This window comes from Streptomyces sp. NPDC003379 (genome assembly GCF_053589195.1).
The window spans coordinates 1-57,671 of sequence record NZ_JBSFRK010000049.1 but is presented as its reverse complement, the minus strand read 5'-3'; the positions used below and the strand labels follow the sequence as shown (position 1 = coordinate 57,671).

General features: G+C 70.3%; 33 protein-coding genes and 5 pseudogenes (1 of these 38 running past the window's edge). 23 read left to right on the top strand and 15 right to left on the bottom strand.

Annotation, left to right across the window (positions count from 1 at the left end; all coding sequences use genetic code 11):
• From ACWDVB_RS33565 to ACWDVB_RS33550, 4 genes and pseudogenes are all read left to right on the top strand, one after another.
• Positions 1 to 391, top strand: the 3' portion of a protein-coding gene (locus ACWDVB_RS33565; RefSeq protein ID WP_451517839.1) for a transposase. 77 nt of this gene lie to the left of the window's left edge; 391 of the gene's 468 nt are visible here — the last part of the coding sequence; the start codon falls outside the window, past its left edge; the stop codon is at positions 389 to 391.
• Between the two features lie 363 nt (positions 392 to 754).
• The gene (locus tag ACWDVB_RS33560; protein ID WP_451517838.1) at positions 755 to 2,581 is read left to right on the top strand and encodes a reverse transcriptase domain-containing protein; all 1,827 of its coding nucleotides are present in this window, start codon (positions 755 to 757) and stop codon (positions 2,579 to 2,581) included.
• 90 nt (positions 2,582 to 2,671) lie between these two features.
• Positions 2,672 to 4,096, top strand: a complete 1,425-nt coding sequence (locus ACWDVB_RS33555; protein WP_451517837.1) for a transposase — start codon at positions 2,672 to 2,674, stop codon at positions 4,094 to 4,096.
• A gap of 82 nt (positions 4,097 to 4,178) precedes the next feature.
• Positions 4,179 to 4,945 (top strand): annotated as a pseudogene (locus tag ACWDVB_RS33550) (transposase).
• Between the two features lie 74 nt (positions 4,946 to 5,019).
• Here ACWDVB_RS33550 and ACWDVB_RS33545 read toward each other — a convergent pair.
• Positions 5,020 to 5,535, bottom strand: coding sequence for a hypothetical protein (locus ACWDVB_RS33545; RefSeq protein ID WP_451517836.1), 516 nt, complete (start codon positions 5,533 to 5,535; stop codon positions 5,020 to 5,022).
• A 130-nt stretch (positions 5,536 to 5,665) separates the two neighbouring features.
• Positions 5,666 to 6,937, bottom strand: coding sequence for a TniQ family protein (locus tag ACWDVB_RS33540; protein ID WP_451517835.1), 1,272 nt, complete (start codon positions 6,935 to 6,937; stop codon positions 5,666 to 5,668).
• Positions 6,938 to 7,123: 186 nt separating this feature from the next.
• On the opposite strand from ACWDVB_RS33540, the gene ACWDVB_RS33535 reads away from it, so the two are divergent.
• Positions 7,124 to 7,765: a class I SAM-dependent methyltransferase gene (locus tag ACWDVB_RS33535; protein ID WP_451517834.1), complete on the top strand. Its 642-nt coding sequence runs from the start codon at positions 7,124 to 7,126 to the stop codon at positions 7,763 to 7,765.
• Between the two features lie 72 nt (positions 7,766 to 7,837).
• Complete coding sequence (locus ACWDVB_RS33530; RefSeq protein ID WP_451517833.1) at positions 7,838 to 8,503, top strand: class I SAM-dependent methyltransferase; 666 nt, start codon at positions 7,838 to 7,840, stop codon at positions 8,501 to 8,503.
• A 524-nt stretch (positions 8,504 to 9,027) separates the two neighbouring features.
• Here the strand turns inward: ACWDVB_RS33530 and ACWDVB_RS33525 are convergent.
• From ACWDVB_RS33525 to ACWDVB_RS33515, 3 genes are all read right to left on the bottom strand, one after another.
• Positions 9,028 to 9,959, bottom strand: a protein-coding gene (locus tag ACWDVB_RS33525) for an IS5 family transposase (RefSeq protein ID WP_451517832.1) whose coding sequence is annotated in 2 segments (ribosomal slippage) — positions 9,028 to 9,591 and positions 9,594 to 9,959 — 930 coding nt in all. Because the reading frame shifts where the segments join, the coding sequence is not laid out codon by codon here.
• Between the two features lie 198 nt (positions 9,960 to 10,157).
• Positions 10,158 to 12,467, bottom strand: a complete 2,310-nt coding sequence (locus ACWDVB_RS33520; protein ID WP_451517831.1) for a WD40 repeat domain-containing protein — start codon at positions 12,465 to 12,467, stop codon at positions 10,158 to 10,160.
• 119 nt (positions 12,468 to 12,586) lie between these two features.
• Positions 12,587 to 13,720: an nSTAND1 domain-containing NTPase gene (locus tag ACWDVB_RS33515; protein WP_451517830.1), complete on the bottom strand. Its 1,134-nt coding sequence runs from the start codon at positions 13,718 to 13,720 to the stop codon at positions 12,587 to 12,589.
• Positions 13,721 to 14,281: 561 nt separating this feature from the next.
• Here ACWDVB_RS33515 and ACWDVB_RS33510 point away from each other — a divergent pair.
• A complete protein-coding gene (locus ACWDVB_RS33510; protein WP_451517829.1) occupies positions 14,282 to 14,671 on the top strand; it encodes a hypothetical protein in 390 nt (129 codons plus the stop codon).
• 1,373 nt (positions 14,672 to 16,044) lie between these two features.
• On the opposite strand, the gene ACWDVB_RS33505 is transcribed toward ACWDVB_RS33510, so the two are convergent.
• From ACWDVB_RS33505 to ACWDVB_RS33490, 4 genes are all read right to left on the bottom strand, one after another.
• Positions 16,045 to 17,034 (bottom strand): NAD-dependent epimerase/dehydratase family protein, encoded by a 990-nt coding sequence (locus ACWDVB_RS33505; protein ID WP_451517852.1) that lies wholly within the window; start codon positions 17,032 to 17,034, stop codon positions 16,045 to 16,047.
• 309 nt (positions 17,035 to 17,343) lie between these two features.
• A protein-coding gene (locus tag ACWDVB_RS33500) for an IS5 family transposase (RefSeq protein ID WP_451517828.1) occupies positions 17,344 to 18,110 on the bottom strand; the annotation gives its coding sequence in 2 pieces (ribosomal slippage) (positions 17,344 to 17,813 and positions 17,813 to 18,110; 768 coding nt in all).
• An 88-nt stretch (positions 18,111 to 18,198) separates the two neighbouring features.
• Positions 18,199 to 20,127, bottom strand: coding sequence for a B12-binding domain-containing radical SAM protein (locus ACWDVB_RS33495; protein WP_451517827.1), 1,929 nt, complete (start codon positions 20,125 to 20,127; stop codon positions 18,199 to 18,201).
• A gap of 200 nt (positions 20,128 to 20,327) precedes the next feature.
• On the bottom strand, positions 20,328 to 21,527 hold the full coding sequence (locus tag ACWDVB_RS33490) for a MalY/PatB family protein (protein ID WP_451517826.1): 1,200 nt from the start codon (positions 21,525 to 21,527) through the stop codon (positions 20,328 to 20,330).
• 344 nt (positions 21,528 to 21,871) lie between these two features.
• Between ACWDVB_RS33490 and ACWDVB_RS33485 the strand changes: the two genes are divergently transcribed.
• Positions 21,872 to 24,250: a non-ribosomal peptide synthetase gene (locus ACWDVB_RS33485; protein WP_451517825.1), complete on the top strand. Its 2,379-nt coding sequence runs from the start codon at positions 21,872 to 21,874 to the stop codon at positions 24,248 to 24,250.
• Positions 24,251 to 24,300: 50 nt separating this feature from the next.
• Here ACWDVB_RS33485 and ACWDVB_RS33480 read toward each other — a convergent pair whose 3' ends face one another.
• Genes ACWDVB_RS33480 through ACWDVB_RS33465 form a run of 4 tightly spaced genes read right to left on the bottom strand, consistent with a single transcriptional unit; the run spans position 24,301 to position 36,027 of the window.
• Entirely contained in the window at positions 24,301 to 25,533 is a 1,233-nt protein-coding gene (locus ACWDVB_RS33480) for a cytochrome P450 (protein WP_451517824.1), read from the bottom strand.
• Positions 25,523 to 25,732: an MbtH family NRPS accessory protein gene (locus ACWDVB_RS33475; RefSeq protein ID WP_451517823.1), complete on the bottom strand. Its 210-nt coding sequence runs from the start codon at positions 25,730 to 25,732 to the stop codon at positions 25,523 to 25,525. Before ACWDVB_RS33475 ends, ACWDVB_RS33480 begins: the two co-directional genes overlap by 11 nt.
• 42 nt (positions 25,733 to 25,774) lie before the next feature.
• Positions 25,775 to 32,791 (bottom strand): amino acid adenylation domain-containing protein, encoded by a 7,017-nt coding sequence (locus ACWDVB_RS33470; RefSeq protein ID WP_451517822.1) that lies wholly within the window; start codon positions 32,789 to 32,791, stop codon positions 25,775 to 25,777.
• 20 nt (positions 32,792 to 32,811) lie between these two features.
• Entirely contained in the window at positions 32,812 to 36,027 is a 3,216-nt protein-coding gene (locus tag ACWDVB_RS33465) for a non-ribosomal peptide synthetase (RefSeq protein WP_451517821.1), read from the bottom strand.
• A 335-nt stretch (positions 36,028 to 36,362) separates the two neighbouring features.
• Here ACWDVB_RS33465 and ACWDVB_RS33460 point away from each other — a divergent pair, with 335 nt between their 5' ends.
• From ACWDVB_RS33460 to ACWDVB_RS33395, 14 genes and pseudogenes are all read left to right on the top strand, one after another.
• Entirely contained in the window at positions 36,363 to 36,626 is a 264-nt protein-coding gene (locus tag ACWDVB_RS33460) for a phosphopantetheine-binding protein (RefSeq protein ID WP_451517820.1), read from the top strand.
• Between the two features lie 3 nt (positions 36,627 to 36,629).
• Positions 36,630 to 39,707 (top strand): non-ribosomal peptide synthetase, encoded by a 3,078-nt coding sequence (locus ACWDVB_RS33455; protein ID WP_451517819.1) that lies wholly within the window; start codon positions 36,630 to 36,632, stop codon positions 39,705 to 39,707.
• An 88-nt stretch (positions 39,708 to 39,795) separates the two neighbouring features.
• Positions 39,796 to 42,795 (top strand): type I polyketide synthase, encoded by a 3,000-nt coding sequence (locus tag ACWDVB_RS33450; RefSeq protein ID WP_451517818.1) that lies wholly within the window; start codon positions 39,796 to 39,798, stop codon positions 42,793 to 42,795.
• Positions 42,792 to 43,913 carry a MupA/Atu3671 family FMN-dependent luciferase-like monooxygenase gene (locus ACWDVB_RS33445; RefSeq protein WP_451517817.1) on the top strand — a complete coding sequence of 374 codons (1,122 nt, stop codon included), beginning with the start codon at positions 42,792 to 42,794 and terminating at the stop codon, positions 43,911 to 43,913. The genes ACWDVB_RS33450 and ACWDVB_RS33445 overlap by 4 nt, the downstream gene beginning before the upstream one ends.
• Positions 43,910 to 45,718, top strand: coding sequence for a condensation domain-containing protein (locus ACWDVB_RS33440; protein WP_451517816.1), 1,809 nt, complete (start codon positions 43,910 to 43,912; stop codon positions 45,716 to 45,718). Before ACWDVB_RS33445 ends, ACWDVB_RS33440 begins: the two co-directional genes overlap by 4 nt.
• Entirely contained in the window at positions 45,715 to 47,010 is a 1,296-nt protein-coding gene (locus tag ACWDVB_RS33435; RefSeq protein WP_451517815.1) for an MFS transporter, read from the top strand. The genes ACWDVB_RS33440 and ACWDVB_RS33435 overlap by 4 nt, the downstream gene beginning before the upstream one ends.
• Entirely contained in the window at positions 47,003 to 48,301 is a 1,299-nt protein-coding gene (locus tag ACWDVB_RS33430; RefSeq protein WP_451517814.1) for a condensation domain-containing protein, read from the top strand. The genes ACWDVB_RS33435 and ACWDVB_RS33430 overlap by 8 nt, the downstream gene beginning before the upstream one ends.
• Positions 48,298 to 48,987, top strand: coding sequence for a thioesterase II family protein (locus ACWDVB_RS33425; RefSeq protein ID WP_451517813.1), 690 nt, complete (start codon positions 48,298 to 48,300; stop codon positions 48,985 to 48,987). Before ACWDVB_RS33430 ends, ACWDVB_RS33425 begins: the two co-directional genes overlap by 4 nt.
• Positions 48,988 to 49,156: 169 nt before the next feature.
• Positions 49,157 to 50,758 (top strand): amino acid adenylation domain-containing protein, encoded by a 1,602-nt coding sequence (locus ACWDVB_RS33420; protein ID WP_451517812.1) that lies wholly within the window; start codon positions 49,157 to 49,159, stop codon positions 50,756 to 50,758.
• Positions 50,759 to 50,783: 25 nt separating this feature from the next.
• Positions 50,784 to 52,616: a 2-isopropylmalate synthase gene (locus tag ACWDVB_RS33415; protein ID WP_451517811.1), complete on the top strand. Its 1,833-nt coding sequence runs from the start codon at positions 50,784 to 50,786 to the stop codon at positions 52,614 to 52,616.
• Positions 52,617 to 52,890: 274 nt separating this feature from the next.
• A pseudogene (locus tag ACWDVB_RS33410) lies at positions 52,891 to 53,351 on the top strand (ATP-binding cassette domain-containing protein); the annotation flags it as partial.
• 157 nt (positions 53,352 to 53,508) lie between these two features.
• Positions 53,509 to 53,748, top strand: a pseudogene (locus ACWDVB_RS33405) (ISKra4 family transposase); the annotation flags it as partial.
• Positions 53,732 to 54,079: a RidA family protein gene (locus ACWDVB_RS33400; RefSeq protein ID WP_451517810.1), complete on the top strand. Its 348-nt coding sequence runs from the start codon at positions 53,732 to 53,734 to the stop codon at positions 54,077 to 54,079. The pseudogene ACWDVB_RS33405 and the gene ACWDVB_RS33400, both read left to right, overlap by 17 nt.
• Positions 54,080 to 54,297: 218 nt before the next feature.
• Positions 54,298 to 54,659: pseudogene (locus ACWDVB_RS33395) on the top strand (transposase); the annotation flags it as partial.
• Here the strand turns inward: ACWDVB_RS33395 and ACWDVB_RS33390 are convergent.
• Positions 54,655 to 55,233: pseudogene (locus ACWDVB_RS33390) on the bottom strand (transposase); the annotation flags it as partial. The pseudogenes ACWDVB_RS33395 and ACWDVB_RS33390 overlap by 5 nt on opposite strands.
• Before the next feature lie 190 nt (positions 55,234 to 55,423).
• Positions 55,424 to 56,392 (bottom strand): NADP-dependent oxidoreductase, encoded by a 969-nt coding sequence (locus ACWDVB_RS33385; protein ID WP_451517809.1) that lies wholly within the window; start codon positions 56,390 to 56,392, stop codon positions 55,424 to 55,426.
• Between the two features lie 130 nt (positions 56,393 to 56,522).
• Here ACWDVB_RS33385 and ACWDVB_RS33380 point away from each other — a divergent pair, with 130 nt between their 5' ends.
• Positions 56,523 to 57,509 carry a GlxA family transcriptional regulator gene (locus ACWDVB_RS33380; RefSeq protein ID WP_451517808.1) on the top strand — a complete coding sequence of 329 codons (987 nt, stop codon included), beginning with the start codon at positions 56,523 to 56,525 and terminating at the stop codon, positions 57,507 to 57,509.
• Positions 57,510 to 57,671 lie beyond the last annotated feature (162 nt).

Sequence of the window (57,671 nt, the reverse complement as noted above, 5' to 3'; positions counted from 1 at the left end):
GCGGTCGAGCAACCCGGACGGCACGACGGCGATATGGGTACGTGACCGCCTCGATGGGCTGTGGTGCGACGAGGACTTCGCCGGCTGGTACCCGCGGGACGGGCGTCCGGGTCTCTCACCTGCTCAACTGGCCACCGTCTGTGTGCTGCAGTTCCTGCTTGGTTTGTCCGACCGGCAGGCCGCCGAGTCGGTCCGCTGCCGCATTGACTTCAAGTGTGCGCCGTTTCATTCGGCGCTGGATCGCTCCCGCAGGGAGCCGAGGCTCGGAAGGAGGTGGCCTCGGGGCCGCCCGCCTTACCCGGACGCGAAAGCGCGAGGGGACCACAGCATGGCGGGAAAGCACGGAAGGTCGCGAAGGCATCGAAGACCTTGCCGTGCAAGGCCCGCGTGATACGGCGAAGGCCATACTGCTTGAAGCCGAGTCTCCGGGGACGCAAGTCGTACGTCCTGCGACACGATGCCTGTAGTCGCAGCCACCGGTATCGGGCGGTCCTACTTGAACCGCCTCAACCCTTCCGGCCGGTGGACAGCGGGCAACGAGCCCGCCCAAGGGGACGGACAGGCCGCCTACGTCACGCTCGATACGTCCAGCGCAAGGGGAATACGGGATCGCCTACGGGGCGCGAGCCCTACGGCGACGGAGTGCCCGTAGTAGTCGTGGGAGTCACGCCCCACCGAGGAGGACGGGAAAGCCGTCCGCAGGGCCAAGGGGCACAGGTGTCAGCAGATCGACGGTGATGGTGAGGTATGCGTAATGCAGAGCGTCGAAGCCCTCCTTGAGATCATTCGTGAGCGCGGCGGGAAGAGGCTGCCGCTGGAACGCCTCTACCGGTGTCTGTTCAACCCGGAGTTGTACTTGGTCGCCTACGGGCGGATCTACCGCAACCACGGAGCGATGACACCGGGCAGTACGGCCGAGACCGTGGACGGCATGTGCCTGGCAAAGATCCAGGCGATCATCGACGCGCTCCGATCTGAGCGTTATCGCTGGTCCCCGGCACGCCGCGTCTACATCAAGAAGAAGGGAGCGACGAAGAGTCGGCGCGGTTTAGGTCTGCCGACCTGGTCGGACAAGCTGCTGCAAGAGGTAATGCGTCTGTTGCTTGAGGCGTATTACGAGCCGCAGTTCTCCGACCACTCGCATGGTTTCCGGCCCGGCCGGGGCTGCCACACCGCCCTGCAGGAGATCTATACCGGGTGGCGCGGCACCACATGGTTCGTCGAGGGAGACATCGCCCAGTGCTTCGACCGGCTCGACCACCAGGTCCTGCGGTCGATCCTGGCCGAGAAGATCCACGACAACCGCTTCCTGTGGTTGGTCGACGGACTGCTCCAGGCCGGATACTTGGAACAGTGGCGCTATCACGCGACGTTGAGCGGTTCACCGCAAGGCGGTGTGATCTCGCCGATTCTGTCCAATATCTACCTGGACCGGCTCGACAAGTACATCGAGGCAAAGCTGCTGCCCGCCTACAACCGGGGAGCCCGACGCGCCGAGAACCCGGCATACGCACGGATAGCGCACGCGATCGAGACAGCCCGGCGGAACCACCGCGTCGAGGAGGTACGGCAGCTGCGCAAGCAGATGCAGCACATGCCCTCCAAAGACGTGAATGACCCCGGCTTCCGGCGCCTGCGATATATCCGCTATGCCGACGACTGGGCGCTGGGCCTGACCGGCCCCAGGCAGGAAGCAGAACAGATCAAGGAGGAGGTCGGCCAGTTCCTGCGTGACGAGCTCAAGCTGGAACTGGCCGAGGCCAAGACCTTGATCACCCACGGGCGGACGCAGGCCGCCCGGTTCCTGGGCTACGAGATCGTGGTCCTGGACAACGACAGCAAGCACGACCGGCGCGGTCGCCGCAGCATCAACGGGCAGATCGGGCTGAAGGTGCCAGCTGACGTCGTCCACGCCAAGTGCAGGCCCTACCTCCACCACGGCCGACCGGCCAGGATCGCCGGACGCATGGTCGACAGCGACTTTTCGATCGTCGCCCAGTACCAGGCCGAGTTCCGTGGCATCACGGAGTACTACCAGCTGGCGTTCAACCGCCACCGCTTCCGACGACTGAAGTACGCCATGGAGATGTCGCTGACCAAGACGCTGGCGCAGAAACACCGCACCACCGTCCCCAAGGTCTACCGACGCTACCGCGCCGTACTCAAAATCGACCTCGGCCCCCGCAAGGGACTGCGGGTCAGCGTCGAACGCGGCGACGGACGCCCGCCGTTGGTAGCCGAGTGGGGTGGGATCTCGCTGAAGCGAAGGACCAAGGTCACCCGTCTCGACGACCAGCCCCGAAGGGTCTGGAACGGTGACCGGACGGAGCTGCTGCAACGGCTCCTCGCCGATGTCTGCGAACTCTGCGGTTCGCGGACGGATGTGAAAGTGCACCACATCCGGCACCTGAAGGACCTGACCGTCAAGGGGAGGCCCAAACGCTCGACATGGGCCAGGACGATGGCCGCGCGCCGTCGCAAGACCCTGGTCGTCTGCCGTCGCTGCCACGAGGACATCCACGCCGGACGTCCCACGGGCAACAGCTCACGAAGAACGGCACTGGAGAGCCGGGTGCGGTGACAAGCCGCACGCCCGGTTCGGGAAGGGGCCGTCGGAAAAGGACCCCAGCCAGGGGCACCTCGTCGGCGGCCTACTTCACACGCCTTGGCCATGGAGTTGGACGACCCCGGCTTCCATCACAGCGTGCTGGCCGACTTCCGAGACCGTCTCGCCGAAGACGACCGCGCCGACCGCCTTCTCGACCTCGCACTGGCCCGCCTCAAGGAAGCCGGCCTGGTGCGCGAGCGCACCACGCAGCGCACTGACTCCACCCATGTCCTGGCCGCGGTGCGCGACTTGACCCGCCTGGAGGTGGTCACCGAGGCGGTCCGCGCCGCACTCGAAGAAGTCGTCGGCACATCCCCGCACCTGCTGGACGAGCTCGTCGATGAGGACTGGGGGCTCCGCTACGGCTGGCCGGTCCGCCTGGGCAGGAACCCCACCAAGCCCAAAAGCAGGATTCTTGCCACCGGTAACGACGCCGTCCGGCTCCTGGAACACCTCTACCGGCACGGAGAAGACCGCACGTCCGGTGCTCGTGTCCAGGCCCTGCGCCAGATCATGGTGCAGAACTACCACTGTGACGCCGCAGGACATCTGCGCTGGCGCACCGCCGAGAAGGAAGGCGGGCCCGGACTGCCGCCCTCGTCCCGGGCGGTCGTTTCGCCCTACGACACCTCGGCCCGCTTCGCACGGCACGGACACATCATCAGCTGGAAGGGGTTCACCGCCCACCTGACCGAGACCTGCGCTCCCGACGGCCCCAACGTGATCACGGATGTGGCCACCACCGCGGCCACCACCCACGACAGCCAGGTCCTGCCTGGCATCCACACCCGCCTCTCCCGCCGCGGACTGCTGCCCGCCGAGCACCTGGTCGACGCCGGCTACACCTCCCTGCCCCACCTGGAACTGGCCACCCGCGAACACCAGGTCACCGTCTCCGGCCCGCTGAAGAGCAACCCCACCCGCCAACACCGCCGAAATGAGGGCTACGCCCGGGACGACTTCCGCATCGACTACGACCATCAGCAAGTCACATGCCCGAAAGGGCAGGTCAGCGCGGGCTGGCACGGCCCCTACCCGACCTCCTCGCCCACCGCGGCCCCGCTGATCGTGGCCAGGTTCACCAAGAGCCAGTGCCGCCCCTGCCCGGCCCGCGCCCAGTGCACCACCACCGCCGACAGCGCCCGCACCGTGGGATTTCCTCCACGAGAGCTCCGTGACCTGCAACTCCGTGTCCGCGCCGAGCAGCAGACGCCCGAGTGGAAGACGCGTTACGCGGTCCGCTCCGGAGTGGAGGGCACGGTCAACGAGTTCGCCCATGGCCACGGCATGCGGCGCAGCCGCTACCGAGGGCAGGAAAAGGCCCACATCCAGCACGTCCTGACGGCCATCGCCGTCAACATCGAGCGCCTCAGCGGACTGCCACCAACCGAAGAAGCCCCCGTACACCGCCGACCGACTGCCTTCCAGAACTACCTCGACCAGCGCGAGATACCTCGGCTGAAATCCTGGCGAACCCTGGGCAGTTGACCTCGCGAACCCCAAGATCACCGACAGAGTCAAGCTAAAGGTTGTCCCGTAACTGAAGTGGCTGGTGCGGCGTTGAGTGGGCATGGGTGGGGTGATGTCAGCGGATGATCCGAAGTGGATCGAGCCGTTCTCCGGGTTGAGTCAGTCGCAGTTCGAGCAGCTCGTCGTGCTGGTGCGCCGTCGTGGTGGCGATGTTCAGCGGGGCCGTCCGTGGCGGTTGCCACTGGCCGACCGAGTGTTGCTGGTGGCTACGTACTGGCGCACGAACCTCACGTTGCGGCAGGTGGCGCCGCTGTTCGGGATCTCGAAGTCGGCAGCCAACCGGATCCTTGATCACCTCGCACCCCTGCTGGCGATCTCACCGGCCCGCCGGCCGCGCAAGGACACTGTGTACATCGTGGACGGCACCTTGGTGCCCACGCGAGACCGCAGTATCTCTGCGTCGAGCAAGAACTATCGCTACTCGACCAACCTGCAGGTCGTGATCGATGCCAACAGCCCCTGGTAGTGGCGATCGGTGTCCCGCTGCCCGGCAGCCGCAACGACTGCCGGGCGTTCAGCGAGTCCGGAGTCGACCAAGCCTGCCGCGGTGCCCCTGTCATTGCCGACGGCGGATATCAGGGCACCGTCGCTCTCATCCCACACCGCAAACGACGAGACCAACAGCGTCTGAATGCGCAGCAGGAGGCCGAGAACAGAGTCCATCGCAGGGCCCGCGCCCGCGTCGAGCACGCTCTGTCCCGGCTCAAGAACTGGAAGATCCTGCGGGACTGCAGACTCAAGGGCAACGGCGTCCACCAGGCCATGCTCAGCATCGCCCGCCTTCACAACCTGGCCCTCACGGGATAACTCCAACCCCATACGGGACAACCTTTAGACGATCACTCAACCTTCGCTGTGAGGGGGACCGGCATCCGAATTGGTCACGGTGTGTGACTGATGGCGGCGACCACCTGCCTGGCAAGGTCTTCAAGGGCCCAGCAGAGGCCGGCGAAGGGGACGGGTTGTTCTTGCGATTCCCAACGCTGGAGTAGCGTCAAGTGCAGCATATCCATACTCAGAGTTCGATCGTGGGGCCGCATTGGTGGCTGGAAGACTGGTGCGAGGGCGAACTCGCTGCCGGTGATGCAACTCCAGACGAAGGCGGATGCGCACTCTTGGGTGCGTTCTGTCGGCTTGGGGCCTCTGCCTTGACGGTGATGTCGGACGAGTTCGTCCCATGTCCTGTCTTCGAGTGACCAGCGGGAGAATTGCATGCGGCGGGCCCGGTAATCGATGCTCTCCTGACTGATGACGTGCTCGGCCAGGCGTTTCAGCGTGGCCGGTAGGTCTCGGTCTTTGAGGTCTTGGTAGGGGTTCAGTGGTTTGACCCGCAGTCGGCCCCGGGTGGTCCAGGACGTGGGGATGCCGAGGAAGGCTGCCGCTTCCAGGAAGTTCATGTCGCTGATCGCTTGGACCAGGTGGACGGGGAGAATGCGCCGGAGTCGCCGGCGGCTGGAGAGGGCCTGCTCGGAGTTCTCCTGAGTGGCGGCAAGCAACCAGGAGCTGGGAAGGGACTATGGGATGTGCTCAGGAGCGACCCCGAAGTCCGTGAGGGTGTGGGTGGGGGGCAAAGAGTTTTTGGGTAGTGTTCGCCTTGGAGGCCCGCAGTGTCGGGGCTCCCTGCCGGATCCATTCGGCAGAGAGTCGGTGCCGGTAGATCTGATCGATCCGGCGCCGGAACGAGGGGGAAGCCTCGTGAGCGAGCATGGGCCAGGTCTTGCCCCAGCGGAGATCGTCGCGGGTGGGAAGATTCCGCAGCATCTGGGGCAGGGGGCTGCGCGGTCCGGATGAATCCTGAGCGAGCAGGTGGTAGGCCGCGAAGAGGAGACCGGTGGTCGCGATCGTGTCACCGGGGGGTGTACTCCAAACGGCCGCGGGTTGCGAGCCGGCGCTCTCGGCCGCTGGGCCGGGGCTGTGACCGTCCTGCTGCTGCGGTGCGAAATGTGCTTCCAGGATTTCCCGGGTTCCGGCGGGAGCGAGATCGGCCGCGACGGGCCAGCCCGCCTGGATCAGCGAGATGGCGATCTGGCGATCGGCGAACTGTTGGGAGGCGAGTTCTGCGGGCTCGTCACCGTCCAGGAGGTCCAGTAAGACGGTCTGCAGATCGGCGAGTTCTGGGGTGAGGGCCGCAGCGGCTGGTTCGGCGCCGTCGAGGCGGTGACCGCAGACTTCACGCTTGCCGGAACCGCCGGACCAATTGCGGCATTGCGAGGGGTGGAGCCTCGGCGCGTTGGCGGCGGGCAGCAAGGCCAGGGGGCTCCCGGATCTGCCGCTGAGCGCGGGCAGTCGGCAGCGCGGGCACTCGCTGCGAAGGAAGGTCCAGTGATCGAGGCAGGCGAAGACGACAGCCAGCCGCCACTGTCGTTTCCAGGGCCGGCCATGGCGGGTCTGGATCGGGGTTCCATCGCCTGCGAGACAAGCCGGGCAATAGCGTGAGTGACTCAACAGTAGCCAGGGCTGGGACAGTCTGCGGGGGCGAGGAATGCTTCCCGGGCGGACCAGCGCCCGTGCAAGGGCGGGGTAGCGGTCGGCGTAGGGCCTGAGCGTCAGCGCGTCGGCGTCCGCGGTGGTCATCCGGGTCGCTTCGGCGAAGGCGTGCAGGCGGTCTGACTGCATCATCAGCAAATGTGCCGCTGAGACCTTGGCATGGGGATCATCTGGAGGGATCAGCGTGACTCGCCGTGCCAACTGGTGGGGGGTCAGGTCCAGTCGGTGAGTCAGGCGGAGTAGGAAGCCGGGCAGGCTTTCGTCGGGCAGGGGGTCAAGGCTCCTGGGCAGCGGGATTTGGGCGGCAGGCATGGGTCAGCCCGTCATGTCTTCGGCGGTGCGTGGTCCGTGATCGTCGGCCGCTGATGCCTGCGGGTGCCCTCCCGGCTGCGACTGCTGCTGAAGCGATGACTCTGCCCAGCCTCGGTGGAGCCGTCGCCTCCACGCCCGCTGGGCGGCATGCTGACCCCACCAGCCCACGGCGAACAGGGGACGGCCATGGCACAGCACGAGACACAGGACACGTGGACCCGTGAAATCTGGGAACGCGACGCACCCCAATACGACGGCTGGATGCGCCACTACGACCGGCACGTGATCCGAGACGGCCGCAACTGGCTGTGCTCCCAGGCCCGGGGCCGGGTCCTGGAAGTCGCCGTCGGCACCGGCCTGAACCTTCCCGCCTACCCCAAGGGAACCGACCTGACCGGGGTGGATCTGTCCCCAGCCATGCTGGAACGCGCCCGACAGCGGGCCGACGACGCCGGCGTCGAGGCCACGCTCACCGAAGCATCCGCCACCGAACTGCCCTTCCGGGACGCCACCTTCGACACCGTCGTGTGCGTCCTGGCCCTGTGCTGCATCCCCGACGACGAGGCCGCGGTCGCCGAAATGCGCCGGGTCCTCAAGCCCGGCGGCACCCTGCTGATCCTCGACCACGTCATCAGCAGCAACATTGCCGTCCGGATGGGGCAGCGACTCCTCGACCCCCTGCTGGTCAAACGGTTCGGCGACCACCAGCTGCGACGCCCCCTGCACCGGGTGCGCCAGGCCGGATTCACCATCACCCGCCGCGACCGCTACAGCCTCGGCATGATCGAGCGCCTCGCCGCCGTCAAGAACACCGCGCCCGCCACCTGAGTGCGCCGCCACCCCGTGACAGGATCGGCAGCGCGCCGGACCTTGCACCGGCGACCATCCACGGGAGAGGCTATGCGGCACGAAGACGGCGACCTCGCCGAGGCGCAGCAGAAGCACTGGCAGCGCACGTACACCGCCCACCCGGGCATGTACGGCGAACAGCCCTCCGCCCCAGCCGCCTATGCCGCCGAAGCCTTTCGCACCGCCAAAGCGAAAGTCGTGCTGGAACTCGGCGCCGGCCACGGACGCGACGCCCTGTTCTTCGCCCGCGAAGGGTTCACCGTCCAGGCCACCGACTTCAGCCCTACCGGCCTGACCCAACTGCAGGACGCCGCCCGCACCCAGGGCGTCGACGGGCAGGTCACCACCGCAGTCCACGATGTCCGCGAACCGCTGCGGCTGCCCGACGCCTCGGTCGACGCCGTCTTCGCGCACATGCTGCTGTGCATGGCCCTGTCCACCAAGGAAATCCGAGCCCTGGTCGCCGAGGTACGCCGGGTCCTGCGGCCCGGCGGGACCTTCGTCTACACCGTCCGCCACACCGGTGATGCCCACTACAACACCGGCATCTCCCACGGCGACGACATCTTCGAACACGGCGGCTTCGCCGTGCACTTCTTTCCCCGTCACCTGGTCGACTCCCTCGCCGACGGATGGACGCTGGACGAAGTACACGCCTTCGAAGAAGGCGACCTGCCCCGCCGCCTGTGGCGCGTCACCCAGAGCCTCACCCGGTAGATGCCGTCGACCAGCAGGAGCTGGGCAGACCCGCTTCGGGAGTCCGAATCTGCCACGGACACCCCTCCTTTGAGTGCGCGAATCGTTCACCCAATGCACGAAGCTCCGCAAAGGGCCAGCTCACAGGCGCACCGGATAGAAGGGCGGACGTACCTCATCACTGCAGGTCCGCAGCTCGCGCCCAAGTAGTTCGTGCAGTAGGCGCAATTGCCCGGGGTTGCGCCTCTACCTCCCACCGCACGGGATGTGCAGGGTCAAAGCCGTAGCGGCGGGCGAAAGCCCACCACCGCGGGTCGCCCCGCTTTCCCTCGGTCGCGGGCAGCTTGTAGGCGCGCACCTGGTCATAGGTCAGCAGGACACGCTCAGTTCGGCTCCAGCAACCGGTGCGGGCCACCCAGTCCCGCTCGATGTCCTCGCCCGAGCAGTCGAAATCACCGATGCTGCTCCAGGGCACGGCGAGCGTGCGACTGGAATGTTGGCAGCTCAGGAGCTGTTGCAAGCACTATTAGGCGCTGTTTCTCGGATCATGTTCGGAGCCAGATGGTGAGGGCTGCGAGGGTGATGGTGCCGAGATAGATGTAGGCGCGTTTTTCATAACGGGTGGCCACTGCCCGGAAGCCCTTGAGCCGGTTGATGGCGCGTTCGACGGTGTTGCGTTTCTTGTAGCGCTCGCCGTCGAACCCGGTGGGCCTGCCGCCGCTGGATCCGCGGTTGTGTCGGTGCCGTTGCTGGTCGCGGCGTTCGGGGATGGTGTGGGTAATACCGCGTCGCCGCAGGTAGCGGCGATTCTTGCGGGACGTGTAGGCCTTGTCCGCCAGGACATGGTCGGGTCGGCTGCGTGGCCGTCCGACGCCGAGGCGGGGCACGGAGACCTGGCTGAGTACTCGCTCGAACTGGGGACTGTCGCCGTAGTGTCCCGGGGTCAGGACGACGGCGAGGGGCCTGCATCGTCCGTCGGCGGCAAGGTGGATTTTGGTCGTGAAGCCGCCGCGGGAACGTCCCAGACATTCGCGGATCTGAGGACTTCCTCCAATCGGGCGGCCAGTTTCTGCAGCACCGGATCGACCTGGTTCGTCCCCCGGCCGGCCCCCTTTTGACCCACCGCGGCCGGGGGTGACTTCCGTGCGCCGGCGGCGTGTTGGTGGGCTCGCACCGTGGTCGAGTCCACGGAGACATCCCAGTCGATGCGACCTTCGGCATCCTCAGCTGCCTGCACTTTCGACAGCAGCATAGCCCACGTGCCATCCGCTGACCAGCGACGATGACGTTTATAGACCGTCTCCCACGGTCCGGAACGCTCCGGCAGATCCCGCCACTGGACCCTCGTGCGCACCCGGTACAGCACTCCGTTGATCACACGTCGGTGATCACTCCACCGGCCCCCACGGGCACCACCCCGAGGCAAGAACGACACCAGCCGGTCCCACTCAGCATTCGTTAAATCAGCACGACCCATACGACCAACCTGGCCCCAACTACCCACTCACGTCAGGAGATCCGAGAAACAGTGCCTAGTGAATGCAACGGGTGTGGTGCACGGAAGCGGGGTCGGTCCTCTCAACTCCGGTCGCATGAGCGGTAGATGTAGCAGACGCCAGGTGGAGGCAGCGAGCGTGATCGCGGCCCAGGTGATCAGTGCTTCGCTCGCGTACCCTCAAGACTGGCACAGCTGCCGGTAGGGGACTTCGGGGAGGAATCTGTTCCAGGCGGCTGGGGACAGCGAGGCTCCGGCGCGTGCGCACACCGTGTCGACGGCTCGGTCCGGGTCGATGTCGTACTTCTGCCACGGCACGTGTTCACCGGCGGCGTACAGTGTGCCGCCGTCCGGGCTGAAGGCCAGGGACAGGATACGGTCGCCTGGAGTGGGCAGGGCGAGGCCGAGGGGTTGCTGGGAGGTCACGTCCCACAGTGGGAGGGTGCCCTGGTTCCCGGCGAGGGCGAGGGTGGTGCCGTCGGGGGAGAAGGCCCCCGCGGTTGTTTCCTCGGGTTCACCGGGTGTGGCGCGGGAGAGGGTGCCGGGCAGTGTGCCCAGCGGTGTACGCAGGGCGCCGTCCCACAGAGATACCGTTCCCCAGTCCGTCGCCGCGGCGATCCGGCGCGCGTCCGGGCTGAACGCGAACAGGCAGACATCGCACTGCCCGAGTCCGGCGGACAAGATTTTGCCGTCGGACAGCCTGATCAGGGCACCGGTGTCCGTCAGGAGCTTTGTGCCGTCAGCGCTGAGCGTGCCGATGCCATAGTCCTGCTCAGTGTCGTTGCGATTCAGCTCGGGCAGGGTGCGCAACAGTTTTCCACTGCGGGTGCCCCAGACCATGACTCCTCTCTCCTCATCGGTGGTCAGCGCCTTCCGGCCGTCCGGGCTGAGGGCGACCTCATCGAAACCCAGGTCCGCATTCCCGGTGGTGAGGGTCGTGACCTGACGGTGCCTCCTGGTATCCCATACGCGGATCCGGTGTGCGCCGTCCGGCGACTTGTCGAGGCCATAGGCGAAGCGGTTCCCGTCGGCGCTCAGCGACATCAGCGGGAAGGAGCCGTTGTCCTTGGGCGAGGACTGCTCCGGCCCGGGAATATCCGTCATCGTCTTGCCCCTGCGGTCGAGCAGGGTGAAGCGGTCCGCTCGGGTCCCCGGGCGGGCCAGGGCCAGCGTGCTGCCGTCCGCGCTGAACATGGCGTTCTTGACGGCTTGCGCACGCCAGGACGAGGTGATGGACCGGCCCAGATCGAGTGTGTGTACCACAGGTTGGGCGTCGGCCCCGCTGACCACGTACCGGATTGCACGGGACTTCATGTCGATTTCGACCTCGCCGGAGTACGCGTACTCCTCGGCCAGCGCGTGGCGGAAGACCGGGGCCTGCGGCCGGTCAAGGCGCCAGAGCAGGATCTCGTTCCTGCCCGCGCCCACCACGAACTTCCCGTCGTTGCTGAAGAAATACTCCTCTGGGGTCGTTTGGCGGAGCCTGGGCAGTTCCTTCCCTGAGGAGAGCAGCCAGCGCCGCAGTCCCTGCCCATCCCCCACGGCCAGGCTTCGTCCGTCGGGGGAGAACTGTATGCCGTACAGCGCCCGGCAGGGTACTTTCGTGATCCAGTCGGCAACCGATCGGCGATTCTGGCGCAGGTTCCACAACTCGGCCCGACCATTGTTGCCGCATTGAGCCAGCAGGCGGCCGTCCGCGCTGACGTCCACCGCCTCCGCCACGGTGGTATCCGGGCCGGGGCTCTTGAGCAGCTGCCGCCCGGTGCGCGTGTCCCACACCTCTACGCGACGGTCGTCGACGCTGAAGTACATCGCCCGCCCGCTGCTGCTGAATCCCGTGGACAACGAATTGGCAGAACGGGAGGGGCCGAAGGCGGAGCCGCGGAACCGTTCGGCGCGGATGTCCCACAGCCGCACCTGCGTGCCGTGGCGGCCCGTGGGGATGGCGAGCGCCGCTCCATCGGGGCTGTGCTCGGCAGACAGGGCTCCCCAGAGGTCCGTTCCACGCGGCGCCGCGCGGTAGGTGCCGGTCACCCGGCCCGTCTCCGCGTCCCGCACCGTGATGCGCTCTTTTTCGATGCGGGTGAAGGTGCGACCATCGCCGCTGAGGAACTGCTGGCCGTAGTAGTCGGAGGCTGCTGGCTCGAACCTCGCGCGCTCCCGCTGCTCCAGGGCGCCCAGCAGCGCCGACTTCGTCTCCGGCGTATGGCTCAGGCTCCAGGCGGCGACACTGAGTTGCAGCGCCAGCCTGGGGTCGGAGGAGCGTAACCCGTTCGCCGCCGTGGCAGCCTTGCGGGCGGCAGCGAGTACCTGCTGCCGCTCGCTCTGCTGCGTCTGCTGCCAGGCGATGAAGCCCGCCAGGAGGGCGAGCACGACTACAGCGGACAACGAGCCGATCAGCGTGCGCAGCCGGCGTGCGGCCCGGGTCGCCGCCTGCCGCTCCTGATCGCGTGCTGCGGCACTTGCGGTGAGGAAGTCCGTCTCCAACACGGTGAGGGCGCAGTTGTGCGCGGGCCGGGCGAAGGTCTCCTCGGCGGTGGCCAGGCGGGTGCCGCGGTACAGGGCTCCCGGGTCGCGTCGGAGGTCGTCCCAGGTGCGGGCCGCCTCGGTCAGGCGGCGGTGGGCGCGTAGCTGCTCGCGGGTGTCCTCGATCCAGCCGTGCAGCCGGGGCAGTGGGCGAGATCGACGGTATCTTCGTCGAGGGTGAGCAGCCGGGCGCCGGCCAGCCGGTCCAGGACGAGGGCGATGTCGTCCCGGGAGGCGGTGCCGAGGTCGAGTTCGCTGCGGTCGACCGGGCGCCGGGTGTCTGGGGAGCCTTCGCCGGGGGCGATCAGCCGCAGCAGGATCAGCCGGGCCAGTTCCGCGTGCTCGGGCGCCAGCCGGGTGTAGATCTCCTCGGCGGTCTGCGCGATGGCGCCGTGCATGCCACCCGCCGCCTCGTACGCCTCCATGGTCAAAGTACGGCCACGGTGCCGGCGCCAGGTCTCCAGCAGCACATGTGACAGCAACGGCAACGCTCCCGGCTCCTCTCCCACCTCCTCGATCAGGTGTGCCGTCAACACGCGCTCGACGATCAGGCCCTCAGCCGCGGCCGGCTTGACGATGACCTCCCTCAACTCCGTCGGCGTCATACGCCCGACCGGCAGGCTCGCCTCCCGGATGATCGCGTCCAGGCCCGGCTGGTCCAGGCACCGGGCGTAGAAGTCGGCCCGCGCCCCCAGGACCACCCGCAGCCGACTGGACGGATCCTGCGCGCCCAGGACCAACTCGATGAACCCGCGCCGCTGGGCCTGGTCGTGGCAGAGGGTGAACAGTTCCTCGAACTGGTCCACCACCAGCCACGTCTCCCCCGCCATACCGTCCGGTGCATCGGCCGGGGTGAACAGCTTCTCGTGCGCATGCGCGGGCCGGGACCCGGGAGTGAGGATCCGGATCACCGCCGGCCGCAGCCCCGGCTCGTGGGCGTTCTGCAGACGGGGGATCAATCCGGCGCGCAGCAGGGAGGACTTGCCACTGCCCGAGGGGCCGAACACCATCATGCAGCGGTGGGCGCGCACCAGCTCCTCGACTGCGTCGGTGAGGTGATCGCGGCCGAAGAAGCGGTCCCTGTCACCGGCCTCGAAACGCGCCAGCCCGCGGTACGGAGGGTCCGACTGCCCGTCCTCGTCCGCCGGAAGTGCGGCCTCATCCCTCGCGGCCTCGCGCCAACGGCACTCCCACTCCCCGGTATCCCCCCCCCGCACGCGGTCACATACGCCAACGCCACCGTCAGAGAGGGCAGTTTCTCCCCAGCAGCAGCCGCCGCCAACGCTGCCGCCGAGTACCCAGCCCTGCGGGACATCACCCGATACGTCGGAGTACCCGCTTCCACACGCAGCTCGCGCAACCTGAAGGCGAACCGCGCAACCGGACCCGCTTCCGGATCTACCGGCTTCTCACGACGCCCCACCGCAAGCCCCTAACGATCGGCTACGCCCGATCCCAACACGCCGCCACGGCTCACCAGAAGGAGACCGCAAGCCAACCTCGAGCCACATCGGCCATACATCTTTTTTGTCCAGCAGCACGTCAACGGGCTGCTGGACAACCTGCCAGCCACTGAAATATCTGGAACAAGCCCGGATACGCCGCCGTCAACGGCGGTGGTGCGGTCCCCACAGGAACCGCACCCCGGCACAGGCCGTGCCCCTGCGCGAGACCGCTTTTGCACCTCCCGCACCTTTCCACTCCCGCGGGGCACACACGGGGACGCCATTGGCGTCCGCAGCAGGAATCCCCAAACAGCCCGATGACCAAGGAGAAACATGCACACTCGCAGAAAGATCACCACGGCCCTTGCCGCGGGCACCCTGGCCGCAGGACTGCTTGCCGGCGGTGCCGTCACGGCCTCGGCGGACGTCGCCCCGAAGTCCTGCTACGGCAGCGCGAAGAACTTCAGCACGACGAACAAAGTGTGGCCAGCCTATCCGAACTGGGCCAAGACCACGACCAACTGCGCCGACGTCAACGTGAAAGCGAGGGTCGGTGCGAACGTGCAGGCCTGCTTCGACCAGGGTACGGGCAACCCGTACAAGTGCTACCCCAAGCGCTGGCTTTCGCAGGGCGTGTGGGACACGGCCGTGACCGACGTACAGAACGGCAAGAAGTTCTACCTGAAGTTCGACCGCAACACGAGCGGTCTGATCGCGTACTGACACCCGTCCTCTGGAGAGCCAACCCGGCCGAGCACCCGGTGGGTCAGCCGACGCGGCACAAGTGGACATGACAACGGGCCGGACACCACCCATACAGGGCGGTGTCCGGCCCTAGCAACTGCTCATCAGGAGCAAACCGCGCGGCACCAGCCGCGCTTCTCAGAAGCTGTCCTACGTTTTAGGGGTGGGCCTGCGATGATTCGGTAGTCCGTAGCAGGGGTGGGGGGCTTGTGACCGGGTTTGAGATCGCACTAGTGATTTTGGCGAGCGGGTATGTGGTCGGGGGTGCGTATGACCGGATGAAGAAGGCGGTGGCGGAGCGGCGGAAGGCGAGAGAGAAGGCCTTGACCGGACCGGACCCGGTCTGTGGATGCGGACATCACCTGGCCTACCACGACGCGAAGGATGGGTTGTGCTACGCGTCGGTCAAGGATGCCAAGGGCAACCGTGGCGCTGAAGGTGCCGACGATAGGCCGATCCGGCGGTGTCAGTGCCGCCGGTATTCCGGTCCTGAACCGCTGGCAACGCTGTATGCACCCGAGGTGACGGCTTCCGGAGGCGAACAACCTGGTTCTGCGGCGACGTAAGGCTGGGCGGCAGTCGTTGCCCTGCCTACGGTGCCCCTATGGGCCGAAAGGGGGCGCCTCGGCTGCGGCTGCTGGCGTCCGTGGACATCGAGGCGGGTCCGCGGTTGTGCCGCGGGTACGGTGAGCCGTTGATGCCGAAGTTGCAGGCCTCGGCGGTGTTCTGTTCTTCCGTATGCCGCTCACGGCAGTGGCGGCGGATGCGGCGCACGCGGGCGAGGACCGAGGCGGTGAAGAACAACGTCGTCGCGAGCTGCCCTCAGTGCGGCGTGAGTTGGACGGTGGGTGTCGAACGTCCCGTCTCGGCGGTGTACTGCTCTCCCCTCTGCCGCAACGGGCTTAGGTCGTTTCTGATGGCTCTTGGACGGTGTCGCGGAGCCAGATGGCCATCGCTGCGACGGCCAGGGTGCCGTTGAAGATGTAGTCGCGTTTGTCGTAGCGACTGACGACCGCACGGAACTGCTTCCACTTGCTGACGCAGCGTTCGGCGGCGCTGCGGCGTCGGTACTGGCCGGTGTCGAAGGCCAGGGGCCGACCACCGCGTCGGCCCTGCCGCCGACGATTGTCGCGTTGGTCATCGGGCTGGGCGATGGTCGCTTTGATACGCCGTCGGCGCAGGTAAGCGCGGGTGTCACGACTGGAGTCTTGTCGCCGCGGAGGTCGGTCGGGACGGGTGCGGGGGCGCCCCGGCCCGTGCGGGAGACCAGGCTCAGCAGGTGCGGCCGTCGTCGCCCTGGACCGGCACCGGCCTGACCCTCGACGATCCAGCCTCATCCTGACAAGCCGAAGTCAGTGAACGAAGGACGCCAGCAGTTCGCGCTCCCTGTCCGGGGCAAGGCCCGCGCGGCGTGGCCGGTGCAGGCCCTGCTGGCGTTCCCAGCGCAGTGTGTCGGCAAGGAGGTCGGTACGGGAACGGTGACGCAGGCCTGCGGCAGTGGCGGCAGATCCGTCGCGCGCTGCCCAACCCTCCCATCCCGGTTCCACCACCCACATGGGCAATGAGTCCGGGCCCATGAACTGAGCCACTCCATGCGCGAGGAGTTGTGGGGACGCCACCTTGATGACCGGTCCGGTGTGTCCGCCCACGCTGCGGGACAGGTCGATCCATTCGGCGAAGGGCACCATCGGGCCAACCGCGTTGTAGGTACCTGTGGTTTGCAGTTCCGCAGCGTCGAGAAGCCAGGTCGACAAGTCGCGTGCATCGATGGTCTGTGTCGGGGTTTGAGGGGCGTCGGGGACGAGCAGCGGCGCCCGGGGGGCGCTGGCGGCGCGGGCGACCCAGTAGCCCGAGCGATCGCTGTGATCGCCGGGCCCGCCGATGAGCCCGGCGCGTGCAATAAGAAGGCGGTCGGCCAGGGCTGCCCGGGTGAGCGTTTCACAGGCGGACTTGGCCTCGCCGTACTGTCCACGGTCCACCTCGTCGCGGTCTGCGCCGGGCAGCAGGGGGGCGGACTCGTCTGCGCCGGGCTCACCGTGAGTGGCATAGGCGCTGATCGAGGAGACGTAGGTCCAGTGACGTGCCCGCGTGCTCAGGGCCGCAACTGCCTCCCGGACGAAGCCGGGTTGCCAGGACACATCGAGCACAGCGTCCCATTCCCTGGTGGGCAGGGACGCGTACGCGGCGGGGTCGCGCCGATCCGCGGCCACCAGGCGCGCGCCTTCTGCCACGGGCCCGCTGTCGCCACGGGCCAGACACGTCACGCGGTGGCCGCGGTCGAGGGCTTGCCGGGACACTTCACGCCCCAGCCACGCCGTACCGCCGAGGACCAGAATCTCCATGCGCTCCATGGCGGAACTCAATCAGCACAGCCAGAGCACGCCAAGGGGGTTCTGCCGTGGGCAGAGCCCACATGTGTTTCCGGGCGACCCACCGCGCTTGGGGCACGGACACGCCCCTGCTGATACTCCAGCAGCGGTTCGTGTCCTGAGCCGGCGGTCGTCGTTGTGGGTGCCCGAAGCCGCCAGCCACTCCATGGGCGGTGCAGTGGGTGCGCTCGGGTGGCGGTCAGGTTCGCTCGGGCGGATCTGGGTGACGGATGCGGGACTACGTCCGCGGTCTGCTGGGGAGGGCGACACGCATAAAAGTCGCTAACAAAGGCGTTGGACGTGGCGATGAGTAATCAGGCAGGCAGCGAGGCTGAGGAAGCCTTCGTGGATGTCGTCGCGCCGTTCCCAGCGGATGCGGAGACGGCGGAAGCCATGCAGCCAGGCGATCGTGCGCTCGACGACGTAACGGAAGATGACCAGGCCAGAGCCGTGTGGCTGACCTCGTTCGGCAATGACTGGGCGGATACCGCGGTGCCAGAGCAGACGGCGGTACAGGCCGTAGTCGTAGCCGCGATCAGCCAGCAGCGCGTCCGGCCTTCGCCGGGGCCGGCCCACGCGCCCGGCGACAACCGGGATCTTGTCCACCAGGGGCAACAGCTGCGTGACGCCGTGGTGGTTCCCGCCGGTCAGCGACACCGCGAGCGGAATGCCCCGGCCGTCGGTGATGACGTGGTGCTTGCTGCCCGGCCGTGCCCGGTCGACCGGACTGGGCCCGCTTTTGGGCCCCGCCGGGCCGCCCGGACGTGCGAGGAGTCGATCACCGCCCGCGACCAGTCCAGCTGGTTCTTCGAGCGCAGCTTCTCCAGCAGGACGACGTGAAATTGGTCCCAGACGCCGGCCTCGTTCCAGGCGGCCAGCCGCCGCCAGCACGTCATGCCCGAGCCGAAGTCCAGCTCCTGGGGCAGGTATTCCCACTGGATGCCGGTGTGAAGCACGTACAAGATGCCGCACAGGGCCTGCCGGTCGGCCATGAAGGACCTGAAGCTCTCCAAGCGCCCGGCCCCAGCCTCGCCTGGGTCGCCATGCAAGTGGTGCTCCTCGTGGGGCCGTACAACTGGGCTCGTGCCGACGCCCGTCGGTGGGCGGGCAGTCAAAGTTGTACAGCAGGCTCGAGGATCACGGGACCGCCGCGGTCGGGGACGATCCGTTGCGGACGGTGCCCCAGTGGATGCCTGTCTCGTTGTGGATGTGCCAGATATCGTCCTCCGAGAGGAGGACCGATACCACGCCGGGGAAGGCCTCCTCAAAGTAGATATACGGCTTCCGGTTGTCGATGCGGGGCGAGTGGTAGTCAAGCCGGTCCTGCATGCCGTGCTGGGCGGTGACCGGGGTCGCGGGATGGTAGGTGAGGATGTTGGGGCTGGCGAGATCGATCAAACCGTCGTCGATCAGCCGCCCCACCTCGTGGATGGTCTCGTCGATGCTGGCGCGCGTCTCTCCGTCCAGGCCGAAGAGCACCGAGGTGCCCAGTTGCAGCCCCTGTTCCTTCACCAGCCGGGCCGCTTCCCTGACCTTCGCCTTCCAGGGGCGAGTCTCGTCGCGGCGGAGATTTTTGTGGATGTGGTCCATGACCTGCGTCGACATGCTCTCGATGCCCATGTAGACGTAGGTGCACCCGGCGGCCTTCATCTTCCGCAGGATCTCGGCGGACTGCTCGGGCGAGTGCAGGGCCACGAGCGTGTCCACGGTGAGCTGGGCGCCCCACTGGAGCCGGCGCAGCCGTTCGAGGTCGTCGGGTGCGCCGAGGTGCGCCGCGAAGCGGGCAGGGATCTGCTCGCCGTCCGCCGTCCGCAACTCGGCCAGCGCGTCGCAGAAGTCCGTGATGTCCCGGTAACGTCCGCTCCAGAACACGGAGTCGTCGAAGAAGAGCGACTCGGCGCCGTAGTGGACGTACTCGCAGACCCGCCCGGCGGCTGTGCCGACCGGGTCGCGCTTGAAGCGCTTCAGGGTGCCCGCCACCTGTACCGACTCCGAGCAGAAGTTGCAGCGGTATGGGCAGGCGTTGGACACCATGAAGTGGGCAGTGCGCAGGACGGCGCCGGTGTCCGGTGCGGTGAAGATCGGGAAGTGCGAGCGGATCGCGAACGCCTCGTACGGCGAGGGAAGGTCGGCGAGGTCGAGCGTGCGACCGCGCAGCGGTACGGCGTCGAAGCCGTCGGCCGAGGCGACGACGGCCAGGGCCTGGCCAGGGCCGGGACCTTCCTCGGCGAGCAGTGCCTGGAGGAGTCCGAGGACCCGGTCGCGGTCCACCCACTGCCGGTCCAGGTCGACGGCGAGGGCCACGGCTCGCATCAGCAGATCCACCGCGTGGTGGGCCTCGCCGGTTACGACGGCGTCAACCACCCTGGGCGCCTTGCCCTCCTGGATGACGGACAGGGGGCTGCTCGGCTTCAGGAGGAGCCTCAGACCGTCCGGCGTACAGGTGATGGTCTCGTCCGCGTGCCGGCCACCGAGGATGACGAAGGCCTCCGGCAGTTCGCTCTTGACGAGGGAGGCGATCTCCAGCGCGTAGCGGTGTGCAGGGGAGACCGCGCTGATCAGGACGACCCGGGGGCGGACCTCGCGCAGCAGACGGATCCAGCGCACTCTGGCCGCGTCGTCCCAGACCCGTGGGTCGAACACCGTCTGGTCGGTGTTGGGGTCGCTGCCGTACGGCCGGTAGCCGTCGGCCCCGGCAGCCAGCCGGTACTCCTTGGACGGTAACCGGGTCCACTCGGGGGCGAAGTCGTTGTAGTGCGTGGCCTCCGTCAGTGAGCCCGCGTCGTCGACGGCGCGGTGCACGGCCACGGAGATCGCCGTGTAGAGGCACATCGGATCACCGGGGTAGGTGATCTCCCCCTCGGCCTGGGTCATGACGGGTGCCAGAACCGACAGCACCGGGAAGTAGCGGCTTGTCGTGCGGCCCTGTGCCAGGTCCTCGAGCAGTCTCTCCCGGCGTACGCGGCGCAGTTGCCGGAAGGAAGCGATATCCGTCGCGTCCCCCGGCCGATGTACGCGCACATTTCCGCCGGTGAATTGCATGCTTTCGACAGTGTGAATGGTCATCAGCCCTCCGGATCGTTAGGCGGCACTGATTGATTTGGCCGTCTGATCCCGGTTGTTCGGGTCCGACACGGAGCGCCTGATAAATCGGTTCGACTGGCATGGCCTGTCAACCGTGCGTGTAAGCAAGAAAAGCCCCCGTGATCTTGATTGTCACCTTACTAGGCGGCGCCCGGTGCGAGTCAACAGGACAAAGGAGACAGTCACTTCCACAGATGCTGGACCGCGGTGTCCATACGGTCCAGTGTTTCGTCCAGCACCTTGAGGGAGGTGCCGAAATTGAGGCGTACGAATCCGTTTCCCGCCGCACCGAAGGCGGGGCCGGAGAACAGCAGCACCCTGGCCTCGCCACGGAAGAAGGCCATGGGATCGTCGCCCACGTCCAGGCGGCGGCAGTCCAGCCAGGCGAGGAACCCGGCCTCCGGAATCCGGTAGCCAAGCCCGGCGGGGAGCCGCTCGGCCACCCGGTGGCGGTTGCGGTCGAGCAGTACCATGACCTCGTCCAGCCAGGGATCGCCCGCGGTCCAGGCGGCCTTGAGCGCCTCCACCGCGAGCACGCCCACCTGGCCGAAGGACAGGCCCTGCCGGGCGTCGACGGCGTCACGCACGGCGCTCGGGCCCACATGGGCGAGCGCGCAGCGGACCCCGGCCAGGTTGAACGCCTTGCTGCCCGAGGTCAGGGTGACGGTGCGGGCCGCCACCTCGGGTCCCAGCGAGGCGAACGGGATGTGGCGGTGCGGGGCGTGGGTCAGATCCGCGTGCACCTCGTCCGAGACGACCAGCAGGTCGTGACGGAGCGCCAGCTCCGCGAGCGCCTCCAGCTCGGCGCGCCGGAACACCCTGCCTGTGGGGTTGTGCGGGTTCACCAGGAACAGGGCGCGGCACCGCCCGGGTCCCGCGTCCGCCACGGCGCGTTCCATCCGGTCCGGATCGAACCCCCAGGTAGTGCCGTCGTCCTCGATCGGCACGGTCAGCGGCCGGCGCCCGATCCGCTCGATGACCTCGACGAACGGGGGGCAGGCCGGGGTATGCATCAGCACCGCCTCGCCGGGGGCGGTGGCCAGCTGGAGGGTGGCCAGCATCGCCTGGTTGATGTCGGTGAACAGCCGCACGTGGGTGGGGTCCGGGGTGTGTCCGTAACGGCGTCGGGTGCGCTCGGCGAACACCTCGCCGAGCGGACCGCCCTCCGACTCGTCGAACCACGTCGGATAGCCGAGGTCTCCCGCGGCCCGGCGCGCCACCGCCTCACGGATCGCGGGTGCCGTGGGAAAGTCCATGTCCGCGACCCAGGAGGCCAGCACGTCCGCTCCGGCATGCGCCCATTTCTCCCCGTCCCGGCGTGACAACTCGCCGATGTCGAGAGAATCGAGTGCCGACTGTGCGGCCAAAGCGGCGGAGTTCATGGTGCCACCTCCCGGCCGGTCGGGAATATCACCTTACGGCGCCGAGACCCCGAAAGACATTGCATCAGGCAGTGCTCCTACTTCTCAAATAAATGCTGTGACGCTCGTCACCTTGTGATGGCCGGAGGTGATCGATAATCTCGCCAACCAGTCGTCGCCGCAATGCATTTGGCAAAGTGTCAGTCAGGGGCGGGTTCGCGCGCCGAATACGCGCATGTGCCGCCCGGAACCACGAGACGGAAGGCGGGGAATTGACTTCCTATGCCGTTCAGTTCCCAGGTGACCGGACGAGTGGCGGTTCCCGGCCGCGCCGCACGGGAACGGCGCGCCGGAATGTTCCCGCGATGTACGACGCCGGCCTCGAGACGCTGGCGAAGGCCTGTGGCACCACCCGGGAACGGGCAGCGCTCGCCGCGTTCGCCGCTCTGCTGTACCGGTACACCGGCCGCAACCACGTCGAACTCGGGCTGAGCCGGGACGGCTCCGAGGACTCCGCCGTCCGTCTGGTGGTCACCGGGGAGGCCACCTTCCGCACGCTGGTGAAGGACGCCGGAGCGGCACAGGAACACCCGGCGTGGGGCCGCGGCCCCACGGTGGTCGGCACCACAGTCCCGTACGAGGCACAGCTGGTGCTGCCCGCCGTGGGCGACAGCCCGCTGCCGGTCGAACTGCGCTACGACGAGTCGGTCCTCGATGCCGCCACGGCCGAGCGACTGCTCGCCCATTTCGACGCCCTGCTGGCCGAGGGGCTCGCCCGTCCGTACCTGCCCCTGGCGGAGCTGGGGTTCCTCGGCGAGAGCGAGCTGCACCAGATCCTCGTCGAGTGGAACGCCACCGCGGCGGACCTGCCGCACCCGCGGTCGTGTCTGCACGAGGCGTTCGAGGATCAGGCCGCGCGCACCCCGGACGCCGTCGTCGTGGCTCGGGACGACCGCCTGCTGACCTTCCGCCAGGTCAATACGGCCGCCAACCGGCTGGCCCACCGTCTGCGGAAACTCGGCGTCGGCCCCGACCGGCGTGTCGGCCTGTACCTCGACCAGTCGCCCGAGCTCCTGGTCGCCATCCTCGGCGTGCTCAAGGCGGGCGGCGCCTACGTACCACTCGACCCGGGCTACCCGAGGTCGCGCGTGGCCACCATGATCACGGGCGTCTCCTGTGTGGCCGTGATCTGCCGCAGCGATCTCGCCGACGGCCTCCCGCCGGCCGAGGGACCCGCAGCCCGTCTGATCGTCCTCGACCGCGCGGCCGAGGAACTGGCCGCCGAGCCCGAACACGATCCGCAGCCGCTGGCCGGTCCGGACCACCTCTGCTACGTCATGCACACGTCGGGCTCCACCGGCACGCCAAAGCCCATCGCCCTGTGCCATCGCGGCGTGATGAACAACATCGCGGATCTCAACAACCGCTTCGGCGTGGGACCGGGTGACAGGGTGCTGGGCCTGTCGTCGCCGAGCTTCGACATGTCGGTGTACGAATTCCTCGGTGTGCCCGTCGGCGGAGGCACCCTGGTGCTGCCCTCGCCCGGCCGCACCAGGGACCCCGAGCACTGGGCCGAGCTGTCCGCCCGCCACCGGGTCACCCTCTGGAACACCGCGCCGGCGCTGCTGGAACTGGTCCTGGAACACCTCGACCACGCCGAGCGGTCCGCATCCGACGAGCAGGTCGCCCACCCGCAGTCGGCCCAACGGGCGCTGCCCCTGCGCGACCTGCGGCTGGTGATGCTCGCCGGTGACTGGATCCCACTGCGGATGCCGGACCGCATCCGGTCCCGCGCACCCGAGTGCCGTTTCATCTCCCTCGGCGGCGCTACGGAGGCCTCCATCTACTCGACCCTCTTCGAAGTCGAGGCCACCGACCCGGCCTGGACGAGCATCCCGTACGGGCGTCCGATGGCCAACCAGCGGGTGTACATCCTCGACGAGACCCTGCGGCCCGTACCGCCCGGCGTCACGGGCGAGTTGTACCTGGCCGGCACCGGGCTTGCCCGCGGGTACCTGGATCAGCCCGAGCGGACCGCGGAGCGCTTCCTGTCGTGGTCGTACGGACCTGTGAGCGAGCGCCTCTACCGCACCGGAGACCTGGCCCGGTTCGACGCCGACGGACTGATCGAGCTGATCGGCCGGGTCGACCTGCAGGTGAAGATCCACGGCCTGCGCGTCGAACTCACGGAGATCGAGGCGGCGCTGCGCGACCACCCGACGGTCAAGGAGGCCGTGGTGACGGCACAGACCGACGCCGCCGGCGCCCCGGTCCTGGTCGGCTACGCCGTGCCGCACGACAGCGCCGGCTTCCGAGCCGACGACGTACGCGAACACCTGGCGTCCCAGCTCCCGCCACACATGGTCCCCGGTGCCCTGCTCACGCTGCCGGTGCTGCCGCTCAGCCCCAACGGCAAGATCGACCGCAAGGCTCTTCCCGCCGCGTTCGCGCCCGTACCAGCCGCAGCTGAACCCGCGGTGCCCGCCGAGGACCGGCCGCAGGGCCCCTGGGAGGAACGGCTCGGCGCGGTCTGGCAGGAGGTGCTGGGTGTCGCGTCGGTGCTCCGGGACGACGACTTCTTCAAGCTCGGCGGCGACTCGATGAAGGCCATGCGCACCATGACGCCGGTGCCGGGCTTCACCCTGGCGGACCTGTACCGGTATCCGACCCTGCGGGAACTGGCCCGGTATCTGGAGAACACATCGGACGACCCGGACGCCGGGCCGTCCGGTGACCCCGCCTGACCGGCCGGCCGCGGCGGGCGGCACCGTGGTGTGCCGCCCGCACCGCCCCGTCACGAACCCGCCGAACAGCGCACCGGGAGCCTGCTCACGCCGGTCAGAAAGCTTGAGGCCATCCGCTCGACCGGTCCGGCCGGCTCCAGTTCACCGACCTGACGGCACAACTCCTCCAGCATGACGCGCAGTTCCACCCGGGCCAGCGGACCGCCCAGGCAGAAGTGCGGGCCGTGGCCGAGGGTCAGGTGTCGGTTCGGGGTGCGGGAGGTGTCGAAACGGTAGGGATCCTCGAAGATCTCCTCGTCCCGGTTCGCCGAGATGTTCCACAGCGTGACGATGCTGCCGGCGGTGATCCGCCGGTCCCCCAGCTCGATGTCCACCGTTGCGGTACGGCCGATGTGCGTCACCGGAGTCGTCCAGCGCAGCACCTCCTCCACCGCGGGATCGAGCAGTCCCTCGTCCTGGCGCAGCCGCTCCCACTGCTCCGGGTGCTCCATCAGCGCCAGCGCCGCGCCCGCGGACGACAGCCGTGTCGTCTCGTCACCGCCGATGATGATGTTGTAGCAGTTCAGCAGCACCTCGGCGTCGCTGAGCCGGGCACCGTCGGCCTCCTCGGTGGCGAGCAGGCTCACGATGTCCTCGCCGGGCGCCTTGCGGCGACCGGGGAGGAGTCCTGCGTAGTAGAGCAAGATCTCCTGCTGGGCCTGCGCGGCCTCTTCCTGGGACTCCCGCGTACCGTCCGCGCCCAGCGCGGCCATGGTCATCTCCAGCATCGCGGCGCGGTCCGAGGGCGGCACGGCGAGCAGCTCGCAGATCGCGACGAGCGGGATCTGCGCCGCGACACCGGTGACGAAGTCGCCCCCGCCCGCCTCCACCAGGGCCGCCACCAGACTCCGGGTGGCCATTGTGACACCGTCCACGACCGGGGCCATGGCGCGGGCCGAGAACGCGCCCATCAACATGCGGCGCACGGCGGTGTGCCGGGGCGGATCGGTGACCACCAGCATCTGGCCGCCCGCGGAGTCCCCGCCGGTGAGCAGGGTTCCGAGCATGTTGCCCTGCTCCGAACTGAGCCGCGCGGTGTCCCGGTAGACCGCGGCGATGTCACGGTAGCGCGTGACCGCCCAGAAGCCCGGGCCGCCGTTGCCGGTCTCGCACTGGACGACCGGGTGCTTCTCCCGCAGTTCGCGCCAGGTGTCGCAGGCGTCCGGGTCCGGATGCACGGCCGGGTCGATCATGTGGAAAGGAATCGTGGGCCCGTCGACGGCGCCGGTGAGGTCAGCGGTCATGCGATGCCCCGATGAGGTCGTCCGCCCAGGATCGTTCGATCAGCTCCAGGCAGTCCGCCCGGCCGGCCGGCCCGTACGCGACCGGCCACCCCGCCGGTACGTCCGCCGCCGCAGGCCACAGCGAGTACTCGTGCCGGTCGTCGACCAGAGCGAGGAAGCGGCCCACGGAGTCGGCCGGGGCGTCGAAGGGACTTCTCACAGGTGTCTCCTGACAGGTGGGGCAGGATGCCGTCGGGATCGTTCACGCGGTGTGGTCCTGGCCGTCCAGGTGCCGGGCGAGCACGGCGGCGATCTCGGCCAGGGGGCGGGGGGCGAGCATGTCACCGTGCCGGCAGGCGACCGGATGACTCTCGATCCGCCCTCTCGTGTACGGCGCCCAGTCGTCCGGCCCCTCGGGATCCGGCGCCTTGTCCTCCATCGCCTCGAAGAACAGCACGTCCACGTCGACGGGCCGCGAGTCGTGGCGCCGCTGAGCGTTGACGTTGTTGGTGAACACCCGCGCCACCGAGGCCAGTTGATCGCTCGACAGCGTGCCGAGCGGGCTGCCGTGCTCGGTCAGGACACGCAGGGCCGTCGTCGGGTCGAGCAGTGGCGCGCCGTCCGGCTGCCGGAGCCCGAGTGAGTGCAACACCTCCGCGAGCGCCTCGGGTTGGTCGTAGTCCACCGGGCGGGCATCCGGGCGCCGGGGATAGGAGTCGAGCAGCGCCAGGAGCGCAACCTCCTCGCCCTCGGCGCGCAGCAGCCGGGCCGCCTCGTGGGCGAGGATGCCGCCCATGGACCACCCCAACAGGTGGTAGGGCCCCTGAGGTTGGACGGAGCGCAACTGTGCCACATGGTCCCTGGCCATCGCGGCCAGGTCAGGGACCAGGGCGGCGGGGTCGTCCAGGCCGCGGGACTGGAGGCCGTAGACCGGGCGCTCGGCATCCAGGTGGCGCAGCAGACCCGAGTACACCCAGCCGAGGCCGACGCCGGGGTGGAAGCAGAACAGCGGCTCGCGGCCGCCATGCGGCCGCAGCGGGATCAGCACGTCCAACGCGCCGCCGGGGTCCACCTCCGGGGCCGGACCGTCGAGGAGTGCGGCCAGACCGGCGACGGTCGGGGTGCGGAACAGCGTGTCGATGCCGAACCGGGCCCCGAACCGGGAGCGCAGCCGCCCCAGCAGCCGGAAGGCGAGCAGCGAGTGACCGCCGAGGTCGAAGAAGCTGTCGTGGGCGCTGGGCCGGCCGGCTGGCCCAGCCGCGCCCAGAACCTCGCCGAAGAGCGCGGCCAGCTCCTTCTCCAGGGCGGTGCCGGGCGGCCGCTCCTCGCGGCCCGCCGCGCTGCCGGGGTCCGGTGCGGGCAGCGCCCGCCGGTCCAGTTTGCCGTTGGGGGTGTGGGGCAGGGCCGGCAGGGTGACGACCATCGGCACCATGTGCCGGGGCAGGGCGCCCTCGACGTGGCGGCGCAGTGCCGGGCCGTCGACCGTGGCGCCGGGTTGCAGGACGACGTAGCCGACCAGCCTCCGGTCACCGGGCCGGTCCTCGCGGACCACTACGGCCGCCTGGGCGACGTGGGGGTGGCGGGCGAGGGTCGCCTCCACCTCGCCCAGTTCGATCCGGAAGCCGTTGATCTTGACCTGGTCGTCCAGCCGTCCGAGGAAGTCCAGGTTGCCGTCCGGCAGCCAGCGCACCAGGTCCCCTGTGCGGTACATCCGGGCTCCCGGCTCGCCGTACGGGTCGGCGACGAAGCGCTCCGCGGTCAGCGAAGGCCGGCCGAGGTAGCCGGTGGCGAGGCCCGGGCCGCCCAGATAGAGCTCGCCCGGCACGCCCACGGGCACCGGGCACAGCCCCTGGTCGAGAACGTAGGCGCGGGTGTTCCAGGACGGGTGGCCCACCGGAGGTGCCTGGTCGAAGGGGCCGTCGCCGAGCCAGCCGGTGGCGTAGACGGGAGCCTCGCTGGGGCCGTAGACGTTGGCGACGCGCGCCCCGGGGAACGCCGCCACGATCTCGTTCGCCACCGCGGCTCCCAGCTGTTCGCCGGCCAGCACCACCGTTCCCGCGGTGATCGCCGGGTCCAGGCGCCGGATCAGGTCGGCGAAGACCGAGGGCACACCGCTGACCAGGGCCGGGGCGGTGACCGGACCGTCCGCCAGGGTCTCCTCCTCGGCCAGGGCGAGCAGATCCCGGTGGATGCGGACGGTGCCGCCCGTCGCGAGCGGGCCGAAGATCTCGAAGACGGAGACGTCGAAGCTGACCGAGGTGGTGGCCTGCACCTGGCTGAGCCCCTCCGTGCCGAGGAAGCCGGCCAGCCAGGCCAGCAGGTCGGCCATGTTGGCGTGCGAGACGACCACGCCCTTGGGCCGCCCGGTGGACCCGGACGTGTAGATGATGTACGCCGGGTCGGCCGCGTTCAGCGGGCGCGGACGCTCCGCGTCGGTGACATCGCCGTCGGACCGGCCGGCCAGGTCGACCGTGGGATCGTCCAGGACGAGCCGCGGGACGTCTGCCACGGGCAGGGCACGGTCCGTCGCGGCGGTGGTCACCAGGAGCGTCGGCCGGGCGTCCGTCAGCAGCAGGGCGATCCGGTCCCGCGGGTACTGCGGGTCGGCGGGCAGATAGGCGGCGCCGGTCTTCAGCACCGCCACCAGTGCCACGAGCAGATCGGCGGAGCGGGGCAGGGCGAGCGCGACGATGTGGCCGGGGCCGGCGCCGCGGGCGAGCAGTTCCCGGGCCAGCCGGTTGGCCCGCGAGTTCAGCTCCGAGTAGCCGAGCGTGGTGCGGCCCTCGACCACGGCCGACGCGTGCGGCCGCTCCCGCGCCCGGGCCTCGAACAGCGCCGGGAAGAAGCGGTTGCCGTCCCGGGGGACGGGAGCCCCGTGCCACCGGCCGAGTCGGCGCAGCTCCGCCTCGGAGAGCAGCACGGTGTGTTCGTACCGGTCCCAGGGAGCAGTGACCAGCGCGGTGAGCGTCCGACGGTAGTAACCGCCGATCTCGGCCACCTGCTCGTCGGTGAACCGGTCGGCGTCGTAGCGCAGATGCAGTCGTACCGCGGCCGAGGTCAGGTCCTGGGAGAACTCGGCGCCGAACGGGATGCTGGTGTTGGTGACGCGCCGCTCGTCGAGCACCTCCAGTTCCGCCGTCCGGTCCAGGACCGAGCGGTAGACGTGGAAGCGGGTGAAGTTGAAGAAACTGTCGAACAGCTCCCGGCCGCCGACGGCACGCTTGATCTCCGGCATCGGGAAGCGGCGGTGCGGCTGTACCGCGATGTCGGTGCGGTTGACGGCGGTCACCAGGTCGTCCCAGGTGCCGCCGGTCAGCCGGGTACGGAAAGGCAGCGTGTTGAGGAACATGCCGAGCACCCGTTCGCCGTCGCGGTCCTCGGTACGGCCGTTGTAGACGACGCCGGTGACCACGTCGGTGCTGCCGGTGAGCAGGGAGACCACGCGCAGGTGGGCGGCGAGCAGAAGGGTACGCACGGGTACCCCAAGCCGTTTGGCGCGCTCGGTCAGTGCCGACGCCTCGTCCGGCGGCAACTCCACGGGGGCGATGCGCATGTCGGGCCGCCCGGTGGCGGACCGCAGCCGGGGCAGGGCCGCGAACTCGCAGTCGGCCAGGTGCTCCGCCCAGAAGGCGCGGTGCTCCTCGTCGGCCACGGCGGCGCGTTCCTCCGCGACGAACGCGCCGAACCGGGCGGCGGGCGGTTCGGGGAAGACGATCCCGGCTGTCCGTGAGCCGTCGACGCAGCGCAGATAGCGGTCGAACAGCTCGGTGATCAGCGAGCGCTCGCTCCAGCCGTCGAGGATCGCGTGGTGCTCCGTGACCCACAGCTGGAAGGTGTGGTCGGTCAGCCGCTGCGCGTGGAACCGGATCAGCGGGGCCTGCTCCCAGGAGAACGGGGTCTGCTTCTCGGTGGTGAACCGCTCGTCCAGGGCGGTTCGCCGACAGGCCTCGTCCAGGTGGCGCAGGTCCTCGAAGAAGACCGGGGCCGTGACACGGCGGTGCACCAGCTGCAGTGGTTCACCGAAGCCCTCCAGGTGGAAGGAGGTCCGCAGGATCTGGTGGTCGGCCACCATCGAGTCCAGGGCGGTGCGCCAGGCGTCCTCGGACCAGGCGGCCCGGATGTGGTACCCGCAGACGTTGTGGTAGATCCGCTCGGCCGCGTCCAGCCCGCTGTGGTAGAGCATGCCGGCCTGCAGCTGGGAGAGCGGGAAGGCGTCCTCGACGTCGGCGGGCAGCGCGGCCCGGTCCTCGGCGGTCAGCAGCGACAGCGGCCCGTACCGGGAGCCCCCGCTGCCGGGGGCGACGAGTGCGGTGTGCGGGGCCAGCTCCCGGATGGTCTGGTACCGGAGGAGGTCTTGGAGCCGGAAGTCCAGCCCTCTCTCCCGGGCCCGGCTGAGCAGGGCGATGGTGCGGATCGAGTCGCCGCCCAGCAGGAAGTAGTTTTCGTCGGTGCCCACCCGCTCATGGCCGAGCACCTCGCTCCAGACCTGGACGAGGATCTCCTCCGCCCGGTTGGCCGAGGCGGTGACCGGCGCGTCGGCCGCGCGGGACGGGGTGGGCAGCCGGCTCCTGTCGACCTTGCCGTTGACGGTGAGCGGGAAGCGGTCGAGCACCACGAAGGCTGCCGGAACCATATGGGGAGGCAGTGTGTCGAGGAGGTGGTCCCGCAGCTCGGAAGCGCCGAGGCCGGCCCGCTCGGAGACGACGTGGGCCACGAGCCGTGGGCCGCCGTCCCGGCCGTCGTCGACGGCCGACACCAGGGCCTCCCGTACGTCCGGATGCCCGACGAGTGCCGCCTCCACCTCCCCCGGCTCGATCCGAAAGCCCCGAATCTTCATCTGGTCGTCGGCCCGGCCGCAGTACTCCAGTTCCCCGCCGGGCAGCCGCCGTACCAGGTCGCCGGTGCGATAGGCCCGGCCGCCGGGCAGCGTGACGAAGCGGGCCGCGTTCAGCTCCGGGCGCCCGAGGTAGCCGCGGGCGAGTCCGGCGCCGCGCACGTACAGTTCGCCGGTGACCCCGTCGGGCACGGGGCGGCCCCGGTGGTCGAGGACGTCCAGCGCTAGGTCCGGGATGGCGACGCCGATGACGCTGCCGGTGCCCTCCTCGGCGTCCTGCGGAGAGATGGGCCGGTAGGTGACATGAACGGTCGTCTCGGTGATGCCGTACATGTTCACCAGGCGCGGTCCGCCGGGATGCCGTTCGAACCACGGGCGCAGCGTTCGCGGCTCCAGCGCCTCGCCGCCGAACACCACGTGCCTGAGGGCCGGTACGGCGACGTCCGCGCGGTTCTCCTCGCGCATCAGCACGGCGAACGCCGACGGGGTCTGGTTGAGGACGGTGACACCTTCGGCGCCCAGGAGCCGCAGGAACGCGCCGGGGTCCCGGCTGGTCTCGTAGGGGACGACGACGAGCCGGCCGCCGTGGGCCAGCGCACCCCACAGCTCCCACACCGAGAAGTCGAAGGCGTAGGAGTGGAACAGCGTCCAGACGTCGTCGGGGCCGAACCCGAACCAGTGCCGGGTCGAAGTGAACAGCCGGGCGACATTGCGGTGCGGGACGAGGGTGCCCTTGGGTTCGCCCGTGGAACCGGAGGTGTGGATGACGTACGCCAGGTCGTCCGGATGGACCTGGTGGTCCGGTGCCTCGGCCGGGTGCGCGGCGATGACGGCCGCGTCGTCGCGGAGCGAGACCACGGCGCCGGTGAAGCCGTCCAGCCAGGCGCCCGGCCGTCGGTCGACCAGTACATGGGTCAGCGCGGTGTCCCGCACGATGAAGGACAGCCGGGCGTCCGGGTACGCCGGGTCCAGCGGGACGTAGGCCCCGCCGGCCTTCTGGATGCCCAGGATCGCCACGACCAGGTCCGGGGACCGTTCCGCGCTGAGGCCGACCAGGACCTCGGGTCCCACACCGAGTTGCCGCAGGTGCCGGGCGAGACGGTTGGAGCGCCGGTCGAGCTCGGCGTAGGTGAGCTGTTCCCCGCCGTGGCGGACCGCGACGGCGTCGGGCCGGTCGGCGGCATGACGGGCGAACCGGTCGAGGAGAGTCTCCTCGCTCGCCTCCGGCGCCGCGTGGGCGGTCTGCCCGGTGGTGGGCACCGCGAGGGTGTGCACCGGATCGCTCGGGCTCCGTACGACCTCGGTGAGGAGCTGGACGTAGTGCCGGGCGAACTGCTCGGTCAGCCAGTCGGGCCAGGCGGTGTCGAAGCGGGCCTGCCCATCCGGCGTGACGGTCAGCCGCAGCGCATGGGGGTGCGGCGCGGGGGTGTCCTGGCGGGTGACGACGACCCCGTCCGGCAACTCCCGCACGCCGGTGTGCGTCGCGCGCAACTCGAAGGCGACGGGGAGCGGCGGCCGTTCGTCCGGCCAGTCGGCACCGGCGCCGCCAAGGGCCAGGTGCCGGAGCCTTCCGAGTACGGTGCGGAAGTCCGGGTCCCCGGACAGGTCCGCGTGGACCATCGAGGGAGTGGTGAACGGGCCGACGGCGGAGGCGAACGCGGTTCCGCGCTCATCACGGGCCGTGGCGAGGAGGATGTCGTCGGTGTCCGTGTACCGGGCGACCAGCAGGGCCAGCAGGGCGGTCAGCCCGTCGTCGAGGCCGGTCCCGGCCTTGGCGCACAGCTCGCGCAGACCCGTGACGGCCGCATCCGAAAAGCGCAACCGGTGGGTGGCGGCTCGGTCGGGAAGGACGTACGGAAGCCGCAGGGCTGTCAGGTCCTCGGCGTCCTCGTACGCGTCGACGGGGCCTTCCGCGGCGGCCGCGGCGTACTCGGTGAACTGCGGTGCGGGCGAGGCGGGCAGGTGTGCCGCCTGCGGTCCGTCCTGGGCCTGCCAGGCGGTCAGGAGGTCCTCGAGGAGAAGGTCCAGAGACCGTTCGTCGGCGACCATGCGATGCAGGGTCAGCGTCAGCCGGAGACCGGTGCGGCCGGCAGGTTCCAGGGCGGCCCGCACCAGCGGTCCCCGCTCCGGGTCGAAGGCGGCGTCCGGCCCCGACCACAACGACGGCGGTTCGCTGTGCACCGACTGCACCAGGGTGGTGCCCTCGAAGGTGAAGCTGGTGCGCAGTGCGTCGTGGCGCCGGACGCACTCGACCACGGCGGACCGCAGCCGCGCGGTGTCGGTGGTGCCCTCGAAGGTGACGGTCAACCGCACTTCGAGGGCTGTGTGGTCCGGCGTCAGCTCATGGGCGACATACAGCTGCTGCTGGTGCGGTGTGGCCGCGACGGCGGTCTGCGGCAGGGTGGCCGTCGGTGCCTGCGCGTGGCCCGTCTGATGGGTGCTCACTGATCATCGACCCTTCGTCGTCACGGGTGTCGCTGCTGGGATCGTTCGGTCCGTCGGTGCCATTCGCCCAGTGCCCTGGCACGGGAGGCGCCCCGGGCGGGGGTGCGGGCCGGGCGGGCGTCCGGGGTGTCCGCGCCGCCCGGGTCGCCCGGTGGGGCGTCGAGCCGCCGGGCCAGGCCGCGGACGGTGGTGTGACGGAAGAGTTCGGCGGCGGTCAGCTCCGGATACCGGTCTGTCAGCAGGACCAGCACCCGCAGGAGTGCGGCGGAGGTGCCGCCGAGATCGAAGAAGGTGGTGTCCAGGTCGGCGACCGGCGCACCCAGGACGCGTTCCCAGGCCCGGCGTACGGCGTCGAGGGCCCGCCCGGCGGGCTCGGCGTCCGGCGGAGCGGACCGGGACGACAGCGCCCGCGCCGCCCAGCCGCCCGCGGTGGCCCGGTCCAGCTTGCCGTTGGGCAGCTGGGGCAGTTCCCCGACGAGCAGCCACACGACGGGCACCATCGCCGGTACGAGAGAGGCGGCCGCGTGCCGCCGTATCTCCTCCGCCTGCTCCGGTGGCGCCGGCACGGGCGTGCCGGGATCCGGGGTGCCGCTCGCGGGGACGAGACACGCGGTGACCGTGGCGCCGTCGGCGGCGACGGCGACGAGGGCGTCGCGGACCGCCGGGTGGGAGCGCAGCACGCTCTCGATCTCGGCGAGTTCGATCCGCTGGCCGAGGATCTTCACCTGGCCGTCGGCACGGCCGAGGAACCGCAGGCCGTGCTCGGGGTCGAGAACCGCGAGATCGCCGGTGTCGTACCCGGCGCGGCCGTCGTACTCCCGGAACCGGTCGGCGGTGAGGTCGGGCCGCCGCCAGTAGCCGGAACCCACGCCCGCTCCGAGGATCACCAGCCGGCCCGGCACGCCGGGCGGCAGCGGCCGATCGTGGGGGTCGACCACCAAGCACTCCTCGCCCGCCAGGGGGTGGCCGATGTGCACAGGTACGTGCGGCCGTACCCGCCACACCGTCGACCACACCGTGGTCTCGGTCGGGCCGTAGCAATTGAGCACCTCGCCGGGGACCAAGGCGTCCAGCCGGTCGGCCAGGTCACGCGGCAGTTGTTCACCGCCCACCAGCAGGATGCCGAGCCGGCCCAGCAGACGACGCCCGTCCGGGGCATCGGCCAGGATCCGCGCCACCGTGGGGGTGCACTGGTAGAGGGCGCCCGTGGGTACGTCCTGACCGGCGACCTCGCGGTGCCCGGTCAGCAGGACGGTGCGGCCCGCGGTGAGCGGCCAGTACAGCTCCAGTGCGCTGATGTCGAAGGAGACGCTGGTGGCCGCGACGGTGACCGCGGGCGGGCCGGACAACTCCCGGTCGAAGGCGGCGAAGAGCGCCGACAGGTTCTGGTGGCGGACGATCACGCCCTTGGGTCTGCCGGTCGACCCGGACGTGTAGATGACGTAGGCGGGGTCCTCCGGGCGGATCCGCGGCCATCGCGCGGGTTCGGGAGCCGTCGCGTCCGGTGTGAGGGCCACCCCCGCGGCCCCGGGGTCGGTGCCGGATACCGGGGTGCCGATGATCGCGGACGGCTGGGCGTCCTCGATCATCAGCCGGAGCCGGCCGGCGGGGTAGTCGGGGTCGAGCGGCACGTAGGCGGCGCCCGCCCGCCAGACCGCGAGCAGTGCCACCAGCAGATCGGGGGTGCGCGCCAGCCGCACGGCCACCCGGTCTCCGGGCCGTACCCCCGCCTCGATCAGTGCGGCGGCCAGTTTCCCGACCCGGTGGTCCAGTTCGGCGTAGCCGACCTGTGCGCCGTCGTACACCAGCGCGGTCGCCCCCGGGGTGCGCCGGGCGTGCTCGGCGAGGTGGTCGGGCACGGCCGGGGGAGTCTTCGGGTGCGGCTGCGCGCCGGCCTTGGCCGCGGCCGCGGGATCGCTCTTCCCGGCGCCGGTGCCGGCCGCCGGATGGCCCTCGTCAGCGTCGGCTTCCGGGCCCCCTTCGCCGGTCAGCCGCAGCCGGGTGAGCGGCACGGCCGGATCGGTGGTGAGGGCGGCGAGGGCGCGTAACAGGTGCTCGGCGAAGAGTTCGGCGGCGCTGGTGGGCAGTTGGGCGCGGTCGTGTTCGACGCTCAGGCCGGCACCGCCGTCGGGGGCCCGGTGCAGGGTCACCGCGAGCGGGTACTCGCCGGCCGCCACGGAAGGCGGGGTGAGCTGCCATACCAGGCCGCTCGCGGTGAGCCGGGCGGGGGCGGACGCCTGGGTGCAGATGATCCCGGTCAGGGGTTTGCGTCCCGGGCTGCGCTCGGCCCAGCTCACCCGCAGGATGTCCTCCACGGGCAGCTCGGCGTGGTCGAGCGCGTCGAAGAGGGCGTCGGCGGCACGGTCGCACACGGACGCGGTGTCGGCCCCGGCCAGCCGGAGGCGGACGGGCAGGGTGTTCTGGAGACAGCCGATGACGTCCTGGTCGGCCTTGGTGCGGGTGGTGGCGACGGTGGCGAGCACGACGTCGTCACTGCCGCTGTACCAGCCGGTCAGCACCCCCAGGGCGGCGAGGACTTGGGCGAACGCGGTCGCCCCCGTCTCCCGGGCGTGCCGGTGCATCGCCGCGCTCAGCGCCACCGGGATACGCAGGGTCACCGTGGCATGGCCGGGCGGTTCGGCGGACGCGATCCGGGGCAGTGCGGTGTGCGCGGGGCAGCTGTCGAGGCTCCGGGACCAGAAGGCCTCCAGTGCCGCAAGGCGGTCGGCGCCCGGTGCCGGTCTGCGGTCGTCGGCCCTCCGCGGCGGGGTGCCGGCGTAGGCGTCGGCGAGGAGCCGCAGCAGGACGGCGGCCGACTCCTCGTCGAACACCGCGTGGTGGACCCCGACCAGGCAGTGGGCGGCGTCCCCGGTGACGACGACACGGATCCGGCACAGCGGCCCCTGCCCGTGGACGAACGGGGCACCCGTCTCGGCGGTGCGCGCCGTCAGCGCCGTGTCGTCCGCAACCCGTTCGGTCGCGATGTCGACCTCGGCGGCGGTGTGCAGGCGCCGCAACAGGCCGTCGGCAGTGGGGTGCAGGGACGTCCGCAGTGCCGGCTGGGCGGTGACGACCGCCCGGACGGCCGCCGTCAGCCGGTCGGGGTCGACCGGGCCGTCGACGCGGATGTGATGGAGAAGGGTCGCCCGGCCGCCCTGCTGGTCGAGCAGGAAGAATCTCGTCTGCTCGGCACTGGCCGGACCGATCGCATTCTCTGGATCTGCATCGTCAGACATTCGCAGAGCCCCCGCCTCAAATCCGTGCGACGAAATAACAGCGCCACGCTAGGAAGATCCTTTTACGGTGTCAAGGAAGAAGTTCGGTTGACTGTTCCCGGGGCGCACCGGTGGTTTTCCACGCGTAATGGGACATCAGCGGTGTGACGCGCGTCACGTTGATCATCGATGGGGTGGCTCTGTACCGTGGCCTGCGTATTCAGCCTGCAAGGTCCTTGATCTCGTGGGCAGTTGAGGCGACGACCCAGTGGCAGGCGCCTGGCAGACCCGGGAAATTTCCCACAGTACGCGTGTGGCGAAGAATTCGGACGAATGGAATTCGGGGGGACTGTTCAGTGGAATCGAATTCATATCCATCCGGTGTCTCCACCGGTGATGCCGCGCGTCTGGCGGAGAGTCTCTGGAGTGAGATCCTGGGCTCCGACGCCGATACCGGCACCGGATTTCTGGAGAACGGTGGCGATTCATTCCGCGCGGTCCTGCTGACCACCCGTCTGTACGAACTGACGGGGCGTGAGATCGAGTACCTCGACGTGCTCGAGGCGGACGGAGCCGGGGCGATCGCCCGTCTGCTCACCACCGACACCCCGGGGAGCTGACCCATGGGCTGGGAACTGGCACCCAACCAGATCGACCTCTACACCGCCGACCACGCCGCCGACGACCCCGCCACCTACCTCGTGAACGCGGTCTACCGGATCACCGGTCCCGTCGACCCGGACCGCCTCGCCCGGAGACTGCGGCGGCTCTGCGTCGCGCACCCCGTCCTCGCGGCCCGGGTGGTCAAGGACGGAGCCTCCTGGTTACTGGAGGAGGTGCCCGACCGCCCCCAACTGCTGTGCATCCCACTCGACACCGACCCGGACGGCACGGCGGCCCGGCAGCGGGTGCACGACGAACTGCGGGTCCCGCTGGACTTGGCCGAGGGTCGGCTGCTGCGGGCCGTCCTGCTCCAGTACCGGCCGGACACCGCCGATCTCCTGCTCGTAGCGCACCACCTGGTCGTCGACGGGCACTCCATGGCACTGATCGCCCGTTGGCTGCTGACCGACGAACCCAGCACGTCCGGTCCCGCCTTCGCCGACTGGGCCGCGACCGCCCGCGACCGGCAGACCGCCCGCGCCGCCGACGCGGCCGCGGTCCGTGCCGAACTCGCCGCCGCGGACAGCGCGCCCTCCCTCGACTGGGCCGCGCCGGACGGCCCCCCGCCCCAGGACGAGTCGACCGGCGGAGTCGCCGAGGCCCTCATCCCCGCCGTGCTGCACGAGGGCATCCGGCAGCTGAGCGCCGGCCTCGGCATCACGGCCCACTCAGTGGTGCTGGCCGCCGCTGGGCTCGTCATCGGCCGCAACTCCGGCTGCTCCCGGCCGGTCGTCGGTACCACCGTCTCCCGCCGCCCGGCCGCCCACGCCACCACGGTCGGGTACTTCAACACCACCACGCCGGTGCCCGTCGGCCTCGACGACGGGTCCACCGTGTCGGACTTCCTGCGCGCCGTGCACCGGCGCGGAATGCGGGCGTACCGCGAGTCGGATGTGCCCCTGTCCGCCGTCTGGCCCTCCTCCGCCGGCACCACACCACAGGTGGTGCTGGCCGCCATCGACGCCCTGCCGCACCTCACCGACGGCGAGCTGACCGCCGCACCGCAGCAGGACCAGGGACTCGGCACGGCCCACTTCCCGCTCACGATCGGTCTCTACCAGCAGCCCGACCGGCAGGGCGGGATCCGGATGCTGCTGCGGCACCAGCGCGCCTTGGTCGACGACTCGGCCGCCACCCTCTTCTTCCGGCAACTGCTCCACGTACTCGGCGAGTTCACGAAGACGCCGGTTCGGCTGCTCGGTGCCGTGGACACGCTGCCCCGCCCGGAGCTGCTCGCCGGGCTCGACACCGGGTGCGGCGAGCCGCTCGACGTACCCGCCCGCACCCTGCCGGAGCTCTTCGAGCAGCAGGCCGCCGCCGTCGCCGACAGGACCGCCGTCGTCTGCGGCGCGGACCACCTCACCTACCGCGAACTCGATGAGCGCTCCAGGGCCCTGGCCGTCGCGCTCGGCGAGGCCGGAGTACGGCCCGGCGACCGGGTCGGCGTCTGCCTGGACCGTGGCACCGGCCAGGTGACGGCCGTCCTCGCCGTGCTACGCGCCGGAGCGGCCTATGTGCCCCTCGACCCGGACTATCCACCGCAGCGCCTCGCCTTCGTCGTCGAGGACACCGGCCTGCGCACCGTCATCACCCAGGAAGGACTGCTGCCGGGGATGCAGGGGCTGCGCATGGTTCCGGTGGACGCCGAGCCCGGGAATCCGGACTGGCCGCTCCCCTCCCTGACCCCCGACGCCACGGCCTACGTGATCCACACCTCGGGGTCCACCGGCCGACCCAAGGGCGTCCTGGTCAGCCACCGCAACGTGGCCGCGCTGCTCGCCGCCACCCGGCAGGAGTACGCACCCGGACCGGACGACATCTGGTCGTACTTCCACTCGCTGGCCTTCGACTTCTCCGTCTGGGAGATCTGGGGCTGTCTGCTGAGCGGCGGCCGGCTTGTCGTCGTCCCCTACGACGTCTCGCGTGATGCCGAGGCGTTCCACACCCTGCTGCGTGCCGAGGGCGTGACCGTCCTCAACCAGACACCGTCCGCGTTCGCCCAGCTCATCAACACCCGGGCCTTCCAGGACGGCGGCCTCGCGGTACGGCTGCTCATCTTCGGCGGCGAGGCCCTGGACCGCGGCATCCTGCTGCCCTGGATGGACCGCTATCCCGAGGACGTCTGCCGCGCCGTCAACATGTACGGGATCACGGAGACCACCGTCTTCTGCACCTGGCACACCGTCGACCGCGCCGAGGCGCGGCGCGGCAGCCGCTCCATCGGACGCCCCGTTCCCGGCTGGGACATCCACGTCCTGGACGGTCGCGGACGCCCCGTCCCCCCGGGCGTGCCCGGGGAGATCCACGTCGGCGGTGCCGGCGTCACCCAGGGCTACCTGGACCGGCCGGAGCTGAACGCCGAGCGGTTCCTGGACGGCCTGCCGGTCCTGCCCGGCCAGCGCCTCTACCGCAGCGGCGACCTGGGTCGCTTCCTGCCCGACGGTCGGCTGGAGTACCTGGGCCGGCTCGACGAACAGGTCAAGATCCGCGGACACCGCATCGAGCCCGGCGAGATCCGGCACTCCCTGCTGGAGGACCCGCGTGTGCGGGCCGCCGCCTGTGTGGTGCGCACCCCCGGCGGACCGGACACCGCGCGCGTGGACGCCTATGTCGTCACCGACCGACCCGACGCCCTCGACGACATCCGCCACCGGCTTGCCGACCGGCTCCCCGGCCATGCGCTGCCCGCCACCCTCACCACGGTGCCCGACCTGCCCCTGACCCCGAACGGCAAGCTGGACACCGCCCGGCTGCCCGACCCCGCACCGGCCGTGCCCACCGCCGGCCGGGACTCGGGGCCGGCGGAACCCGACGGCCCCTGGGCAGCCATGGCCGCGACCTGGCAGGAGGTCCTTGGGGTGCCCGTCGGCGCGGACGACAACTTCTTCGACCTCGGCGGCACATCGGTGCAGGCGGTCCTACTCATCAGCGCCCTGCGCGAGGCGGACTTCCCTGACGTCCGTCTGCGGGACGTCTTTCGCAACTCCACCCCCAGGCGGCTGGCCGCCGCGCTCGACCAGCGCCCGGCGCAGTCATGACCCGACGAGTCCGGTCCGGGGGAACGGACCGTCCTCGACCCGGTCATTCGTTTTCGGCCTGGTCGCACGCACCTGAAGGAGCACCGGCATGACTGAGTCGGACCGTCCGGACAACGCCGTGGCCGTCGTCGGACTGGCGCTGCGGGTTCCCGGGGCGTCGGACCCCGGCACGTTCTGGGCGAACATCCTCACGGGCCGGGTCTCCCTGCCCGCCGCCCGGGAGGACCGCGAGGGCCCGGCCGACGGGCGACTGATCGCGGGCCAGATCGACCGCTACGCACGGTTCGACGCCGAACTGTTCGGCATGACGCACGCCCAGGCGGCGACCACCGACCCCCAGCACCGCGTGCTCACCGAGCTGGCGTGGGAAGCCCTGGAGGACGCCGGACTCGACACCGAGCGCGACGACGGCCGGGTCGGTGTGTTCGTCGGCTGCGGACCCGATGACTACCTGCACCACCACGTGCTGCGCGACGACCGCGTGGTGCGCACCCAGGGCACTGAGCAGATCTTGTTCGGCAACTCCCGTGACTACCTCGCCACAGCCCTGTCATACCGGCTCGGCCTGACCGGTCCCAGCATGACGGTGCAGACGGCGTGCTCCACCTCCCTGGTCGCTGTCCACCAGGCCGTGCGCAGCCTGCTGACCTACGAGTGCGACATCGCCGTAGCGGGCGGCGTGACCGTTTTCCCCGTCGAGCGGCCCGAGTACCGGTGGGCCGAGGGCGGCATCTACGCACCGGACGGCCGCTGTCGCGCCTTCACCAGAGGCAGCGGCGGAACCGTTCCGTCCGGCGGGGCCGGGGTGGTGGTGCTGCGGCGATCCGCCGACCTGCCGGAGCCGGGCCGGGCCGCCCGGGCCCACATCGTGGGCAGCGCCGTCAACAACGACGGCGCCGACCGGATGGCCATGTCCGCGCCGAGCCCGCGCGGGCAGGCAGAGGTGATCCGCGAGGCCCTGGAGGTCGCCGGACTCGCCGCCGAGGACGTTGGCTACGTCGAGGCGCACGGCACCGGCACCGTCCTGGGCGACCAGGTCGAGCTGGCCGCGCTCGCCGAGGTGTACGGCGACGCGACGCCGGGCTGTGCGATCGGCGCGGTGAAGCCGAACGTCGGCCACACCGACACCGCCGCCGGAGTGGTGGGCCTGATCAAGACGGTGCTGGCCCTCCAGCACGACACCGTGCCGCCGGTCCCCGCCCAGCCGGGCGATGGCGCGGACGCCGAGTGGGGCGCGGCCAGGTTCTTCATCCCCCGCCAGGCCCGGCCATGGAGCGGGACGGTGCCCCGTGGCGCCGCCGTCAGCTCCTTCGGGCTCGGCGGCACCAACGCGCACGTGGTCCTCTCCCCCGCTGCCGCCGGACCCGCCGCCGGCCCCCGGGCGGCCGACGAGCCGGAAGCCGCCGACGGCCCCCGGGTGGCCGTGTTGACGGCCGCCACACCCCAGGCACTGCGCGACCGCGCCCGGGACCTCGCCGCCTGGCTGGACGGCCCCGGAGCGGACACCGGCCTCGGCGAGGTTCTCGGCACCCTCTGGCACGGGCGGCGCCATCTGGCGCACCGGGCCGCGATCGCCCTGCCCCCGCATCCCGGGCAGGCACTCGCGGCACTGCGACAGGGCCTGCAGGAGGTGGCCGAGGGCGCGGACGTGCCACCCGCCGGGCCCGAGCCCACCGTGGCCGTCCTGCTCCCCGGTCAGGGCGTGCGGGTGTCGGCGGCCGACGCACCGGCCGACCGGGACCCGGCGTTCGCGGCCGACCTGACCCGGTTGCAGGACGCCGTGCTGCGCGCGGGCGGACCCGACCTGCGGGACTTCACGGCCTGGGACGGCGACGACCCCCGGCTGCTGGACACCGCGGTCGTACAGCCACTGCTGTTCACCCTCGGCCTGGCCCACCTGTGGTGGCTGGAGCGCAGGGGCGTACGGCCCGGCACCCTCTTCGGACACAGCGTTGGTGAGCTGACCGCCGCCGCGTACACCGGGGTGTTCGACGTCGAGGACGCCGCGGCCGCCGTGGTCCGGCGCGGGGCGCTGATGGGCGAGGCCCCGCCCGGAGCCATGCTCGCGGTGCCGCTCGACGAGGCGGCCGCACGCGTGATGGTCACCGGACTCCCCGCCGATCTGTGCGGTGTCAACGGCCCCGACGATGTCGTTCTCGGCGGTGATCTCGCCACCGTCGCCGAAATCGAACGGCGGTGTGGCGAGCACGGACTCGCCACCACCCGCCTCGCCACCTCCCACGCCTTCCACACCCGCTCGATGGAGCAGGCCGCCGCCCGTTTCGAGGAGTTCCTGCGTACGCTGCGGCTGTCCGCACCGCGCACCAGGGTGATCTCCAACGTCTCCGGTGCGGAGCTGACCCCCGAACAGGCCACCGACCCCGGCTACTGGGCGGCCCAGCTCCGCGGGACGGTACGGCTGGCCGACGGCGTCCGCACCCTGCTCGCCGGGCCCTGCGACGTGGTCGTCGGTGTGGGCGGCAGCCGGTCACTGACCAACCCGGTGCGCCGCGCGGCCCGTGCCCTGGGCACGGCACGGCCGCCCCGGATCGTCGAGATGCTCGGCGGGTCCGGCCAGGACGTGACGCTCGCCCGTCACACCGCCCTGGCCGGGCTGTGGGCGGCCGGTTGCGTCGTCGACCTGGCCCCGCCCCGCCCGGACCGGCCCGCCCCGCTGCCGCGCTACCCGTTCGCGGACACCCGGCACTGGATCGAGGCGCCCGGCACGCCGTCCGAGGACGTGGACGCCACCCCGCCCGGCGTCCAGGAGACCGATCCGGCCGCCCCCGCCGCGCAGCCGGCCGAGGCGAGCGAGATCGCCACCGTGATCACCGAGATCTGGCAGGACGCCTTCGGCGGGGCGCCCCTCGCCCCCGAGGACAACTTCTTCACGCTCGGCGGCACCTCGCTGCAAGCCGCGCAGCTCATCAGCGTCATCAACGACACACTGCTGCTCGCCCTAGTGCTCGGGGACCTGTACGAGCACTCCGACCTGGCCGCGTTCATCAGCCGGGCCGAGGAACTGGCCGGCGAACGCGACGACGAGCAACTCCTCCAGCTGCTCAACGAGATCGAGGAAGTGCCGTGACCGACCTGTCCCACCGTCTGGCCGCCCTCTCCCCCGAACAGCGCAGGCTCCTCGGGCGCAGGCTCCAGAACCGCACGGCCCGCGAACCCGCCGAGGCCAAGGCCGCCGGCGCTCCCGAGCGGCAGAGCCTCTACTTCTTCGCGAGCGCCGACGCCCTCTCCGCGCAGGAGTACTACCGCTTCGTTTTCGACGCGGCACGCCGGGCCGACACCGCCGGACTGCACGCCGTCTGGCTGCCGGAGCGCCACTTCGTGGACTTCGGCGGGCACTCGCCCAACCCGGCCGTCCTCGCCGCGGCCGTCGCCGTGCAGACCGAACAGGTGCAGATCCGGGCCGGCAGCGTCGCCGCCCCCCTGCACCACCCGGCGCGCATCGCCGAGGACTGGTCCGTCGTCGACAACCTCAGCGGCGGCCGGGCTGGCATCTCCTTCGCCAGCGGCTGGCATCCCGACGACTTCGTCCTCGCCCGCACCGACTACGCACAGCGGCGCGAGACCACCCTGCGGATCATCGACCAGGTACGGGCCCACTGGCGTGGCGAGAAAGTGAGCCATCCCACGACCGCGGGCGGCACCGCCGCCGTCCGCACCGGCCCCGCGCCCGTACGACGCGACATGCCCGTCTGGCTCACCTCGGCGGGCAACTCCGCCACCTTCGCGTCGGCCGCCCGCGCCGGGCTCGGCGTGATGACCGCGCTGCTCGGCCAGACAATGCCTCAGCTGCGGGAGAACATCGCCCACTACCGCCAGGAGTGGCACCGCGCCGGCCACCCGGGGGACGGCGACGTGGTGGTCATGGTGCACGCCTACGTCAGCGAACGCGCCGACCTCGAGGAGTTCCTGCGCCCCGCGATGCACGGCTACCTGAGGGCGTACCGGAGCCAGACCACCTCTCCCGGCGAGGACGAGACATTGCTGCTGGAGAGCGCCTACCTCAACTACCTCGCCGGCCCCTCCCTGCTGGGACCGGCAGCCAAGGCGGCCGCCGTCCTCGGGCAGCTGCGGGAGGCGGGCGCCGACGAGGTCGGCTTCCTGATCGATTTCGGTCTGCCCACCGCCGAGGTGCTGGCAGCCCTGCCCGCCCTGTTCGCCTGTGTTCCCGCGGAGCGTGACCGATGACCGCAGCCGCCGACAAAGCCGCCCTCACGGCCCGGCTCGCCGGCCTCACCCCGCAGCAACGGGCCGCTCTGGCGGCACGGTTGTCCCGCGGGCGCCAGGGGCCACCGCCACTCGTGCCACGGACCGGGCCGCGCGACACCGCACCCCTGGGCATGGACCAGGAACGCCTGTGGATCCTTGACCAGCTCTACCCCAGCACCGTCACCTACACCCTCGGCTTCGGACTGCGCTTCGTCGGGGAGTTCCACCGCGAGGCGTTCGAGAAGGCCGTGGCCGCCGTGGTGCGCCGGCACGAACTGCTGCGCAGCACCGTCGAGGTGGAGGGCGCGCAGCCACGGCTGCGCCTGCACCCGGACCGCGGCGCGGACCTCACCTTCGTCGATCTGTCGGCAGGTCCGGCGGCGGAGAAAGAACCGCGCCGCAGGGAGTTCGTACGGCAACAGGTGCGGCGGCCGTTCGACCTGTCCCGGGATCCGGTGCTGCGCATCGGCGTGGCCGACCTCGGCGGGGACCACCAGATCGTCCAGACCATGCCGCACTCCTTCACCGACCAGTGGTCGTACGTGCGGCTCAACCAAGAACTGCTGGAGGCCTACCAGGCCCTCCTGGAGAGCCGGGAGCCCGAACTGCCGGAGCTCCCCGTGCAGTTCGGCGACTACGCGCAGTGGCAGCGCGCGTACTTCGAGACCGAGTACGGCGAACGCCACCGCGCGTTCTGGCGCGACTACCTCGCGGACGTACCGGATGTGCCCCTGCTGCCGTACGACCACCCGGTCGAGACCGAGGACCGGCTCGGCCGCCAGCACAACTTCGTACTGGACAAAGGCACCGCCGCCGCGTTCATCGACCGCGCCAAGGCCGCCCGCAGCACTGTCGCCAACGCCATGGTGGCGGCATACGCAGCCCTACTGTACGAGGAGAGCGGCGAGCGCGACGTCCTGATCGGGGTGCCCAGCGTGACCCGCGGCCAGGCCGCGGTGCGGGATCTGGTCGGCTTCCTGCTCACCAATGTGCCGCTGCGGGTCCGGCTGCCCGAGAACCCCACTCCGAACGACTTCCTGGCCGCGGCCCAGGCGGCGGGCGCGGCCGTCGCGGCCCACCACGAGACGCCATTCGGCGAGATCGTCCGGGCCGCTGCTCCCGAGCGGACCGCACACGGCTATCCGCTGCTGCGCACCATGCTCGTCCACCTGGACCTGGCCGAGACGGTCTCCTACGAGGTGCCCGGCGCCACCGTCTACGCCAATGCCGTACCCGAGGGCATCTCCTCGATGGACGTCACGGTCGCCTGGTGGCACCTCGGCGACCTGGTCTACGGCCGGTTCGAGTACCGCACCGCCCTGTTCGAGCCGGAGACCGTCGACCGGCTCGCCCGGCGACTGCTACAGCTGGTCGAGCTCTTCGCCACCTCCCCGGACACCCCGCTCGTGAGCCCCGCCGCCCGGGCCCGTGACACCGTCGCCGCCGCCTGGCGCGAGGCACTCGACCAGGACACCGCCGGACCGGACGACGCCTTCGCCGCGAGCGGAGGCACCCCGCTGCTCTCCGCCCGGCTGGCCCGGCTGCTGCGCCGGGCGGGCTTCGACGCCGGACCCCGGGACATCGCGCCCGGCACCACGCCCGCCGAACTGACCGCTCGGCTCCTGGCGCGCGGGAACCCGCTGCGGCCGGGCACCCCGCCGGATACCGCGGTACCCGGTGTGGTCGGGGTCTCGGAGGATTATCTGGAGCGCCTCTTCGCCGACGCGAGCGGCGCCCCGGCCCGTGACGTCCTGCCCCCCACCCGCCAGGAGGACACCCCATGACCACTGCCGCGGAACCCGGGCGAGCGGTGCCGCACCGTCGGCCGCTGTTCGTACTGCTGCTGGCGCACTACCTCTCGTCGTTCGGCAACGCCATCACGGTCATCACCATCCCGCTGTACGTCCTCCACAGCACCGGCAGCTCCGTCTCCACCGGACTGGCCGGCTTCGCCAACACCCTTCCGCTGATCTTCGCGGGAGCCATCGGCGGGGTCTGGATCGACCGCGTCGGCGGCAAGCGAATGAGCGTGCTGAGCGATGTCGTCGCGGGCGTCTCCATCGGCCTTGTCCCGCTGCTCGACGACACGGTGGGACTGCCGCTGCCTGTCCTGATGGGACTGCTCTTCGGCCGCAGCCTGGGCTCCACGCCGACCGGCGCCGCACGACAGAGCCTGATCAAACCGCTCGCGGAGCGGGGCGGGGTCCGGCTGGCGAGCGCGAACTCCTGGATGCAGGGCGCTCCCAGGCTCGGCTTGCTGGTCGGCGCACCGCTGGCCGGCCTGCTGATCGCCGTGTCCGGACCGGTGACCGGCATGTACGTCGACTCCGCGTCCTTCCTTCTCTCCGCTCTCCTGGTCGCGGTCGGCGTGCCCCACAGTTCACGTCCCGCCTCCGCAGCGCAGCACCAGGAGGGATTCCTGCGGCAGCTCGCCGAGGGCGCCAAGGTCGTCCGCGGGATACCCGTGGTCGGCGCCATGACGGCGTTCGTCTTCGTCACCAACTTCCTCGACGACGCCTTCACCCCGGTCATCCTGCCGGTCTACTCGGACCAGGTGCTCGGCAGCGGTCAGTACCTGGGCTGGCTGGTGGCCGCCTCCGGTTGCGGCGCCGTCGTCGGCACATTCGGCTACAGTCCCGTCAGCGCCCGCTGGTTCACCAGCCACCGCTGGACCCTGCTGGGCTGCTTCCTCGTCATCGGCGCCCTGCGCCTGACCCTCACGGGCATGCCGGGCGCGGTGCTGAGCATCGTGATCTCCTTCTTGCTCGGCCTCGCGGCCGGCCCGCTCAACCCGGCGCTCTCCACTGTGATGATGGAAAAGGTCCCGGCAGAGGTCTTCGGCCGGGTCTTCGCCCTCACCTCCGCCGTCGGGATGAGCGCCGCCCCGATCGGCATCCTCGTGGCCGGCTGGTCGATCCACGGCATTGGGCTGCGCGGAACCCTCCTCTGCTTCGGCGCCTCGTACATCGTCCTGGTGCTCGTCTCGCTGCGCAGCCGCGCGCTGCGCGACATGGACACCCCGTCGGCCCCGGCCGAGGAGTCCGCGGCCGCCGACAAGGAGGCAATTCGTGAGTGACGACGCACCGGTCCGGGTGCAGCGGGCCTCCGCGCTGGAACGGCAGTTCTGGGTCGGCGAGCAGATCGCGCCGTCGACCCGGGCCAACCGGGCCCTCGCCCGGATCCGCGCCGACGGTCCGGTCGAGCACGGTGCGCTTGAGGCGGCGCTGAACGTGGTCGCCACCCACCACGAGGCGCTGCGCACCGCCTTCATCGTCGAGCGGGGGGAGTTGGTGCGCAAGGTGCTCCCTCCCCGGGACGTCCCGCCCCCGCTGCACCTCCCCGCGAGAACCGGCAGCCACGAGGCGACCGCCGCCCTGCTGGCGGATGACTCCCTGGACCTTGGCGCCGGGCGGCTCTTCCGGGCCGCTGTGGCACCCGACGAGATGGGAGCCACGGTCTACCTGGCGGTGCATCACATCGCCTTCGACGGGATGTCCCAGGAGATCTTCGCCGCCGATCTGGCTCGCGCCTACGCCCTGGCGGTCACGGGCGAGGAGCCCGTGCTGCCCGTCCGCGAACGGGCGGAGCCCGCCATCATGACCCCCGCCCGGCGCGCGGAACTCGCCACCTACTGGCGGACGATGCTCGACGGGGCGGCCGACCTGCCTCTCCCGGGTTCTGCCGTCGGCCCCGGCCCCAGCCAGCGGCAGCTGGCCCAGGCCGATCTGGCAGAGGACAGCCTCGAGTTACCGGCCGACACTTGGCAGGCGGTGCGTACCCGGGCTCGGCACAGCGGCTGCTCGCCGTACGCGGTGCTGCTGGCGGCCCTCGGCCGGGCACTGGCGGAACTCACCGGCGGCGCAGGCTTCTGCGTCGGAACGCCGGTGGCCGCACGTACACCCGGCCAGAGCGACGAGATCGGCTATCTGACGAACACACTGCCGGTCCGAATGCCCGAATTGTCCAAGCCCGGAGTCGTCGAACGGGTCTGGGGCTCCCTGCGCGAGAGCGTCATCGGTTCCGCGCTGCCGTGCGACGAGATCATCCGTGCCGCCCGGACGACGCCCGGTCGGCGGATGCCCGTGTACCAGGCACTGTTCGCCTTCGAGAACTGGGAGCGGGCGGCACACGCCGCGGGCCCGGTGCAGATCCGCGCCCTCCCCGTCCCACCCGTCGGCGGGCACGCGGAGATCCAGCTCCAGGTGACCGAGCTGCCCGTCGGCACCCTGCACTGCGTCGCCCAGGCCCCGCTCAGCAGCCCCTGGCAGGGGCGGTCGGCCGCCCTGCTGCGCGCCTTCGACGACCAGTTGGGGCTCCTGTGCGCCGACGCCGGCACCCGATCCTTCGGCCAGGAGAACACCGTATGACCACCTCAGTGATGTGCCTGCCCTACGCGGGCGCAGGGGCGGGCGTCTACCACCCCTGGCAGGTTCTGGAGTCCGCCGCACTGCGCGCCGTACCCATCCAGCTCCCCGGCCGTGAGCGGGAGTTCGGCAAACCGTTCTATCAAGACTTCTCCGAGGCCGCTGCCGGAACAGCGCGGCGCATCCGGGAAGCCGCCGCGGACGGACAGCCGTTCATCGTCTTCGGGCACAGCTTCGGCGCGCTACTCGCCTACGAGGCCGTCCGGCACTTGATCGACACCGGCGGCCCACTGCCCCGGCACCTGGTGGTCAGCGGCTCCGTCAGCCCCTCCCACCGGCAGGCCGAACGGCTCGACGGTGACGACGAGGAGGTCGTCGCGCGGGCCAGGGCCATCGCGTGCCGTGACATACCAGAGTACGCCGACTCCCGGCTGCGGGACATCCTGCTGCCGGTCATGAGAGCGGACGTGAACCTGCTGGCCGGTTACACGCCGGCCGCCGGCGATCCGTTGCCCGTTCCGATCACCGCGATCCGCGGTGGCCAGGACTACCTGGTGCCCGAGAAGGAGTGGCTGGACTGGGAGGCCTTCACCTCCGCCGGCTTCGACGCCCTCGAGTTCGCCGGGGGCCACATGTACGTGACGGACCGGTGGCCGGAGCTGTGGAAGACGCTGGAGCAACTGTTGTGAGCCCATCAAGAGCGAGGTGTGCGCACGCCCTGCGCCCGCGGCGTGCGATCGCCCGTGACTGAGCGGATGCCTGTGCTCGAGGTGCGAGCTCGCCCCCGAGTGCTGCTGCCACTGCCCTCCGCCTCCCTCGCCGTACCGCCCGGAAGCCACGCAGAACAGGACGTGTCCGATGGAACCCGCCACTCTCGTCGACCTTTTCGCCGCCAGCGCCGAACGCTACCCCGAGCACATCGCGCTGGACGTGCGGGACACCGCGCTCACCTACCGGCAACTGGACGCCGCGGCAGCCCGGATGGCCGCCGCCATGGTCCGGCAGCTCCCGTACCGCCCGGCCAGGATCGGGCTGTTCGCGGCCCGCAGCCTCACCACCTACACCGGCTATCTGGCCGCGCTCCGCCTCGGCGCGGCCGTCGTCCCGCTCAACCCGTCCTTCCCGGCCGGCCGGCTCCGCGCCATCGCGGACATGACGGATCTGGACCTGATCGTGGTCGACGAGCACGCCGCAGCACGGGCCGGTGAACTGGCCGCCGCGGAGAGCGCGGACGGGACGGACGGCCGGAAACTGCCTCCCCTGGTCACCTTCACCGACGCCGAGGCGGCCGGCGCGGTAGCGGCCGGCGAGGACGACGTGCGGCCGGCTCCCGTCGTGCGGGTGTCACCGGAGGACGTCGCGTACATCCTGTACACCTCCGGTTCCACGGGCCGCCCCCGAGGTGTGCCGATCCGGCATGCGCGCGTGGTGCCGACGCTGCGCTGGCTGGTCGAGTACAACGCCTTCACACCCGAGTCCCGGGTCTCACAGAACGTGGAGATCTCCTTCGACGTCGCGGTCTTCGAACTCTTCGCCGCCTGGGCGAGCGGAGGCGCCCTGGTGGTACCCCGCCCCAACGACGTCGTACGGCCGACGCCCTACGTGAACGCCAAGCGGGTCACGCACTGGTTCTGCGTTCCGTCGGTGGGCGGCATCGCCGCCCGCACCGGAGCGCTGGCACCGGATTCGATGCCGTCGCTGAAGGCCGTCATGTTCGGTGGCGAGCGGCTGCTCGCCGAACAGGCAGAGCAGTGGGCCGCGGCGGCGCCCCGGGCACGGCTGTGGAACCTGTACGGGCCGACCGAGGTCGCGATCGTCTGCTCGGGGCAGGACCTCGGTGGGAAGGGGTCGCTGCTCGAGGCGGGCGCCAACGGGACCCTGCCGATCGGAGAGGTGCCACCGCACCTGGACCATGTCATCCTCGACGGGGGTGAGCCCGCCGAGACGGGCGAGCTGTGCGTCCGGGGCGTCCAGCGCTTCGACGGCTACCTCGACCCCGCCGACGACGTGGGCCGTTTCGTGGAGTGGAGCCCGGGGCAGGCGGCGGTGGTCCACGACGGCACGGCGCCACTGACCCGGGACCTCTGGTACCGCACCGGCGACCGGGTGTGCCGGGAGAACGGCGCCCTGGTCCACCTGGGCCGCCTCGACCACCAGGTCAAACTGCGCGGCCACCGCATCGAGCTGGGCGAGGTCGACGCGGCCCTGGCCCGGCACCCCGCAGTGCGCGACGCGGTCGCGGTGGTGCAGGAGCACGAGAGCGATACCGAGTTGGTCGCCTATTACACGGGCGAGGCAGTCTCGCAGAGCGACCTCACCGCGTTCCTGCGCTCCCGGCTGCCCGTCTACATGATTCCTAGGCGGTTCACGCATCTGCCGAAGCTGCCGCTCAACGCCAACGGCAAGGTGGACCGCACCGCCTTCGCGGCCGGACCGCGCTCCGCGATCCAGGCCGGCTGAGCTCCGGATTCAAGGGAGACACAACATGACCGCAGCCCCGTCGCCCCTGCCCGTCCAACCTCGGCTCACCACGCCCACGGGACCGCGCGGACCGGATCAGCCGTGGTGGAACACCCAGCTCGCTTCGGCCATGCCCTTTTCCCGCTACGAGCGGTCCGGCACACGGCTTCCGCTGACGGACCGCACCTGGCCGACGAAGTCCTTGGTCAGGGCCCCGCTGTGGGCGTCGGTCGACCTCCGGGACGGCAACCAGGCGCTGCGCGACCCGATGGACATCAGGCGCAAGAGAGCGATATTCGACCTGCTCGTCCGCATGGGCTTCAAGGACATCGAGGTCGGATACCCCTCGGCCAGCGAAGCGGACTTCTCGTTCGTCCGCACGCTGATCGAGGAGGACCTCATCCCGGACGACGTGACGATATCCGTCTTCACGCCGGCCCGGCCCGAACTGATCGACCGGACCTTCGAGGCCGTCGACGGGGCGGACCGGGCGGTGGTGCATCTGTGCCACGCCACCGCCTGCCTGTGGCGCGACGTCGTCTTCGCGATGACCACCGGCGAGGTCGAGGAGATGGCAATCCGGGCAGCAAAGCACGTCGCCCGGCGCGCGGACGCCATCAAGAGAACCCGGCTGCGTTTCCAGTACTCACCGGAGACGTTCAACGTAACCGAGCCGGAGTTCGTCCTGCGCCTGTCGAACGCCGTCGCCGCGCTGTGGGACGCGAGTCCGGACCGCCCGGTCACCCTCAATCTGCCGACCACGGTGGAGACCGACTCGCCCAACGTGTTCGCCGACCAGGTCGAGTGGATGCACCGCAACCTCGACAACCGGCGGTCGGTCATCCTCTCCGTCCATCCGCACAATGACCGCGGCACCGCGGTCGCCTCCGCGGAGCTGGCTGTCCTTGCGGGCGCCGAGCGGATCGAGGGCACGCTCTTCGGCAACGGGGAACGCACGGGCAACGTCTGTCTCGCGACGCTGGCGCTGAACCTCTTCAGCCAGGGAATCGATCCCCAGCTGGACTTCTCGGACATCGACGGGATCCGCCGCACGGTTGAGTTCGCCAACCAGCTGCCGGTGCCGCCCCGTCACCCGTACGTCGGCGACCTCGTGCACGCGGCCTTTTCCGGCACGCATCAGGACGCCATAGCCAAGGGCCTGGCCACGATCGAGCGCCGTGCCGCTGAAGCGGGCACGCCTGCCACCGCGGTGCCCTGGAACGTCCCTTACCTGCCCATCGATCCGAAGGACGTGGGCCGGACGTACGAATCCGTCGTGCGCGTCAACAGCCAGTCCGGCAAGGGCGGGGTGGCGTATGTCCTCAACACCGCGTACGGGCTGGACCTGCCACGCACGATGCGGGTGGAATTCGGCCGCCGTGTCCAGCGTGCCGCGGACTACCGAGGCGGCGAACTCACCTCGCGCGAGCTGCACGCCCTCTTCACCGAGGAGTACCTGAAGTTCGACCGGCCGCGGCTCACGCTCAAAGAGTTCCGGATGACGCCCGGCTCCGTCGGCGTCACCCTCGCCGCCCTGGTCGCCCTCGCGAACGGCGAGGAGCGGCGCCTGACTGCCGACGGAATCGACGCGGCCACCGCCTTCGCCGCCGCCCTGGCGGGCATCGGCATCACCGTGCAGCGGCCAGAACTGACCTGCCACCCGCTGCCCGACCCCGTCGGTACCCGCTTCGCCGCCTACGCGCGAGTCACCGTCGACGGCACGGTCCACCACGGCGCCGGCATCGCCGACGACGCGGAACTCGTCCGGTTGACGGCGGTGGCCTCCGCGGTCAACCGAGCCCACGGACGACCCCAGGGCGTCCTCGTGGCTTCTGACCGCATCGCCCCGTCGCCGTGAGGCCGGGGCATGCCTCGTAGGGTCGGGGACCGGCGCGGTGGCTTCCGCTCCGTTTCCAGCGCCCGCCGCTGCGCACGGTGCGTGCGGTTCTCCCGCACACGGCCATGCTGATGGCACGCTCTCGTTGCACGCCCTACCGCAGCTCTGCTCACCAGGAGTCGCCTGGCAGCCTGGGCAGATCCGGAAACGGCCTTGTACCTCCTGAGCCGGCGTTTGAGCACCGGGAGTTGGTGGTCGCCACGTGAAGGCGAGAGTGTGCTGAGGGTCGCGGTAGGTGGCCGCGCTGCCGCAGGAGTGGGGCGGCGACTTCGAACTGAGCGTGCGCGAGGTCGGCGCCTGGGGCCGTACGCCCTACAAGCGCGGCTTCGCGGGAGACGACGCCACCGACCGGAACACCGTCTCCCGCACCCTGGTTGAGGTGGGATGGCGTAGTACACAGGACGCCGCTTCACGGCCCTGTCCGGGGGCGAACGGCAATGCGGCCCGTCGGCGCGGGCGTTGGCCCAGGACCCGGGTGTCCTGGTGCTGGACGAGCCGACCTACCACCTCGCCATCCATCGCCAGGTGGGCCTGCTCGCCCTGCTGCGTGCCCAGCGCCGTACAACTGTGGTGTCGCTGCACCACCTCAACGTGGCGGCGTCCGTTTGCGACCGCCCGCACGTCCTGGACCACGGCACGCTGGTTGCCTCCGGCCGGCCGCGCGAGGTCTTCACGCCCGGGCTGCCGGCCGATTTGCCATCCGGATCCGCGGCGTGCCAGCTCAGAGGGCGGGGCCCCAAATCCGAGAAGCAGCAGGTCAGATGCTCCAGAGAGCTGTCCGGCTCTAGTCGAGATGCTGCAGGCCAGGGGTTCACAAGTAGCCGACGCAGGCCTCACCCACTGCTGCTCGTGACACCTCACCGGTCACCTCGACCAGCTCCACTACGACACCGCTCTCGCGGCCGGCTGGCCGATCGCCACCGGCGCCGTCGAAGGCGCCTGCCGCCGCCTGACCGCTGACCGCCTCGACATCACCGGCGACCGCTGGGGACTCACCGGCGCCGAAGCCGTCCTCCAACTCCACGCACTGATCACCAACGGCGACTTCGAGGACTACTGGCGCTACCACGCGGGGCGTGACCATCAACGCCTCTGCCAAGCCCGACCTTTACGTGTCCGGGCAGCTGTCTCACAACCATCACGGCGACTTTGTGGGCGCAGACGACTTCGAACTGCAGGTCCGCACCACGCTGGGAAACCTGGACCGGGTGCTGAAGCAGTTCGGAGCCGAGCGTAGCCAGATAGTGGAGACCACGGTGCTGGTGAGGAATTTGCGGGAGAACTTCGATACGACCGCACGCCTGCACGCCGAGTACTTCCGAGAACACCGGCCCACCAGCACGGTCATGGGCATTGCCGATCTGGCGCTGCCGGACCAGCTCGTGGAGATTGGCGCGCTTGTGCGTCTCGACATGAAGTCGTAGGCCAGAAGGCCGGTCCGATTCCTTCCTGGCCTTATCGGTCCGTCGCGTTCGCCGCGGTACGTTGCGGCGGCCGTCGCTGCTTGACAAACGGCATTAGGAATCGGTGCCGTGTCGGAATCTCACGGTCGATGCCGGATGGAGATCGGATCCGACGCGCAGCTGAGAGCCACAGGCAACGCCCGTCCCTCGTTCGGATGAAGACCCTATCGGTGTGGAAACTCAGCCTGCGGCAGCTGGCCCCGTTGTTCGCAGTGTCCAAGTCCACTGCCGACCGGATCATCGCCCACCGCGGGCCATTGCTCGCCCTGCAGCTTCGCACAAGGTTCCGGAAGGACACCGTGCTGATCGTCGATGGCACCCTGGTCCCCACCTGGCACCACACGATCGCCGAGCAGTCGAAAAACTACAGGTCTTCACCAACCACCGAGTCGTCATCGACGCCGACACCCGTCTGGTCGTCGCCGTCGGCCGAACGGTCCCGGGGAACCGCAACGACTGCAAGGCGTGGGGGCTGTCCGGAGCGAAGGACGCCATCGGCCGGACCACCGTGATTGCTGACGGCGACTACCGGGGCAGTGGTCGGCATCGCTGACGATCATGATGTCCGGGTCCCCGGCCTGCCACTGGCCCGCGGTGATGAGCCGTTCAACGACTCCTCGGAGCTGGCCGGGGTGGTCGCGGTCGCGTCGTCCGCCGGGCCGAGCCGGACCGCGTGCAGGGGCGCGGTCCATGACGTGGTGCCCGGCTCCAGCACGGCGACGAAGGAGTAGGGCCAGCCTGGAATGAACCGCGACGCCGTCTTCGCACGGCCGTAGACGTGGTAGAACAGCCGCTCCGCCGAGCACGGCGCGTCCGAACGAAGCTACGGCGACACATCGACCGCCAGCACCAGGCGCCCGCCGTCGAAACGCGGCAGCGACAGCCCAGCCAGCACCGTCCGCCGCCGATCGACGTCGTGCCGGCCGTGGTTCAGGCCGCCATACATCGCTCCGTGCCCACGACGATGCTCGGGCAGCAGCGCCAGATCGACCAGGGACTTCACCGCACCGTCCGCACACAACACCGCGTCCACCAGCTCGAACAACTCGTCTTGGTGCCCGCCAACGTGTCCCCCTAAGCTCGGAGAACTCTCCCCGGAAGCGCGACGCTTCGGGCGGTACCTCTGGGGGTGCGCCGTCGTGGGGCCTTGTGCCTGATCGGCCACGGGGCGGGCAGCGGAGTCCGCGGCCGGATCGGTCGTGTCCGGTTCCGGGGCGTTCTCCAGGCTCTCTTCTCTGGGATCGTCCGGGTTCTGCTCGTCTTCGTCGTCCCCCGTTAGCCGCAGGGCAGAAGCAGCGGGGTGGGTCAGGAGGTGACGGACAGGACGATCTTGCCGGTGGTGCGGCCGGTCTCACCCAGCGTGTGGGCCCTGGCGGCTTCTTCGAGAGGGAAGACCGCGTCGGCGATCACGCGCAGGCGGCCGTCCTCGACCAGGGAAGTGATCTCGCGCAACCCCGCATGGTCGGGCTCGACGAGCATGAACACCGCCCGTACTCCTGCCGCTTCGGCCTCCTTGGCGGGGAAGGTGTGGTTCAGCGGCAGGATCGAGATCAGCGTGCCGCCCGGCCGCAGCGTTCGCAGGGACCGGGCCCAGTTGGGGCCGCCGAGGGCGTCCAGTGCGACATCGATGTCGCGGAGGGTCTCGGCGAAGTCCTGGGCGTGGTAGTCGATCAGCTCGTCGGCGCCCAGCGAGCGCAGTAGCTCGTGCTTGGCGGCGCTGGCGGTGCCGATGACGTACGCGCCGCGGGCCTTGGCAATCTGCACGGCCAGGTGGCCGACGCCTCCGGCGGCCGCGTGGATCAGGACGCGCTGGCCGGGCTGGACGTTCGCGGTGTCCACCAGGGCCTGCCAGGCGGTCAGCGAGGCCAGCGGCAGGGCACCGGCCTGGATGTGGTTCAGGCCCTTGGGACGCGGAGCGAAGTGCCGGGCCGGGGCGGCGACGTACTCGGCATAGGCACCGGCCGGGTGCGGGAAGCGCGGCATCCCGAACACCTCGTCGCCCGCCTGGAAGAGTGTCACCCCTTCGCCGGCCGCCTCGACCACCCCGGCGACGTCAAAGCCGAGCGTGAACGGCGGCCTAGCGCCATTGGCGAACACGCCCCGATCGCGGGTCTTCCAGTCGGCTGGGTTCACGCCCGCCGCGTGCACCCGGACCAGGATCTCGCCCCGGCCCGGGACCGGGCGCTGCGTCTCGATGACCTTGAGGACGTCCGGTGCTCCCGCGGCGTCCTGGGAGATGGCGCGCATGGTCGAGGGGGTGGTGGCTTGGTCCATGATGACGTGCTCTCTTCAGCAGGGGATCGTCTTGTGGTTTATGCCGGTTTTCTTGGGCACTTCCCAAGACTGCCTGGGTGGACAGCTCCCCAGTAGTGGCCCGATGGTCAAGGAATGAAAGGATCGGGTCATGCACCACGTTGGCGTTCTGGCCCTGGATGGGGTGGTCCCCTTCGAGCTCGGTATCCCCGCGCGGATCTTCGGCGCCGCCCGCGACAGCATGGGCAACCAGCTCTACTCCGTGACCACGTGCAGCATGGACGGGCGGCCCGTCCGCGCCGAGGCCGACTACCAGCTCACCGTCGCCCACGACGCCTCCCTGCTGGCCGCCGTCGACACCGTCGTCATCCCGCCCTCCCACGCGTTGGGCCCCATTCGCGAAGAGGGCCGCCTGCCCGACGCCCTGCGCGAGGCCCTGGCTGCCATCCGCCCCGGAACCCGCATTGTGGCGATCTGCACCGGCACCTATGTGCTGGCCGCCGCGGGACTGCTCGACGGCCGCCCCGCCACCACACACTGGCGCGAAGCCGACCGTCTGCAGCGCATGTTCACCACTGCGCGCATCGACCCCGACGTCCTCTTCATTGACGACGGCGAGATCCTCACGTCCGCCGGGGTCGCCGCCGGCATCGACCTGTGCCTGCACATCGTCCGCCGCGACCACGGCAGCGACATCGCCAACGAGGTCGCGCGCTCCTGTGTCGTACCGCCTTGGCGCGACGGCGGTCAGGCCCAGTACATCCGGCGCCCCGTCCCCGCCTCCACTGCCCCGGGTACCGCCTCCACACAGGCGTGGATCATGGAACGTCTCTCTGAACCCGTCACCCTGGCCGACATGGCAGCCCACGCCAACGTCAGCCTGCGTACCTTCACCCGCCACTTCCGCAACGAGGTCGGCACCAGCCCCGGCCAGTGGCTCATCCGCCGACGCGTCGACCTGGCCCGGCACCTGCTGGAGACCACTGACTGGCCCGTCGACCTGGTCGCCGACCGCGCCGGATTCGGCACCGGTGTCTCCCTGCGCCAGCATCTTCATGCCGCCATCGGGGTCACACCCCAGGCCTACCGCCGCACCTTTCGCCCCACACCCGCCGACGGTTCAGCGCAGCGGCAGTGAGCGACCCACCGTTCCGCCTGGCCTACGGCAGGTCTCCGGCGTATTCCGGCAACCCTCCAGGCACCGTCTCGGCATGCCCCTCCGAGCAGCGCCTGGTGCCGGTCCGGCTCTTCTATGCCTGCACTCTTGCGGCGAGTTGGGGTGTCCATGACTATGGGCCGC

What these genes read in the sequence shown, in the direction of transcription:
- ACWDVB_RS33560 (WP_451517838.1), top strand. Translation starts at nt 755, where the DNA reads ATGCAGAGCGTCGAAGCCCTCCTTGAGATCATTCGTGAGCGCGGCGGG.
- ACWDVB_RS33555 (WP_451517837.1), top strand. Translation starts at nt 2,672, where the DNA reads ATGGAGTTGGACGACCCCGGCTTCCATCACAGCGTGCTGGCCGACTTC.
- ACWDVB_RS33545 (WP_451517836.1), bottom strand. Translation starts at nt 5,535, where the DNA reads ATGAACTTCCTGGAAGCGGCAGCCTTCCTCGGCATCCCCACGTCCTGG.
- ACWDVB_RS33540 (WP_451517835.1), bottom strand. Translation starts at nt 6,937, where the DNA reads ATGCCTGCCGCCCAAATCCCGCTGCCCAGGAGCCTTGACCCCCTGCCC.
- ACWDVB_RS33535 (WP_451517834.1), top strand. Translation starts at nt 7,124, where the DNA reads ATGGCACAGCACGAGACACAGGACACGTGGACCCGTGAAATCTGGGAA.
- ACWDVB_RS33530 (WP_451517833.1), top strand. Translation starts at nt 7,838, where the DNA reads ATGCGGCACGAAGACGGCGACCTCGCCGAGGCGCAGCAGAAGCACTGG.
- ACWDVB_RS33510 (WP_451517829.1), top strand. Translation starts at nt 14,282, where the DNA reads ATGCACACTCGCAGAAAGATCACCACGGCCCTTGCCGCGGGCACCCTG.
- ACWDVB_RS33505 (WP_451517852.1), bottom strand. Translation starts at nt 17,034, where the DNA reads ATGGAGATTCTGGTCCTCGGCGGTACGGCGTGGCTGGGGCGTGAAGTG.
- ACWDVB_RS33495 (WP_451517827.1), bottom strand. Translation starts at nt 20,127, where the DNA reads ATGACCATTCACACTGTCGAAAGCATGCAATTCACCGGCGGAAATGTG.
- ACWDVB_RS33490 (WP_451517826.1), bottom strand. Translation starts at nt 21,527, where the DNA reads ATGAACTCCGCCGCTTTGGCCGCACAGTCGGCACTCGATTCTCTCGAC.
- ACWDVB_RS33485 (WP_451517825.1), top strand. Translation starts at nt 21,872, where the DNA reads ATGTACGACGCCGGCCTCGAGACGCTGGCGAAGGCCTGTGGCACCACC.
- ACWDVB_RS33480 (WP_451517824.1), bottom strand. Translation starts at nt 25,533, where the DNA reads ATGACCGCTGACCTCACCGGCGCCGTCGACGGGCCCACGATTCCTTTC.
- ACWDVB_RS33465 (WP_451517821.1), bottom strand. Translation starts at nt 36,027, where the DNA reads ATGTCTGACGATGCAGATCCAGAGAATGCGATCGGTCCGGCCAGTGCC.
- ACWDVB_RS33455 (WP_451517819.1), top strand. Translation starts at nt 36,630, where the DNA reads ATGGGCTGGGAACTGGCACCCAACCAGATCGACCTCTACACCGCCGAC.
- ACWDVB_RS33450 (WP_451517818.1), top strand. Translation starts at nt 39,796, where the DNA reads ATGACTGAGTCGGACCGTCCGGACAACGCCGTGGCCGTCGTCGGACTG.
- ACWDVB_RS33440 (WP_451517816.1), top strand. Translation starts at nt 43,910, where the DNA reads ATGACCGCAGCCGCCGACAAAGCCGCCCTCACGGCCCGGCTCGCCGGC.
- ACWDVB_RS33435 (WP_451517815.1), top strand. Translation starts at nt 45,715, where the DNA reads ATGACCACTGCCGCGGAACCCGGGCGAGCGGTGCCGCACCGTCGGCCG.
- ACWDVB_RS33425 (WP_451517813.1), top strand. Translation starts at nt 48,298, where the DNA reads ATGACCACCTCAGTGATGTGCCTGCCCTACGCGGGCGCAGGGGCGGGC.
- ACWDVB_RS33420 (WP_451517812.1), top strand. Translation starts at nt 49,157, where the DNA reads ATGGAACCCGCCACTCTCGTCGACCTTTTCGCCGCCAGCGCCGAACGC.
- ACWDVB_RS33415 (WP_451517811.1), top strand. Translation starts at nt 50,784, where the DNA reads ATGACCGCAGCCCCGTCGCCCCTGCCCGTCCAACCTCGGCTCACCACG.
- ACWDVB_RS33385 (WP_451517809.1), bottom strand. Translation starts at nt 56,392, where the DNA reads ATGGACCAAGCCACCACCCCCTCGACCATGCGCGCCATCTCCCAGGAC.
- ACWDVB_RS33380 (WP_451517808.1), top strand. Translation starts at nt 56,523, where the DNA reads ATGCACCACGTTGGCGTTCTGGCCCTGGATGGGGTGGTCCCCTTCGAG.